The 57,671-nt window shown below is 62.8% G+C and carries 33 protein-coding genes (2 of these 33 cut by a window edge); 21 read left to right on the plus strand and 12 right to left on the minus strand.

The window, feature by feature from the left end; genetic code table 11:
* A protein-coding gene (locus KF708_07165) for a DUF1553 domain-containing protein (protein ID MBX3412449.1) crosses the window boundary here: on the minus strand, positions 1-2,903 show its 5' portion. Its footprint begins 430 nt before the window's first position; the window shows 2,903 of its 3,333 coding nt (coding positions 1-2,903); its start codon is at positions 2,901-2,903; the stop codon falls past the left edge of the window.
* A 177-nt stretch (positions 2,904-3,080) separates the two neighbouring features.
* Between KF708_07165 and KF708_07170 the strand changes: the two genes are divergently transcribed.
* Entirely contained in the window at positions 3,081-3,974 is an 894-nt protein-coding gene (locus KF708_07170; protein MBX3412450.1) for an amidohydrolase family protein, read from the plus strand.
* 179 nt (positions 3,975-4,153) lie between these two features.
* Here KF708_07170 and KF708_07175 read toward each other — a convergent pair whose 3' ends face one another.
* Positions 4,154-4,789 carry a cytochrome P460 family protein gene (locus KF708_07175; GenBank protein MBX3412451.1) on the minus strand — a complete coding sequence of 212 codons (636 nt, stop codon included), beginning with the start codon at positions 4,787-4,789 and terminating at the stop codon, positions 4,154-4,156.
* 262 nt (positions 4,790-5,051) lie between these two features.
* Between KF708_07175 and KF708_07180 the strand changes: the two genes are divergently transcribed.
* The 10 genes from KF708_07180 (at position 5,052) to KF708_07225 (ending at position 19,607) form a co-directional block, all read left to right on the plus strand.
* Entirely contained in the window at positions 5,052-6,527 is a 1,476-nt protein-coding gene (locus KF708_07180; protein ID MBX3412452.1) for a PQQ-binding-like beta-propeller repeat protein, read from the plus strand.
* Positions 6,528-7,469: 942 nt separating this feature from the next.
* Positions 7,470-8,297, plus strand: a complete 828-nt coding sequence (locus KF708_07185; protein MBX3412453.1) for a phage Gp37/Gp68 family protein — start codon at positions 7,470-7,472, stop codon at positions 8,295-8,297.
* Positions 8,298-8,306: 9 nt separating this feature from the next.
* Complete coding sequence (locus KF708_07190; protein MBX3412454.1) at positions 8,307-9,566, plus strand: three-Cys-motif partner protein TcmP; 1,260 nt, start codon at positions 8,307-8,309, stop codon at positions 9,564-9,566.
* A gap of 576 nt (positions 9,567-10,142) precedes the next feature.
* On the plus strand, positions 10,143-11,435 hold the full coding sequence (locus KF708_07195; GenBank protein MBX3412455.1) for a diphosphate--fructose-6-phosphate 1-phosphotransferase: 1,293 nt from the start codon (positions 10,143-10,145) through the stop codon (positions 11,433-11,435).
* A gap of 190 nt (positions 11,436-11,625) precedes the next feature.
* Positions 11,626-12,504: an HAD family hydrolase gene (locus KF708_07200; GenBank protein ID MBX3412456.1), complete on the plus strand. Its 879-nt coding sequence runs from the start codon at positions 11,626-11,628 to the stop codon at positions 12,502-12,504.
* A gap of 281 nt (positions 12,505-12,785) precedes the next feature.
* Entirely contained in the window at positions 12,786-14,225 is a 1,440-nt protein-coding gene (gndA, locus tag KF708_07205; GenBank protein ID MBX3412457.1) for an NADP-dependent phosphogluconate dehydrogenase, read from the plus strand.
* Between the two features lie 262 nt (positions 14,226-14,487).
* Entirely contained in the window at positions 14,488-15,270 is a 783-nt protein-coding gene (locus KF708_07210) for an SDR family oxidoreductase (protein MBX3412458.1), read from the plus strand.
* A 15-nt stretch (positions 15,271-15,285) separates the two neighbouring features.
* On the plus strand, positions 15,286-16,734 hold the full coding sequence (gene zwf, locus KF708_07215; protein ID MBX3412459.1) for a glucose-6-phosphate dehydrogenase: 1,449 nt from the start codon (positions 15,286-15,288) through the stop codon (positions 16,732-16,734).
* A gap of 197 nt (positions 16,735-16,931) precedes the next feature.
* The gene (locus KF708_07220) at positions 16,932-18,071 is read left to right on the plus strand and encodes a tRNA-dihydrouridine synthase (protein ID MBX3412460.1); all 1,140 of its coding nucleotides are present in this window, start codon (positions 16,932-16,934) and stop codon (positions 18,069-18,071) included.
* Positions 18,072-18,293: 222 nt separating this feature from the next.
* Entirely contained in the window at positions 18,294-19,607 is a 1,314-nt protein-coding gene (locus KF708_07225; GenBank protein MBX3412461.1) for an MFS transporter, read from the plus strand.
* A gap of 72 nt (positions 19,608-19,679) precedes the next feature.
* Here the strand turns inward: KF708_07225 and KF708_07230 are convergent, their stop codons facing one another.
* Positions 19,680-21,344 (minus strand): FecR domain-containing protein, encoded by a 1,665-nt coding sequence (locus KF708_07230; protein ID MBX3412462.1) that lies wholly within the window; start codon positions 21,342-21,344, stop codon positions 19,680-19,682.
* Positions 21,341-21,868 carry a sigma-70 family RNA polymerase sigma factor gene (locus tag KF708_07235; GenBank protein MBX3412463.1) on the minus strand — a complete coding sequence of 176 codons (528 nt, stop codon included), beginning with the start codon at positions 21,866-21,868 and terminating at the stop codon, positions 21,341-21,343. Before KF708_07235 ends, KF708_07230 begins: the two co-directional genes overlap by 4 nt.
* 381 nt (positions 21,869-22,249) lie before the next feature.
* Here KF708_07235 and KF708_07240 point away from each other — a divergent pair, with 381 nt between their 5' ends.
* The 4 genes from KF708_07240 (at position 22,250) to KF708_07255 (ending at position 27,528) form a co-directional block, all read left to right on the plus strand.
* On the plus strand, positions 22,250-22,888 hold the full coding sequence (locus KF708_07240) for a DUF1080 domain-containing protein (GenBank protein ID MBX3412464.1): 639 nt from the start codon (positions 22,250-22,252) through the stop codon (positions 22,886-22,888).
* Between the two features lie 211 nt (positions 22,889-23,099).
* The gene (gene fliG / locus KF708_07245; GenBank protein ID MBX3412465.1) at positions 23,100-24,110 is read left to right on the plus strand and encodes a flagellar motor switch protein FliG; all 1,011 of its coding nucleotides are present in this window, start codon (positions 23,100-23,102) and stop codon (positions 24,108-24,110) included.
* Between the two features lie 1,058 nt (positions 24,111-25,168).
* Positions 25,169-26,668: an ammonium transporter gene (locus KF708_07250; GenBank protein ID MBX3412466.1), complete on the plus strand. Its 1,500-nt coding sequence runs from the start codon at positions 25,169-25,171 to the stop codon at positions 26,666-26,668.
* A 308-nt stretch (positions 26,669-26,976) separates the two neighbouring features.
* Positions 26,977-27,528 (plus strand): O-acetyl-ADP-ribose deacetylase, encoded by a 552-nt coding sequence (locus tag KF708_07255; protein ID MBX3412467.1) that lies wholly within the window; start codon positions 26,977-26,979, stop codon positions 27,526-27,528.
* A gap of 37 nt (positions 27,529-27,565) precedes the next feature.
* On the opposite strand, the gene KF708_07260 is transcribed toward KF708_07255, so the two are convergent.
* From KF708_07260 to KF708_07295, 8 genes are all read right to left on the minus strand, one after another.
* A complete protein-coding gene (locus tag KF708_07260) occupies positions 27,566-28,798 on the minus strand; it encodes a BBP7 family outer membrane beta-barrel protein (GenBank protein ID MBX3412468.1) in 1,233 nt (410 codons plus the stop codon).
* A gap of 289 nt (positions 28,799-29,087) precedes the next feature.
* Positions 29,088-35,108 carry a proprotein convertase P-domain-containing protein gene (locus KF708_07265; GenBank protein ID MBX3412469.1) on the minus strand — a complete coding sequence of 2,007 codons (6,021 nt, stop codon included), beginning with the start codon at positions 35,106-35,108 and terminating at the stop codon, positions 29,088-29,090.
* 110 nt (positions 35,109-35,218) lie between these two features.
* A complete protein-coding gene (locus KF708_07270) occupies positions 35,219-44,311 on the minus strand; it encodes a hypothetical protein (GenBank protein MBX3412470.1) in 9,093 nt (3,030 codons plus the stop codon).
* 50 nt (positions 44,312-44,361) lie between these two features.
* A complete protein-coding gene (locus tag KF708_07275) occupies positions 44,362-45,555 on the minus strand; it encodes a TIGR03032 family protein (protein ID MBX3412471.1) in 1,194 nt (397 codons plus the stop codon).
* A gap of 1,033 nt (positions 45,556-46,588) precedes the next feature.
* On the minus strand, positions 46,589-47,827 hold the full coding sequence (locus tag KF708_07280) for an insulinase family protein (GenBank protein ID MBX3412472.1): 1,239 nt from the start codon (positions 47,825-47,827) through the stop codon (positions 46,589-46,591).
* Positions 47,814-49,019 carry an insulinase family protein gene (locus tag KF708_07285; protein MBX3412473.1) on the minus strand — a complete coding sequence of 402 codons (1,206 nt, stop codon included), beginning with the start codon at positions 49,017-49,019 and terminating at the stop codon, positions 47,814-47,816. The genes KF708_07280 and KF708_07285 overlap by 14 nt, the downstream gene beginning before the upstream one ends.
* 123 nt (positions 49,020-49,142) lie before the next feature.
* Complete coding sequence (locus tag KF708_07290) at positions 49,143-49,703, minus strand: GNAT family N-acetyltransferase (GenBank protein MBX3412474.1); 561 nt, start codon at positions 49,701-49,703, stop codon at positions 49,143-49,145.
* A gap of 283 nt (positions 49,704-49,986) precedes the next feature.
* Positions 49,987-50,874, minus strand: a complete 888-nt coding sequence (locus KF708_07295) for a sugar phosphate isomerase/epimerase (GenBank protein ID MBX3412475.1) — start codon at positions 50,872-50,874, stop codon at positions 49,987-49,989.
* 366 nt (positions 50,875-51,240) lie between these two features.
* Here KF708_07295 and flhA point away from each other — a divergent pair, with 366 nt between their 5' ends.
* The 6 genes from flhA to KF708_07325 all read left to right on the plus strand — a co-directional run.
* The gene (gene flhA, locus KF708_07300) at positions 51,241-53,304 is read left to right on the plus strand and encodes a flagellar biosynthesis protein FlhA (GenBank protein ID MBX3412476.1); all 2,064 of its coding nucleotides are present in this window, start codon (positions 51,241-51,243) and stop codon (positions 53,302-53,304) included.
* Between the two features lie 80 nt (positions 53,305-53,384).
* On the plus strand, positions 53,385-54,512 hold the full coding sequence (gene flhF, locus KF708_07305) for a flagellar biosynthesis protein FlhF (protein MBX3412477.1): 1,128 nt from the start codon (positions 53,385-53,387) through the stop codon (positions 54,510-54,512).
* A 62-nt stretch (positions 54,513-54,574) separates the two neighbouring features.
* The gene (locus tag KF708_07310; protein ID MBX3412478.1) at positions 54,575-55,480 is read left to right on the plus strand and encodes a P-loop NTPase; all 906 of its coding nucleotides are present in this window, start codon (positions 54,575-54,577) and stop codon (positions 55,478-55,480) included.
* Positions 55,481-55,621: 141 nt separating this feature from the next.
* Entirely contained in the window at positions 55,622-55,870 is a 249-nt protein-coding gene (locus tag KF708_07315; GenBank protein MBX3412479.1) for a hypothetical protein, read from the plus strand.
* A 104-nt stretch (positions 55,871-55,974) separates the two neighbouring features.
* A complete protein-coding gene (locus KF708_07320) occupies positions 55,975-56,769 on the plus strand; it encodes a FliA/WhiG family RNA polymerase sigma factor (GenBank protein MBX3412480.1) in 795 nt (264 codons plus the stop codon).
* 230 nt (positions 56,770-56,999) lie between these two features.
* Positions 57,000-57,671, plus strand: partial view of a site-specific DNA-methyltransferase gene (locus KF708_07325; GenBank protein MBX3412481.1) — the 5' portion only. The gene runs 273 nt beyond the window's last position; only the first 672 of its 945 coding nucleotides appear in the window; it begins with the start codon at positions 57,000-57,002; its stop codon lies off the right edge, out of view.

Below are 57,671 nucleotides of genomic sequence, written 5' to 3' on the forward strand. Positions count from 1 at the left end.
GAGGTGGTGTTCGTCACATATTCGCGCGGCTTCGACGTCAGCAGCGAGCCACCGAGCGAGGTATCGAGCCCGCCACCAACGAACAGCAGGCTGTCGCGCACGGCCTCGGCCTCCAGACGCCTGCGATTCATTCGCCAGAGCAGGCGATTGTCGGGATCGATCTCGGCGGCGGCAGCCTCGTAGGCCGTGCTCATCTGGTAGGTCGAGGACAACATGATCCGCCGATGCATGGCCTTGATCGACCAGCCGGAGCGGACGAAATCACGGGCGAGCCAATCGAGCAACTCGGGATGGCTTGGCGCTTCTCCCAGGTTGCCGAAGTTGTCGGTCGAGCGCACGAGTCCCGCGCCGAAGTGCCACCGCCAGAGCCGATTCACCATGACGCGCGCCGTGAGCGGATGCTTCGGATCGGCGATCCAATCGGCCAACTGCAGCCGTCCGCTCGCGGCGGCGGGAAGTTCGGCCGAGGCGAGTTCAAAGGTGGCCGGCACGCCGCGCGGCACCACCTTGCCCAGGGTCAGATGACTGCCGCGAATGTGGATCGCTAGATCGGTCGGCGCCGCTTCTTCCACGGCCATCGCCTGAGGCGGCGCTGGGGGGACGGACTTATCGATTTCGGCCAACTCGGCCTCGAGTCGCGCAAGCTCCTCGCGGTCGGCCGGCATGTAGAGTGAGCGAGCGTCCGCAGGCAGTCGAAACGGACCTTGCGGATCGACCACCACGCCCCGCAAGGCCAGGTCGGCCGCCTCGGTCGATGGCGGGGTACTCTGCTGTGCTGACTCGATCGTCGCCTGATAACGCGCGGCAAGCTGAGCAACATCGGCCGGGCGATCTCGATTCAACACGTGCTCGGCCACAGCACCACCGACACCGCTAAAACTCTCAGCCGCGACGTGCGGTTCTACTCGAAACGCGAACCAGACCTGCCAGATTGACTCAGGATCCTTCTTCGCCGCGCGAAGATAGTTTGTCCATTGTTCGACGAAGGGGGCCAGCAGGCCGCGCTCTCGTGCGAGCTCGTCCACCGTGCGCGGCACGCGCGCGTCTCCGTCGCGGGGAGAAACTTCGAGCCGTGGCACGAGCGCCACCTTGTCGAAATGCGGGAATGGTCCCTCGCTCCGTTCGAGGCGCAGCGTGACCTTTCCCGCCGGCAGCTCGCATGTTCCCTCGACGCACCAGCGTTGGGTGTCGGGATCCCAAGAGCCGGTCACTTGCGAAGCGGCGTCGGACTTTTTCACTTCACCATTGAACAACATGCGAACGGGGCGCGCCTGGGCAGCGGCGTAACGAAGTTCAATCTGGTACAGACCTGCCTGCGCCAGTTCGAGGTCGTACTCGACGAAGTTCGGCAGTTCGCCGCGGTTCAAGATGACGCCGATGCCGGCGCCGTAGCCCGTGGTATCGATTAGCACGTTCCCCCGGTCGAACGACTCCGCCTCGCGCAGCACGGTACCCGGCGACAGACTCGCGCCCTCTTGCGCGGCGCGATCCACGATCGACGCGGGCGCCGGTGATTCGAGCACCTCGGTCGCCGCGAGGAGGTAGTCGGCCAGTCGCGCCCGAGCGGCGGAGACGAGGGCCGAGTTCGCGCGTTCGGTGACCGCCGCGACCTCCTTCTGCCTGGCTTCGCGTCGCGCCGCATGTTCGGCAAGCGCCGCGATGTCTGCCGCGGAGGCCAGTGGTCGTTCGTGCCATTGGGCGACCACTTTGAAGTTGTCCATCGTGCGGGTGCTCTTGAAGATGCCCGCCAGCGCGTAGTAATCGGCCGTCGAGAGGGGATCGAACTTGTGATCGTGGCAACGCGCGCAACCGAGCGTCAGGCCGAGAAACGCACCCCCCACGGTATCGAGCTGCTCGTCGACGATATCCATCTCCATTTTTACTGGGTCGTCCTCGGCCAGCATCTTCGGGCCGATGGTAAGGAACCCGGTGGCCACCATCCGCTCGAAACGGCGATCGTCGTCTACTTCGCCCGGCAGAAGATCGCCGGCGATCTGTTCGCGGATGAACTCGTCGTACGGCTTGTCGCGGTTGAATGCGTCGACGACGTAGTCCCGGTAGCGGTACGCGTTCACATAGGCCAGGTTCTCGTCCTGACCGTTCGAGTCGGCATAACGGGCCACATCGAGCCAGTGCCGTCCCCAGCGTTGTCCATATTCGGGCAGCGACAGGTACCGATCGATAAGCCGCGCCCAGGCGTCGGGCGTCTCGTCGGTCACAAAGGCTTCGATCTCTTCCGGCGTGGGGGGCAAACCGAGCAGATCGAATTTCGCTCGGCGAATCAGCCGGCGCCGATCGGCCGCAGGCGCTGGAGCGAGGCCCGCCTGCTCGAGCCGTGCCAAGACGAATTGGTCGATCGGGCTCACGCACCAGTCAGTTTTGGCCACGCTGGGAGGTGAGACAACCTGCACGGGCGCAAAGGACCAGGGAAGGGGGTGCGTTTCGCTGGTGGCCCCGTTCGATGCGTTCCCGGATGCCGCTTCGCCCGCCGGCCAGGGCAGTCCCTCGCGCACCCAACGGACGAGCGTGGCGACTTCCGCCGAACGGAGTTTGCCGTCGGGGGGCATCTTCAGTTCGCCGGTATAGCCGATGGCGTCGACGAGCAGGCTCGATTCGGGGTCGCCGGGCTCGGCGGCCGCACCGAGATCGCCCCCCGCGAGCACGGCCTCGCGCGAGTCGAGCCGCAGATTGCCTTGCTGCTTCTCGGCGCCGTGGCACTTCGTGCAGCGAGCCACGAGCAGGGGGCGGACGTTGGTCTCGAAGAACTCGAGTTGCGCGGCGGAGAAGGTCGCCCCTGGCGCATCCTCACCCTGGCGATCCTGGCCCCAGGCTCGTCGAGCATCCCACGGCAGCAGCAGTGCCAGACCGCAGACGAATACCAGGCTGAAAGGACGCAAGGGCATGCGGGACCTCGGGGGGGAATCGGGCTGCCACCTAGTCTACCCATGCCGAGAGGGGCGATGAAGCGCGACCCGGTTTCTGGCGAATGGGGGGCGCACTCGTGGAGGCTACCCAAGGATTATCGTTTAGACTAGGAAACCGCTTCGTTCACCGCGTACGCCGTCTCGAGGGATCCAGCCGTGACCGCGCCCGATGTTGTGCCCATCGTCGACACCCACCAGCATCTGTGGGACCTGTCCCGTTTTTCGCTCCCCTGGACCAAGGGGAACGAACGACTCGGACGGGACTTTCTGATGAGCGACTACCGGCAGGCCACGGCCGGGTTGGGCGTCGAACAGACCGTGTACATGGAGGTCGACGTCGATCCGGCCCAGCAGGAGGCGGAAGCCCGCTATGTGATCGAGTTCTGCGAGCGGGGCGATAATCCCATGACGGGGGCCGTCATCTCGGGGCGCCCCGCGAGTGATGGCTTTCGCGATTACGTGAACGGTCTCAAGGCGAGCCCCTACATCAAGGGTGTGCGTCAGGTGCTGCACAGCGACGCCACGCCGCCGAGTTACTTTCTCGACCGGCGCTTCGTGCGCGGCATTCAGTACCTGGGCGAGGTGGGCTGGAGCTTCGACCTTTGCCTGCAACCGCAAGCTCTACTCGACGCCGACCAGCTTGTCGCCCAATGTCCCCACACGCGTTTCATTGTCGACCATTGCGGCAACATGAGCGTCCAGGAAGGAGACACGCCACGGCGGCGGCGCTGGATGGAGGGCATGCGGCATCTGGCCGATCACGACCACGTCGTGTGCAAGGTCTCGGGCATCGTCGCCACGGCGCAGGAGGATTGGACGGCCGCCGATCTTGCGCCGAACATCAACTTCACGCTCGAGACCTTTGGCGCGGACCGCGTGATGTTCGGCGGCGACTGGCCCGTCTGCACGGAGCGTGCCACCTTCGGCCAATGGGTCGGGGCGTTGCAAGAAATTGTCAAAGAACGATCGGCCGCAGAAAAGCAAAAGCTCTTCCACGACAACGCGGTGAAGTTTTACGGTCTGCCAGCTACAGGGAAGAAACATTCCTAGCCGAGCAACGCATTTGCTTTTACCAGTCGAGTAGGAGAGGAACAGCGGATGCTGTTTCTCTCCTACTCGACTGGTAAGTCAATTCATTCCACCACCCGCGAACATCTCTTTGCAAACCTTCGCGCTCTTCGCGGTGAATCTTTTTTATTACCGCAAAGGCGCGAAGGATTCCGTTGTTTTTACTTGGCGGTCTCGGCCAGCTTTCTTGCTCTGGCGGTTTTTAATACCGAGTAGAACTGCGTGAAGACGGCGTTGTCCTCGCCGTGCTGCGCATGGCAATCGTAGCAGGCCTCGCGTTTGAAGGGTTTGCTGGTCGTGCGCTTGCCGGTGGTGCTGTAGTACATGAAGAAGCCCCAGTCATCCTCGAAGCGTTCCGTGTCGCGGACCGAGACTTCCAGCCCCATCGACGGCGCCGCGTAGTGCCCATTACGGTTGATTTCGTCGTCCCCCTTGAGCTTCGCCGCGGGGTTGTTCGTCACGACGAAGATCGTCTGTTCGAGGAACTCGCCGGTCGCCACGTAGTGGTCGAAGGCCTCGGGTTGCATATAGACGTTGTGGAACAAGCCGGGCTTGCTAGGGTCGGGCTTTTGGCCGGGCGAATAGTCGAGCCCCAGCGACGTGCCCACCAGGGTCCAGCGCTCGTACCCCTCGGGGCGCAAGAGCGAACCTTCGGCATTGTACTCGGGCAATGTCATCGTCGATTTCGGTTCGGTCGCCGGGCCGGGCGTTTCATCCGCCACCGAGTGAACGACGGCAGCCAGCGAGCAGGCGATGGCCGCGAAGGCGGCGAAGTGAAAACCTGGCTTCCGATTCATCGGCATGGGCTCCTCGGGTGCGCTCGACTGGTGGCGAAAAGGGGATCCGCCCATGCTCACGGGCGGTTCGCTGGCTGTCAAGAATCTGGAAATCTCGTACCGCAAGACGCTCCAACGCGCGGCATGGCCTTCGCGATACTGGTATCATTGGCCAGAGTACCGGCCCGATTGCTTCGACTCTGTTGCCCTTGCAACTGGGATGAACGCCATGCCGACCATACCTCGACGGTCCGACGGTAGATTCGCACGACGCACGGCAATCTTGGCCTCTGCGGTGTTTGTCTTTGCCTGTCGCGGGGAGATCAGGGCCGACGATTGGCCCCAGTTTCGCGGACCTAATTGCTCGGGCATCTCCGCCGGCACGCAGCCGCTGCCGGCGGAACTCTCGCTCGACGAGAATCTGCTCTGGTCGGCTGACGTCGGCGACGGAGTCGGTGGCGCCATCGTTGCCGGCGGTCGCGTCTACGCCAGCGGCATGACGGGGGCCGAAACGGTCAGCCTCTTGGCCTTCGACGCCGCCACGGGCAAGAAACTCTGGCAGCGCGATTGGCCCACCGGTCCGCTGCCCGAGATCCATCTCACGAACAGCCAGGCCAGCAGCACGCCCGCCGCCGACGGCGAGCGTGTCTATTTCTATTTCACCACGCTCGGTCTGCTGGCGGTCGATGCCGCGACCGGCGCCGACGTGTGGCACCAGGAGTTGCCCGTTCCCTTTTTTGTCTTCAAGTGGGGCCCCGGCATGTCGCCGGTCCTCTATCAGGACCTCGTCCTCTTCTGCCAGGACGACGATCTTTTTCCGGCGATGTACGCCTTCGATCGTGCGACCGGCTCGCTGCGCTGGAAAGACGAGCGACTCGACATGGCGGTCAATTATTCTCACCCGATCGTCTGCTCGGTCGATGGGCGCGACGATATCGTCGTCGGCGGGACGGGCCTCTTGGTTGGCTACGATCCGACGACCGGCCAGCGCCGCTGGCACGCCAAGGTGATGCTCCGCAACATCAAGACGACCCCCGTCGCGCGGGATGGCATTGTCTACATCTCCGTGCAGAGTGGGGGCATCGCCAACCAGTGGCTTCGCTCGGTCGATCAAGCGGAGACCGGCAACAACGACGGCCGGCTCGACAAGGCGGAGATGCAGGCCTTCGTCGGCGAGCAGGTGATTCCGCCCGCTTTCTTTGAAAAGACTTTCGACCGCGGCGACCTGGACAAGAACGGTTTTCTCGAAGGCCAGGAACTCGACCTGGCGTTCCTCAGTCCCGACAACTTTGCTGGGGCCAGCTTTACACAGTTGGGTGACGCCGCGGCGGACGAATACGTGCTGGCGGTGCGTGGCGGCGGCGAGGGAGACGTCACCGATTCGCACCTCCTGTGGAAGCACAAGACGAAATACACGGACCATATTGTCTCGCCCCTGGTGGACGATGGCCGGATGTTTCTGGTGAAGGAGGGGGGTATCACTACGGTCTACGACATGGAGGAAGGAAAGTCGCTCCGCGGCGCGAAGCGCGTGGGCAACGGCGGCAACTATTTCGCTTCGCCAGTCGTAGGCGACGGCAAGGTTTATCTGGTGAACGAAAACGGCGACTCGATCGTGCTCAAGAACGACGAGTCGTACGAAGTGCTGAGCGAAACGAACCTCGGCGACGCGATCATCGCGACGCCGGCCATCGCGGAGGGGAAGATTTTTGTTCGCACGCGGTCGAAGTTGATGTGCTTTGGGGCACGCGCAGATTAGATCGCAACCGTTTTGCGTTGGTGCGCGGACCACTGCGCACCAACGCGGACCAGTGGGTCGCCACGGGTGCCGCGGATTTGATGGCAAGCTGCGAGGCGGTGGGGACTTGCGAGTTGCGGTCATGGCTTTTTCGCGGCTTGAAGCGTGGCCTCTATTGACGCGCACCAGTGACGCGCACCAGACGCCCCGGATCGCGTACCATCGCGGACCAAGCGATTGTGTCACGCGTCGGGAGACAGGGTTGGCGCGGATCGGCCTCTACTTTACACGGGGAGGGTGCTTCGCCGCTGCGTAGGTTTTCGGCCACCCCGGTGTCTGTGGCTTTTCGCGCGTGGCTGCACACCGATGGAAAGAGTGGAACACTTCAAGTCGCTGTCGCACAGCGGCCGGTTGGTTTACCACCACGGCACGACGACACGACGAGCCGGCAGCACTTGCCTGCGGATCGGGTAACCTGGACCTGACCATCGATCAAGTCGGGGCGTCGAGCCTCTTGGCGCCACGCCGCCGCATTCCGTCTTTGATCAAGCTGCAAGTGCAGAGTCCGATATTACTTTGTCAAGGATGGCGCGTTGGTGTGTCGGATCGGAGGAGGTTTCCCACCTGACAGCTAGCTTGCATAAGCCGTGTCACCCAACTGCCCAGCTCGCAGATCCTTGCGGTGGGGCTCAGTGGGAGGAGTTACTGTTGCTGCCCGCGTCACCAAGGGGACGCCGGCGATGCAGTAGGTGTCTCGCCCCGTCCATGCCGTGATTGGCTTGCAGAAAAGCGGGCAATATCGTCCAAGCTCTCGCGAAACCTGCGTTTGAGCTGTGGCATTGATGAGATTTGACCTGGGAGTATCCATTATAAGTCGTTACGTATTAAGCTCATTTCGGCGGCAGACTCTTGTCGAATGATACATTTGTACACTACAATCCAGGAACCCTTACGAGGTCCACGATGAGCGCTAAATCCAAGATCGAGTGGACGGATGCGACGTGGAACCCCGTGCGTGGCTGCACGAAGATCAGTCCGGGCTGCGCTCACTGTTATGCCGAGACATTTGCCGAGCGATTCCGGGGCGTGCCCGGACATCCCTATGAGCAAGGCTTCGACCTGCGGCTTGTGCCGGAAAAACTCACGGAACCCATCACTTGGTCGAGGCAGCGGATGGTATTCGTCAATTCGATGAGCGACCTCTTCCATAAGGACGTGCCGGACGCCTACATCGAGTTGGTCTCACGAGTCATGGCGGCGGCAGACTGGCACATCTACCAAGTACTCACGAAGCGAGGTGAGCGCCTTCGCGATTTGCTCCAAACGAAGCTTCGTTTCGCCGCCGACTTGCCGCATATCTGGTGGGGCGTCAGCGTTGAGAATCGACGACACGGACTTCCGCGAATCCAACAACTCCAGGACGCCAAGCCATCGATGGCCTTTTTGTCGATCGAGCCATTGTTGGAGGGTCTGGGAACAATCAATCTGCGCGGGGTAGACTGGGTGATTGTTGGCGGCGAAAGCGGGCCAGGCGCACGGCCGATGCTCCCTGAGTGGGTCTTTAGCATCCGCAAGCAATGCGAGCGGGCGAAGGTTCCGTTCTTTTTCAAACAATGGGGCGGCATAAAAAAGAGCTCCACTGGCCGTGAACTCGACGGCCGAACTTACGACGACTATCCTCGCGTCGCGCGCAACGCAGTGCCCGCTGCGTTAACGAGAAAAGAGCTGGTCGAGCAGTATCAAGGTGCCTGGCCGCAAGATCCGCGGCCTAACAATAAGCAGACGGCTTGAGCGTCGACCATGAGCCACGAGCACCATGACTGGAAGCCTGGGAGTGATCCCCCGCTAATTCGGCCACACAGTCAAGCCAAGCACCGTGTTCTCAGAGCTTATCTTGAACGCTACGTGTCGGTTCTGACCGTACGAATCCAACAAGACACTTTTCGACTGACTCTGATTGACGGCTTCGCGGGTGGCGGGCTCTATCTGGATTCGCGCTCCAAAGAAGAACGTCCAGGCTCTCCGCTAATCATGCTCGAGGCGATGGAGCAAGCGGCTGAGGACGCCCAGAAGATCAGGACAAAGCCATTTCACCTCGACGTCCAGTACATCTTCATCGAAAAGGACCGCAAGGCCCTCGACTATCTTCGGCAGGTCCTTTCAGAGTCGAAGTACGCGTCGCTAGTTGGCGGCCGTATCGAACTGATCCACGGAGAATTCACGGCGCAGGTGCCAAAAATCACGGCGTTCGTGAAGAAGCGTGGGCGCGCAGGCCGTGCAATCTTTGTACTCGATCAGTTTGGCTACAGCGCTGTGCCTCTACCGACGATCCGCGGCATACTTGCCACGCTCGATAACGCTGAGGTGATTCTGACGTTCGCGACGGATTCGCTAATCGACTACCTGAGCGAGAACGAACCAACGCAAAAGATCCTAGAAAAAGTTGGCATCACACTTCCTTCGAAAAACGTTCGGACAGCCAAAGAGGAGCGCGAGTGGAGACGGACGATTCAGTTCGCACTGCACCGTGAAATCCCCGTAAGGACCGAGGCCAAGTTCTACACGCCGTTCTTTATACGGTCGACCGACGCCCACCGCGACTTCTGGTTGATCCATCTCTCCGGGCACTTCCGCGCCCGCGACGTAATGGTGGGATTGCATTGGAAGCAAGGTACTTCGTTCGCCCACTATGGTCGCTCCGGTTTGCGGATGCTTGGCTACGACCAAGAGCACGATGCGGAATGGACGCAGCAACAGATGTTGCCAGGCTTCTTCTTCGACGAGACGGCGTTGGTTTCCAGCCAAGAGGAACTTCTGGAACAGTTGCCCGAAAGGATCTTCAATCATAGCGACGGCATCCAGTTCACCGAGCTATTCTCGAACCTTACGAATGAATGCCCCGTCACAGCGGAGATCATGAAGGACGTCTTGAGCGATTTGGCCAAGCAAGGTGTAATCCAGGTTAAAGACAAAACCGGTGCGAAATCTCGGCGCGTGGGAATTCAACACGACTCCGACATCATCATTCCTACACGCCAGATGCGGTTGTTCCTAAGGTGACGTCGTTTCTGACTCGTTGGCGATGCAAAGATAGATTTGCGAGCGATTCCGGACCGCATTCCCACTGGCCGCCATCGGTTACATCGACCGGCGTTGAGTGTCTACCGGTGCCCCGCGTCGCTCTTCAACCCTGGCGTTTCGCGATTGCCTCGACCCATCCAGAGTGAGCGTGACACCGGACTGTTCTATGTCCTCTGGTCGCTCGGCGACACCGACCATTTTGCGACTCGACGTCCAAGAGATTGGTCCGCTTGCTCCGCAAAATGATCGGTGCTACCCGCTCTTGGGCTTGCTTCCCCACGCACAGGCTGGCAGCCTGTGCCACTTGTCTGGCTGCGGGAAGGGCGCTGTCTGGGCGCATCTGAAAACTCAGCGTGATCGCGAGGTGTTCTTTGAAGGGGCATCGCAACAAGTGCTTCCTCGCTCACGCTTCGGGTTGGGATTTTGCATCGCGGAACATGGATGCATGGGCTACCGTCGCTGCGGTGCCCATTTGATGGAACTCGCGGGCACCGTTAGAATTCGGTCCTCCCATTGGTGTGCCCCAAGAATCTGCGTAATTTGTGAAGTCTGCGGATGAATTCCCGCCCTCGTAATCTCGTCGTCGCCCAGAGTGGCGGGCCGAGTCCCGTCATCAATAACAGCCTCCGCGGCATCGTCGAGACCGCGCGCGAGTTGTCCGAGATCGGCACCGTGTATGGCGGCCGTCACGGCATCGAAGGGGTGCTCAAGGAAGAACTGCTCGACCTGACGGCGCAGTCGGCCGAAGAGATTTCGCTGCTGCGGGTCACGCCCGCCGCCGGCTCGATCGGCACCTGCCGCTACAAGCTGCGGCCGAAGCAGACCGAGGATTTCGAGCGCGTGATCGAAGTCTTCCGCGCCCACGACATCGGCTACTTCCTGTACATCGGCGGCAACGACTCGATGGAGACCGCCCACAAGGTGGCAGAGCTGGCGCGGCAGCGGGGACTCGACCTCGTGGCCGTGGGCGTGCCGAAGACGATCGACAACGACGTCGGCGACAGCGAGTTCAAGCTCATCGACCACACGCCGGGCTACGGTTCGGTCGCCAAGTACTGGATGCACATGGTCCAGAACGCGAACGAGGAGAATGAAGGCTCTTCGCCGGCCGATCCGGTGCTCGTGTTGCAGGCGATGGGGCGAAAGATCGGCTTCATTCCGGCGGCCGCGCGCCTGGCCGACCCGGCGCGCGAGATGCCGCTGCTCATCTACCTGGCGGAGCGTCCCACGTCGCTTGAAACAATCACCGATCAGGTGAACGATCTGCTGCGGCAACATGGCCGGGCGATTGTCGTCGTGAGCGAAGGGCTGGATGTAGGGGAGTTGGGGGAGGTGCGTGATGCGTTCGGTCACACGTCGTACAGCTCGAGCCAGATCACCGTCGCGCAGAAGATTACGAACCACCTGAACCAGGCCGGCCTCGCCGCCAAGGGGGCGGCGCGGTGCAACGTCTCGGGCACCGATCAGCGGCACGCCATGGCGCTTGCCTCGACCGTGGATCTCGAAGAGGCTTACCGCAGCGGACAGCAGGCCGTGTTGCTCGCGGCGCGGGGCGAAGGGGGCTTCATGTCGACGATTCTCCGCGAGCCGGGCCCTGTCTATCGCGTGCGGTACGACAAGGTGCCGCTGGTGGATGTGGCGGCCAGCGAGCGATCGTTCCCCGAGCGGTGGATCGCCCCCAGTGGGTTCGACGTGACCGACGAGTTCGTGCGTTACTGCAAGCCACTGGTGGGCGAAGACATGATCTCGCTCCCCTTGATCGATGGCCGTCAGCGTCTCACGCGCCTCGCTCCCATTTATGCCGTACAGAAGCTGCCGAAATACATCCCGCAGGCCGACCGTAGTTAGTGCTATGTCAATGCTTACGTTTCGGGTGCAATCGAATCCCAAGCGCGAAGCGTCAGCGAGGGAGTACTTTACTCGACGTTCTTTGCAGGAATTCCCTCGCTGACGCGTCGGGTTGGGATGTAGGTTCCCGAAAATCAGGGTTTGACAGAGCACTAGTGCCCGCCGCGCCAACACCAGGAACAGGAAAACGATGAGCCGTTCGTTGCTCGATTTCAAAAAGCGTCACGACTTTCTCGTGGGCATCGATTCGGACGGCTGCGCCTTCGATACGATGGAGTTGAAGCACAAGGAATGCTTCATCCCCAACACGATCAACTACTACAACCTGCAGGGCATCAGCAAGTATGCTCGCGAGGCGGCCGAGTTCGTCAACCTGTACTCGAAGAGCCGGGGGATCAATCGTTTTCCGGCGCTGGTCGAGTCGCTCGAGTGGCTGGCGCGACGTCCCGAGGTGCGCGAGCGCGGCTACGACATCCAGGTTCCGCCCGGTCTGGCCCGCTGGATCAAGGAAGAGACGAAGCTGGCCAATCCTGCACTTTCGAAGGCGGTCGAGCAGACGGGAGATGAGGATCTGCGTCAGGCGCTCGAATGGTCGCAGGCGGTGAATGCCTCGGTCACGGCGATGGTGCGCGGCGTGCCGCCGTTTCCGTTCGTCCGCGAGTGCCTGGGCGCGTTGCGCGAAACGTGCGACATGCTGGTCGTCTCGGCCACGCCGGGCGAGGCGCTGGAACGCGAATGGGACGAGCACGACCTTGCGCGCTTTGTCGATGCTATCTGCGGTCAGGAGACGGGCACGAAGAAAGAATCGCTCGCCGTGGCGGCACAATATCCGGCCGACCACACGCTGATGATCGGCGACGCGCCGGGCGACTACTCGGCGGCGAAGGCGAATCAGGCGTTGTTCTTTCCGATCAATCCCGGCGCCGAAGAGGCGAGTTGGCGGAGACTGTTCGAGGAAGGGATCGAACGCTTCCGCAGCGGCACGTTCGCGGGCAACTATCAGGCGGAACTGCTCGCCGAGTTCGATCGTTGCTTGCCGGCGCAACCGGCTTGGCCCTTGGTGGATTGAGTAAGCCGGTCCTAACCCGAAGCGTGAGCGAGGGGGAGCGAAGGTTTCAACGCAAAGACGCGAAGACGCAGAGAGCCAGAGAAAAGTGGCACAGACTGTTCGTCTGTGCAGCACAGGCTAGACAGCCTGTGCCACTTGGGTAGGTACCCCGTACCTGACAATCGATCGACGTGGCCATGACGAATATTGTCAGGTACGGGGTACCTGACCTACGGACAACATTCAACCAACGATCTCCAGCCTCACCGCCAGGCGAAAGATGAACGGAGCAATGCGAACCGATGGCAGAGCAATGTGATATCGGCCTCGTGGGCCTGGCCGTGATGGGCGAGAACCTCGTGCTCAACATGGAGAGCCGAGGGTTCCGCGTAGCCGTTTTCAATCGCACCACGGCGGTCGTCGACAAGTTCGTGGCCGAGCGTGCCGCCGGTAAGCAGATCGTCGGCTGCCACACGATCGAGGAGCTGGTTAGCAAGCTCGCCAGTCCGCGCCGCGTGATGATGATGGTCAAGGCAGGTCCGGCGGTCGATGCGATCATCGACCAGTTGTTGCCGCTACTGTCGCCGGGGGACGTGATCATCGACGGCGGCAATACGCACTACGCCGATACGCAGCGCCGCACGAAGCTGGTTGAATCGAAGGGCTTGCTCTACGTCGGCAGCGGCGTCTCGGGCGGTGAAGAAGGCGCCCTGAAAGGCCCCAGCATGATGCCGGGGGGCAGCGAAAAGGCCTGGCCGCTGGTGAAGCCGATTTTTCAGGCGATCGCCGCCAAGGTGGGTCCGCAGGGAGACATTCCTTGCTGTGACTGGATCGGTCCCGATGGCTCGGGCCATTACGTCAAGATGGTACACAACGGCATCGAGTACGGCGACATGCAGTTGATCTGCGAGTCGTACTTCCTGCTCAAAGAAGCCCTGGGCCTCTCGAACGACGAACTGTACGAAGTCTTTGCCGAATGGAATCGCGGCGAATTGGACAGCTATCTGATCGAGATCACGCGCGACATCTTCAGCGTGCGCGACCCCGAGACGAAGGGTTTTCTCGTTGATGCGATCCTCGACACGGCGGGGAGCAAGGGGACTGGCAAGTGGATGAGCCAGTTGGCGCTCGATCTGGGGGTGCCGACCACGCTGATTACCGAAGCGGTTTACGCGCGGTACTTATCGTCGTTGAAGGAAGATCGTGTGCGGGCGAGCAAGATCTTGAAGGGGCCCGCGGCGAAGTATGACGGGGACAAAGCCGAATTCATCAAGTCGGTCGAACAGGCGCTCTACGCCTCGAAGATTTGCAGCTACGCGCAGGGTTTTTTCCAGTTGCGCGCGGCGGCGGCCGAGAACCACTGGCCGTTGTCGCCGGGCAATATCGCGCTGCTGTGGCGGGGGGGCTGCATCATCCGGGCCCGATTCCTCGAGCGGATCAAAGAGGCCTTCGACGCAAACAAGGATCTCGACAACCTGCTGCTCGCGCCGTACTTCACCCAGGTGATCGACGACGCGCAGCCGGCGTGGCGGCATGTGGTCTCGACCGCGATTACGCTCGGCATTCCGATTCCGGGCTTCAGCGCCGCGCTGACCTACTTCGACGGTTATCGTCGCGAACGCCTGCCGGCGAACCTGCTGCAGGCGCAGCGCGATTACTTCGGGGCGCACACGTATCAGCGTGTCGATCGCGAGGGAGTGTTCCACACCGATTGGATCCGCGAGCGGAAGGAGCCGAAATAGTTTGATCGCGTCTTTGCTCGCAGAGCGACGCCTCGTTCTCTGATCGAGATGGAATGGACGTGCAATTCTCCGGGTACCACTGGCTCTGCCAGTGCTGTGCGGTACACGACGTTCCTTTCAATGGAAACACTCCACCGAATAGACATCCTCGTTTCGGCGTCCTATGAAATTACATTGCAGCAGTGTGCTCATCCAACAAAGTCAGTGACTCGATCCACACTGGCAAAGCCAGTGGCACCCAGAAGCAACAACACAAGCATCCATGTCTAGCTATCTCGACGAACTCTTTGGACTTTCCGGCGAAGTGGCCGTGGTGATCGGCGGCACCGGAGTATTGTGCGGTGCTCTCGCCACGGGCCTGGCACGCGCTGGGGCGCTGGTCGTGGTAGCCGGACGCGATGCCGGCAAGGGAAAAACGCGCGTCGATGAAATCGCCCGGCTAGGCGGAAAAGCGGTCTTCACGGAAGTCGACGTCACTTCGCGCGCCTCGATCGAAAAGTTGCTCGCCTCAGCGGCGCAGCACACCGGCCGGGTCGACATGCTCATCAACGGGGCGGGCGTGAACAAGGCCAGCTCCTACTTTGAGGTCGAAGACACCGATTGGGATTGGGTTATCCAGAGCAACTTGAAGAGCGTCCACCACGGCTGTCAGATCTTCGGCCGGCACATGGCCGAGTCGGGACAGGGGGGCTCGATTCTCAACATTGCCAGCGTCACGGCGCACCTGCCCTTGTCGAAGGTGTTCGCCTATTCGGCCTCGAAGGCGGCCGTGGTCAGCCTGACGCAAAACGTCGCCCGCGAGCTAGCGCCGCTCGGCGTGCGCGTGAACGCGTTGTGCCCCGGGTTCTTTCCGGCGGAGCAGAATCGCAAGATCCTCGACGTCGAGCGCACGGCCAACGTGATGCGGGGCACACCCATGGCCCGCTTCGGTGAGCCTGATGAACTGATTGGAGCCACCCTGTTGTTGTTGTCGCGCCGCGCCGGTAGCTTCATCACGGGAGCCAGCTACTACGTGGATGGCGGGTTCACCGGCATGCGGTTTTAATGGAGTCGCGTCGCCATGGCGCACAGTTATGTCATCTTTGGGGCGTCGGGCGATCTGACCAGCCGCAAGCTCGTGCCGGCGCTGTTTCATCTCTTTCGCAAGGGGCGTCTGCCCGCCGATACCCGCGTCATCGGCTTCTCGCGTTCTCCTTTCTCGCACGACGAATGGCGCGAGAAGCTCGGTGAGTCGACGCAGGAGTTCGCCGACGACTTCGACCAGCAGGAGTGGGACAAGTTCGCGCCGTCGATCTATTACCACGCGGGTGATATCGGCGACGTCGAAAGCTTCCTCTCGCTCGGCAAGCTGCTCGACGAGATCGAGACGGGGCCAGAGTGTACGCGGGTCTATTATCTGGCAACCTCTCCCACGTTCTACGAGCAGGCCATCGAGCAACTGGGGGCCGCCGGCCTGGCCGACGAAACGAACGGTGTCCGCCGCGTGGTGATCGAGAAGCCCTTCGGGCACGACCTTGCCTCGGCGCGTCAACTGAACGAGATCGTCCACGCCGTTTTCGCCGAACGGCAGGTTTATCGCATCGATCACTATCTCGGCAAAGAGACGGTGCAGAATATCCTCGTGCTGCGCTTCGCGAACACGATCTTCGAGCCCCTTTGGAACCGCAACTACATCGATCACGTGCAGATCACCGCGGCCGAAGAAGTGTTGGTCGGCAGTCGGGGCGGCTATTACGACAAGGCCGGCGTGCTGCGCGACATGTTCCAGAATCACCTGCTGCAACTGCTCACCGTCACGGCGATGGAAGGGGCCACGCGGTTCGAGGCCGACGCCATCCGCAACGAAAAAGTAAAGGTGCTCGACGCGATTCGCCGCTACGAGCCGGCCGACATCGCGCGACAGACCGTGCGCGGGCAATACACGAACTACCGCCAAGAACCAGGTGTCGCCCAGCAGAGCGACACCGCCACCTTCGCCGCCGTGCGATTCTACGTCGACAACTGGCGCTGGCAGGGGGTGCCTTTTTATCTCCGTAGCGGCAAGGGGATGAGTTGCCGCACAACGCAGCTTCTGATCCAGTTTCGAGAGATCCCACACCTGATGTTCCCCAACTCGTCGAAGCGGATCGAGGCCAACCGGCTGCTCATTCAGGTGCAGCCGGCCGAGGGGATCCAGGTCCACTTCCAGACGAAGGTGCCGGACGCCGGCATGAAGATGCGGCTGGCGGAGCTCGATTTCCGTTTCGACCGCCGCTCGGAGCCGGCCCTGCCCGAGGCCTACGAGCGGTTGCTGCTCGACACGATGTCGGGGGACGCCAGCCTCTTCGCTCGTAGCGACGAGGTGGAGTTGGCCTGGAAGATCATCGACCCGATCCAGAAAACGTGGGACGAAATGCGCGAGCCGAACCTGTGGACGTACGAGCCCGGGGGCTGGGGTCCGGCGGAATCGTGCGAATGGATCCAGCAGGATGGCCGCGAGTGGTTCGACGTCTGCCCGGTGCTGGGGTAGCCGCCGCGGTGAGCGGATGCACATCGTCCCGTTGAGCTTCTAAGAGCTCGCGCGGAGAAGCTTGGGTTGTGAGGGGACCATTCGGGGCTTCCACAAATGCCAAGTGGCAGAGGCAGTCTTGCCTGTGCAGCTTGCTTTCCAATTGGAACCGTCCAACGCCTTGACCCTTCGACGTATCGCGGGCAAAAATCGATTGCATGACCTCGCCAAGTCCTAGTCTCGCCGAACGTAGTCCTGATCGACTACCAATTGCCGCTGACCGTCACAAGCAAGGCTACAGCCCCCTCGCGCTGGGCAATGTCTACGTCGGCTTTCCTGTCGTGCAGGCGGCCCTCAGTGGCTATAGCGACAGCGCCATGCGCCGTATCGCGCGGCGATTCGGCGCCGATTATGCGCTGTGCGAAGTGCTGATCGACAAGCTCGTGCTCGAGGCGGGCAAGCACACGCGGCGGTTTCTCAAGCTCACGGACGACGATCATCCCGTCGGTGGGCAGTTGATGGGGAGCGAGCCGGTGCAGTTCGGCGAGGCCGCCACGCGGTTGGTCGAGGCGGGTTTTGATGTCATCGATATCAACTTCGGCTGCCCGGTGAAGAAAGTCTTGGGGCGGTGCCGGGGTGGTTTTCATCTCTCGCAGCCCGACGTGGCGCTGGAAATCGTGCGCCGGGTGCGCGACACGGTCCCGGCGCACCTTCCCGTCACGGTGAAGATGCGGCGTGGGCTCGACGACACCGAAGAGAGCCGCGAGCGATTCTTTACGATCTTCGACGGCGCCTGGGATGCCGGCGTGGCGGCCATTACGGTGCATGGTCGCACGGTCAAGCAGCGATACATCGGCGCGAGCCGCTGGTCGTTCTTGAAGGAAGTGAAACAGCACGCCGGGGACCGTACCGTGCTCGGCAGTGGCGATCTCTTCACGGCCGAGGCCTGTCTCGACATGATGCGGCAGACGGGGGTCGACGGCGTGACCGCGGCGCGCGGAGCCATCGGCAATCCGTGGATCTTTGCCCAGGCGCGGGCGCTTGCCGTGGGGCAACCGTTGCCGCCACCGCCCTCGCTGTTCGAGCAGCGCGATGTGATCCGCGAGCATTACCGCCTGGCCGAGGAGATCTATGGACCCGATCTCTCGGGCCGCCAGATGCGCAAGTTCGGCATCAAGTATTCGCGTCTCCATCCGCAGTCGAACGAGGTGCGCGACGCATTCGTGGCCGTCAGCCGCAACGAGCAGTTGAACACGGTGATCGAACGTTACTACTCGGAAGACCTGCCCGGCATCTATCCGGACATGATGTCCGACTGTGGCGACGGTTCGCAGGAATCGTGCGGCGACCTCATGTGAACGGGCGATCCTTCGGCGGCCGGCGAATCGCGCCGCCACGCGGTGGTTGCTCCGCGTCGCCCTAGATCGACCACAGACTTTCCACCGCGAGAGCCCGGTAAATCCTTCCCCTTTCTCGGGCGATAAGCCCCTCTCGGCTGACGCGAACTTCAACTATACTGCTCGGCTTGCGCCGGCTGCCGATATGCCTTGCTTGATCGCCGTTGTTGGTGGAGTGCTTGCATGACCTCATCCCCGAATCCATCTTCCCCCGCAGCCACGAGCGCCAAACTGCCTTACTCCCAGCGCTACCCCTGGGTCGTGGTGGCGATGCTGTGGTTCATCTGCTTTTTCAACTACGCCGACCGCCAGGCGATCTTCTCGATCTTTCCGCTTTTGGAAAGCGAACTGGGATTCAACAAGGCGCAGCTCGGCTTTATCGGGGCGGCGTTTACTTGGGTTTATGCCCTGTCGGCCCCTTTTGCCGGACAAGTGGGGGACCGCTATCCTCGCAAGACGGTGATCCTGGCCGGGCTGTACGTCTGGAGCATCATCACCGGCTTCACGGCCCTCTGCTCGAAGGTCTGGCATTTTGCGTTCGTGCGGGCGGCGGAAGGGCTGGGCGAAACGTTCTATTTTCCGGCCTCGATGTCGCTGATCAGCGACTACCACACGCGCGACACGCGCTCGCGCGCCATGAGCTTTCACCAGACGAGCGTCTATGCCGGCACGATCGGCGGCGGCGCGCTCGCCGGCTGGATGGGCATGCACTTCGGCTGGCAGTCTCCCTTCATCCTCTTGGGCGTGGCCGGCGTCGTGTTGGGGCTGGTGCTGGCCAAGTTCATTCGCGAACCGGGACGCAACGAGGCCGAGATCGCCGCCGGCAACGTCCCCGAGGCGAACCCCGACGCGCAGCCGCTCGACATTGCCGCGTTCCTCCGGATGCTGGCCGCTACGCCCACGGCGCTGGCGCTGATCGTGGCCTTCTTTGGCGCCAACTTCGTCGGGCTCGTCTTCCTGTCGTGGATGCCGACGTTCCTCAAGGAGAAGTTCGAGTTGAATCTGGCCGTGGCCGGGATCGGGGCCACCGTCTTCATCCAGGTGGCCAGCATGTTCGGCGCGATGTCGGGGGGCTGGCTCGCCGACCGCTGGCGCAAGCTGCGTCCCGGCGGACGCATCCTGGTGCAGGCCGTGGGGACGCTCGGCGGCGCGCCCTTCATCTACTTCTGCGGCGAAACGCAGAAGCTGGCCCTGTTGATTCCGGCCATGACGGCCTTCGGCTTCTTCAAGGGGCTCTACGACGCGAACATCTGGGCGTCGCTCTACGACGTGGTCCCCGCCGCGCGGCGTGGCACCGCCGTCGGCATCATGAACATGATCGGCTGGCTCGGCGGTGGGTTGGGCTCGATCTCGGTGGGTCTGGCCGTGACCCAGGGCTTCGGCATGAGCGAAACGATCGCCTCGACCGCCGCGATCTACATCGTGGTGGCCATCGTGCTCACGGTCGCCGGCTTGGTGTTCGCTCCGCGCGACGTGCAACGCGCCTCGGCCACCTAATAGCCTGTTGAAAAATGCCTCATGGCATTTTCAACCTCGCCATCCCTGCGATGTCGCAGTCCGTTTAGTTTTTCAACGGACTGCCGGCGCGTCCTGCAGGGCCGGATTGGGCCGCAGGTTGCCCTCGAGCGTGACGCGCTCGAGCCAGGCGCTGCGCGACTGGCGCCCCCGTTCCCGATTGTGAAACACGATGAAGTCGGTCGGACGATCGATGTCGCATTCGGTGGCCACCGTCGCCGTCGCGCCGGCCCCCCCCACTTCGGTAAGCGTGAACGAAACGTGCTGGCCGTCGTCCAGGATCTCGAAATCGAACGTGTTTCCCACCTGAATGGGAATCAGGGCGATGGCATGCGGCAGTTGTGCATCGCCGCGGCCATAGATGCCCATCACGCCCCCTTGATCGGTCGTGGCGATAAACTCGACACCGTTTTGCGTGTCGCCGTTGGCACTGGCATTCGGCACGCCGTCGCTACGAGTCAGGATTTGCAGCAGGTCGTTCTCGCTGGCGAAGGTCCAACGGCCGCGAATCCGCAGACCACCCCGTTTTGCCGGATCGTATTCCTCGCGCGTCACCAGGTGCGCGCGGTTCGACAATTCGACGCGTCCGTCGACGACTTGAATCTTTGCCTCCGGCGAGCGAATCCCTTCGGTGATGACCCGCCAACGGTGGCGATCGAGCTTCTCGCCCGTGAAATCGTCTGCGAGCAGCAAGTCCCCCACGACACGTTCCCGCGATGGCACGACTTGTCGCGTGAAACGCTCGGTGTCGAGAGGCCGCTCGATCCAGTTGGCCGCGGCCCGTTCGTCTTCGGCCTGGGCCTCGAGCCGGCGTGCCTGACCGGCGGCAACGGTGATCGGCGCCGAGGGCAGGTTGGGTTGCTCGGCTGCCGCTGACAGGTTGAGCTCGACCAGCCCGTCGAACACGTGTACCTCCGTGGCGCCGCGGGCCTCGGCAATCACACCAAACTCGGTGCCCAGATCGACGACCGCGGCCGAGGGCGTGCGAATGGTGAAGCCCACGGCGGCCGGGCTGACGCGCGCCACCAATTGCCCCACCGACAAGAGCCCGGCATTCGTGGCGGTTACCTCGAAGACCGCGGGCCCTTGCAGAACGACGCGCGCGCCCGAGTCATAGTCGAGCTGCGCGATGCCGGCATTCAGCCGCAGCGTACCGGTCGATAACCTCGCGCCGGCATGCGTCGGCAGGCTGCCGGTTTCCCAATCGCAATCGACCGCAGCCGCCAGCGTGGCGATCGCCACGGAGGGAGGGGACTGCGTTTCACCCTTCTCGGCCGCGATCGCGGTTGGCGGCGAGGGGGGGGCACCGGGGGGTAAGGTAGGGGACGAGCCACCGATCGAACTCGGCGACGGCCGTGCATCGCCCAAGCGCATCCCCAGCATCAATCCGGCGGCCAACATCAGGCCGCCAAAGATGAAGATCGGCGCCGCGTCGATCCAGGGAAGCCCCTGCACCCAGCCGCGCCAACCACTGCCACCTTCTACCAACGGCGAAGGATTGGTCGGTTTTGCGGGGGGGAGCGACCGAGGCACACCACCGCAGAGCCAGCGTAGATCGGCGATCATGTGCTGATATTCGACGTAGGCGCGTCGCGCCGCGGGGTCATCGCGCACGAGCTGCTCGAGCCGCGCGGCCTGTGCCTCGTCGAGCGTCCCCTCGCGGAGTGCCGCGAGCAGACCACGCAGCTCATGGGGCAACGTGTCGTGCGTGTCGCTCATGGGCGTCCCTCGGCACGCAAGGTCCGTTGGATGCACTCGAACAGATTCTCGTGGATACGGTTCAAGGCCTTGTAGATCGCATCGACCGAACGACCGACTTCGGCCGCGATCGAACGGGTCGTCGCTCCCTCTTGGTAACGCCGCGAGAGCAAGTCTCGATCGCGAGGATGCAGCTTCTCGATACACTGCGAGAGGGCCAGATGCCGGGGCCCGAGCGCCGCGCCGGCGAGCAACGATTCGTCCGCCACGTTCTCGACGAACTCGTCGCTGAACTGCAGCCGTTCGCGGCCGACACGTTGCCGTTGCGACATCACCTTGTAGCGCGCGATCTGGCACGCCCAGGCGAGAAAATCGGTGCCGGGCTCGAACTGCTCGAACTTGCGCCACAAGACGGTGCTGGTTTCTTGAAAGATCTCGTCCGCGTCCGCCACGTTCGGCTGCAGCGAGAGAATAAAGCCGTAGATCCGCCGCGCGTTGAGCGTAAACAGTCCGACGAATTCTTCGGTCCGTTCCGGTGGCTGCATGGCGGGGAAGATTGAGGGTTGAAGATGGGCTGCCCAACGGGTCGGCGCACTCTACAGAGAGCATATTCCGCGAAGCCCCCGGTTTTGGAAGTCATCCCTGACCCGAATTTATCGGTCTCGAATTGGCCAGCGGGCCGATCCACCCCAGATCGGGTGGCCTTTCGGGGCTTTCCAAGACCTTACCTCCTCGGGCACTGGGCAGGATGACACATGTGGTTCGCGGGGCTAGACTGGCGGAGCCCTATTCCGCTCCGCGCAGCCAATGAGTCTAGGGCGCCCAACGGAAGCCCGGAATGCGTGAGGGCACCGTTCTGCATCGTGGCTCATCGGCCGCGCGGACAGCAATAAAACCTGCCCCGCCGTCACACCTCGGAGTCTCTCATGCGCCACCTGGCCTTGCCATTCGCCCTGTGCGTCGTTGCGTTCGCTGCTCGCTCGGTACAGGCCGCCGACGATGCCAAGGCCCTCTTCGACGGCCAGAGCCTCGACGGCTGGCAAGCGGTCAATGGCCCCATTTCGAGTTGGACTGTCGAAGATGGTCTGCTCGTCTGTAGCGGGGCAGGGGGGGGCTGGCTCTCGACCAAGGACGAGTACGGCGACTTCGATCTCTCGCTCGAGTTTCGCGTGCCCCAGGGGGGCAACAGCGGCGTCTTCATTCGGGCCCCGCACGAGGGGGATCCGGCCTACACGGGCATGGAGCTCCAGGTGCTGGACGATGCGGCCGACGAGTACAAGTCGCTCCGCCCCGATCAGTACACCGGCAGCGTCTATGGCGTGGTCGCCGCGCAGCCCCGCGTCACCAAGCCCGCCGGCGAATGGCAGACGATGCGCATCCGCTGCGTCGGCCGCGACGTCGAAGTCGAGGTAAACGGCAAGCAGGTGGTGAAGGCCAACCTCGACGAGCATCTCGACAAGGCCAAGGAACACCCTGGCATCACGCGCGAGAGGGGCCACATCGGCCTGCAAAACCACGGTTCGCGGGTCGAATACCGCAACGTGAAGCTGGCGCCGGTGAAATAGGGGCCTCTCTCGGACCTCGCACGGCAGCATCTCCGCGCCGGCACTGCCAGGGTCGCTGGCGTCTGGCGGCGATTCGCCCGGTTTCTCTCAAGTCGACTCCCCGCCACGGACGATAAGGGGCCAGCTAGCGGGCTGCGCCCCTGGCACGCGCCGACTGTCCGGAGGGGATTCCGGCGGGGGACGCGGCGGCCCCTATCCCGGGAGATCGACCGTGGTTAACGCCAGCACGGCAGAGCTACGCAAAGCGGCCATCCTACTGACCAGCTTGCCGCAGGACGACGCCGCGCAGTTGCTGGCCAAGCTCGAGCCGAAACAGGTCGAACGGGTCTCGATCGAGATCGCCACGCTCGGCTCGATCACCGGCGCCGAACAACAGGCGGTGCTCAAGGAGTTTTCCGAATCGAATCCCTCGATTCTCCTCGGTGGCACCGGCGGCGGCCTCGACGTCGCCAAGAAGCTGGTCGAACGAGCACTGGGCAAGAACGCCGCCAACACGATCGATACGGTTCGCGAATCGATCGAGGCCGTGCCGTTCAGCTTTCTCAAGAAGGTCGACGCTCAGAATCTGCTCACCTTCATCATCGACGAGCACCCGCAGACGATCGCCCTGGTGCTGACCCACCTTTCGCCGGCCCGTGCCGCCGACATTCTCAAAGGGCTCCCCTCCGATCGGCAACTCTCGGTGATCGGCCGGATCGCGACGATGGGCCAGACGAATCCCGAGATCATCCGCGAGGTCGAACGAGGGCTTGAACATCGCATGTCGAGCGTGATGAGCCAGCAGTTCGAGAACGCCGGCGGCGTCTCGAGCGTGGCCGAGATCCTGAACGTCTGCGATCGCTCGACCGAGCGTTCGCTGCTCGAAAACCTGGGGCAGGACGATCCTCAATTGGTCGACGAGATCCGCCGGCTGATGTTCGTCTTCGACGACATCGGCAAATTTGCCGACAAGGAGGTTCAGACGATTCTCAAGAACGTCGAGACCTCGCAATGGGCGATGGCGCTGAAGGGGGCCAGCGACGAGCTCAAGCAGAAGATTCTCGGCAACATGTCGAGCCGCGCCGCCACGCTGCTCAAAGAAGAGATGGAGTATCTCGGCCCAGTCAAGCTCTCCTCGGTCGAGCAGGCGCAGCAGCAAATCGTGGACATCGTCCGGCGTCTGGAAGACATGGGCGAGATCTCGATCAACAGCGACGAGGCGGACGAGCAGTTCATCCAGTAGGACCTGGCCCCGCGCGGCAGGGCAGTTGGACAAGCCGGGACCCTGGTTCCTGCGCCAGCCACGGCTCCGGAACCGTCAGGCTGCCATCGGCATTCCCAATCATCGCATGGACTTACGGCGTCGATCCCCCCTGGGATCCCACGTCCTTTCGTTCCGTTCTGTGCCCGGCAGGCTCTTGATCGAGAAGCTTTTTCCCCGATTTGCTTGCATCGCTGTCAGAGTGTGGTATACATGCTTCAAGAGCATTGTCTCTGTACACGGCCTGTCGCGGAGGACCTCCGAGGCGGGCCCTTTTTTTGCGCGAGCGGGTTGCTCGGACGATTCTCTACTCCCAGAGACTGCGCCACTCGCACGGCTATTCGGCATGGGGGGTGACCGCGACCTGCCCCTTCGCCCCAGGTCGGCTCTTGCCGGCCTGCTTGGCAACTTCGCCCGAACGCACGACAGGGCTTGCTGGCATAGCAGGCATGTGCGTGCGCGCAGGGAACTTGAAAGATTCCTGTGAAAAAGCGCAAGTGCTTGCATTGCATGGTCGTTGGCAGGCGGTGCTGCGCGCGTGCGCCGTGCATTGGCGCACGAATTGCGTGTGGCGTTCCCTGCGTAACTTGAGTGTCCAAGGATTGGCTTCATCAGGCAGTAGGTTTTGCACCAGTTCTCAACTGCAATGCATATCAAACCAACGCTAGGCCAGACGGACACGCTCTCTCCTGTGTCCGAGCATTCGCTCTATCTGACACTCTTCGCCAGCAGCGCCGGCGGCCTGTAATCTCCGCGGCGCTCATCCACTGGGCATCGGTGCGCATGCGTCTGCGCATGCCTGTGCCGAGATGTCCGCTTCGTGCTCGTGGTTGCTCCTGCGCGAAGTTTGCCCCTTAGCTGCGACGGGAACGTTGCTTCGCATGCGCCGCGCCGGCGCGTGTTGAACGCGCGCCGTTTTTCTGTTGTGCGATCTGGCTGCGCTCCCGCTGCGCGCGTGGTGCGTTGTTGTCTTGGTTGTCCTTCTAGCTTTGCGGAGGTCGTTCGAAATGAGTTTTTGTAAAGACCGAAAGAGTTGGGTCATGACCTGGGCGGTGATTGCCGCCCTGCTGGCCACGGGCAGTGTGCTGTGGAATCGTTCGATCGCGCAGGACCCGCCCGCCGCGGAGGCGCCTGCCGAAGCTCCCGCAGAGGCTCCTGCCGTAGCCCCCGACGAACCCGGCGAAGCCGCGGCGACCGCAGAGGCGGCTGCCGAAGAAGCCCCTGCGGAAGAACCTGGCGGCCTCAACCAATCATTGCCCGCTCTTTCTCAGGCGGTCGACACGATTTGGGTCATGATCGCCGGCTTTCTCGTCATGTGGATGCAGGCCGGTTTTGCGCTGGTCGAAACCGGTCTCACGCGCGCCAAGAACGCCGTGAACATCTGCATGAAGAACCTGCTCGACTTCTGCTTCGGCAGCATCACGTACTGGCTGGTCGGCTTCAGCATCATGTTCGCCAACGGCGGCGATGCGAATGGTTTTTGGGGAGGACTGAGTGGAGCGATGCTCAATCCCGACGCCGACTGGGACTCGCTGAGTTGGACCACGATCCCACTGAATTCGAAGTTTTTCTTCCAGCTTGTCTTTGCCGCGACCACGGCCACGATCGTTTCGGGGGCGATGGCCGAACGGACGAAGTTCGGCTCGTACATGCTTTATAGCGCCATCGTCTCGGCCGTCATCTACCCCGTCTCGGGGCACTGGATCTGGGGGGGTGGCTGGCTGGCCTCGAACTGGAACTTCTTCGACTTCGCCGGTTCGACGACCGTGCATAGCATCGGGGGGTGGCTCTCGCTGATCGGGGCGTTCATTCTCGGCCCGCGCATCGGCAAGTACGGCGCCGATGGCTCCGTCAAAGCGATTCCAGGTCACAACCTGGTACTCGTGACCCTCGGCGTTTTCATCTTGTGGCTGGGATGGTTCGGCTTCAATCCGGGGAGCACCATGTCGGCCGACGCCAACCTGATTGCCCACGTCACGGTGAACACGAACGCCTCGGCCGTCGTGGGGTGCATTGCCGCCTTGCTGACCGCCCGCTACATGTTCGGCAAGTGGGAGGCCACGATGGCGCTCAATGGGGCCCTGGCGGGGCTGGTAGGTGTCACCTGTCCCTGTGCCTGGGTAACGGTGCCCACTTCGTTCATTATTGGTGGTGTCTCTGGGGTCCTTGTCGTGCTCTCGGTGGTCGCTTTCGATCGCTATCTGAAGATCGACGATCCGGTCGGCGCGATTTCCGTGCATGGCGTCTGCGGTGCGTGGGGCACGCTGTCGCTCGGTCTCTTCTCGACGGGGACGGGCGATGGCTCGCCGTACCCGGGTCTGTTCTACGGAGGCGGCGTCCAGCAATTGATCGGTCAGGCCGTCGGCGTTGGCGCCGGCTTTGTCTGGGCCATCGTGATGGGTGCCATTCTGTTCTCTGCGATCAAGGCCAGCATCGGGCTCCGCGTCACGCCGGAAGAAGAGCACGAAGGCCTTGACTTCTGCGAACACGGCAACGAGGCCTACCACGGCTTCCAGTTCGTCACCGAGTCGCACGTGTAGAAAACTCACGATCTCCGCGCCGCTCGCGGCGTACGCGTACGCCGCGGCGGCCGGACATCGTTGAACGGAATCTGGCTTCGCCAGCCAGAAGGACGCCTCCGACTTGGGTTGACTTCGGTCACCCAAGTCGGAGGTTTTTTGTTTGCGCCTGCTGTATTGCACCACCCGACTGGGCAGTATTCGCACAGCAGCGTTATTCCCGCTAGAGTCGTCTACAATACGACCAGCGGCGGTGCGGGCAACCGACGGGTGCGGCGCTCGCGGCTTCAAGTTCGATCGGCGATTTCATCCAAGCAGGAGAGCTTCTGTTGCGATACTCCATCGAGCAATCCACGATCGAATTGCATCAGGGGGATATCACGCTGCAAGAGGTGGACGCCATCGTCAACGCGGCGAACAGTGAACTTGCTGGCGGGGGTGGCGTTGATGGGGCGATTCACCGGCGGGGTGGGCCGGCGATTATGGCGGAGACGGAGCGGCGCTATCCCCAGGGCTGCCCGACGGGTTCCGCCGTGATCAGCGGGGCAGGGGAGTTGCCCGCGCGGCATGTGATCCACGCCGTGGGGCCGGTGTGGGGGGGAGGCCGTCAGGGCGAGACCGAACTGCTCGCGTCGGCCTACCGCACGTGCCTGGAACTAGCCGTAGCGGCTGCCTGCCGCTCGCTGGCCTTGCCGGCCCTGAGTACCGGGGCCTATCGCTTTCCGATGGATCAGGCCAGCCGCATCGCCCTGGGCACGACGATCGACTTCGTACGTACCCAGCAGCGGCCCGAGCTCGTGCGATTCGTGCTGTTCGACGCGGGCGCCTACGGGGCCTTCGCCGCGGCCCTGGAAGAGTTGATGCGCGAGCTCGACCGTTGACCGCTCGTGGCGTCTGGACATCAGGCCGGGGCGCTCGCTAGCGGTTGATTTCGATACCGGCGTTCACCCCCTGGATGAAGGCGTCCTGCGTGATCTGGTTCGGAATCAGGCCCATCGTCGGCAGTCGGTAATCGACCAGGGCGCTGGCACGTGCCAGACCGTCGATGTACATGCCGGTCCAGCCGACACGCAGGGCGATGGCGCGCGTCAACTGATACGAGGCCTGGGCGCGCAGTTCCACCACCGGCGACCATTCGTTCTCGTCGAGCGAATGGACGAACGACGTCGGACCGAAGGCGAGTGGCACGTCACGACCGCCTGGCTGCAGGTTGCTGGCAAAGCGTCCCTGTTGCGAAATGTCCTGGAAGTTGAAGCCCGCCATGAAGCGGCCTTCTGCCGACCAGGTAATGCGGCCGGTCTGATTAAACCAGCGAGCGGCCACCTGCGGGCCGACCAGGTTGTTTTTGGCATCGGTGAACCAGAAGCTGCGGTCCAAAATGCCGCCGTAGCCCTGCACGTTGAACGTATCGCGGAACTGCATGTAGCGACCGCCGATGAACAGCTCGAAGTATCCGCCGTGGTGCATCTGGTTCGACCGCAGCATGTACATCAGCTCGGTGCCCCAGAGTTGGGTACGGTTCTTGGTGGTGAGCATGTCGAACACCATGGGCAACCGCACGTCGTCTCCGAAGTCGGTGGGTGCGAACTCGTCCGGCTCGCCATCGGGGGGCACGCTCGTGTCGATGCCGTCGCGGCCGAAGACGCCGTTGCCGTTCACGTCGTGATCGAAATCCTGACCGCCGGACTGCACGAAGCCCTGAATGCGTTCCAGGCCCAGCGGTCCGTAGGGGGGATCCTCGAGGACCACGGTCGTATTGCTACGATCGAGGTATTGATTGAGGCTCGTCAGCTTGAACATGCCGAACATCCAGCCGGTATGGTCGCGGACATAGCCGAGTTCCATCCGTTGGCCATCGGTGAAGTCATTCTCGTAGGGGCCGGTGTTCATCGTGCTGTTTTCATCGATGAAGAACCCCCCCTGCCATACGTCGGTGCGGGTATAGTTCTGACCGATGGTCACCGTGTCTGGCGCGGTGATCGTCCACTGCAGCAGATCGAAGGTGAAGAAGAAGCCTTCCTTCGCATGCACGCCGCTGCCGTACTCACTGAGATCCGCCGGCGCAAAGAATTGGAAGTCCTGCGCCGCCGCGGGGGCAGCCGCTGCAAGACCCATTACCATCGCCAACAGACACGTTCTGATGCGGTTCATCAACATGGTCCCGTTCATCCCGGCTGAAGCCTCCCGCGAGCGCATGACTCCATGTGCCCTCAGGCAAGAGCCTGGTCCGTGCCGGTAGTATCGGTCTTGCGGCGCAAGCGAGTTGAGTAAGAAAGGCAGACTCTACCGAAAACGGTGTCGCTGCCGCTCGCGTGGAGATGAACGGCACAGAATGGCGTGCCGGCACAAGACAGAGAGCCGCGGAACCAGAATATACGATCGCTACCGCCGTGCTGGCACCCTGGCGCCAGCACGGCAAGCGGCCCTGGCGGAGCGGTTTTTAGCTCCAACGATCGTTGAAGAGATAGCCGATCGCCGCGTCGACTACCTTCGTGTTGTTGCCGCCGTTTTCTTTCCGGGCAGTCAATTCGTCGAAATTCACCGCCCAGGCGAGCCAATGGGCGTTCTGCACGGCGGCGTAATCGCGGCGAACCGTCAGGCGATCGTCGAGCACGCTGTCGATCAGCACCGCCCGATCGTAGCCCGTGCTGGCGACCCCGCGCACCGACTCGAAGCCGCGGGCTTCGTGATCGAAGCCGGAGCCGATCATTTGAGCCGCCTCGGGCCGAGCGACGAAGGAGTCGTTTCCGGCCGAATCGAGCATGATGGCCTGATCGAATCCGCCGGCCGTGGCCCGGGCGCGGATGACACCGAAGCCGCGGGCCTCGTGATCGAAGCCGGGCCCCTGCAGGGCGGTCCACTCGGGGCGAGTCACCAGCGTGTCGTTGCCGGTCGAGTCGTACATTACGGCCAAGTCGTTGCCGCTGCTGGCACGCCCGCGAACGGTCTGGAAGCCGCGGGCCTCGTGATCGAAGCCGGCGCCTTTCAGCGACGCCCATTCGAAGGTGGTGACGAACGTATCGTCTCCCGCCGAATCGAGCATGATGGCAATGTCATTGCCACTGCTGGCTCGGGCCCGGATGACATCGAAGCCACGGGCTTCGTGGTCGAAGCCCGCTCCCTGGAACGAGGTCCACTCGGGTCGCGTGACGAGCGTATCGACACTGGTCGAGTCGTAAAGCCAGGCCGTGTCGTTGCCGCTGCTGGCGCGAGCGCGCACGGTGCGGAAGCCGCGTGCCTCGTGGTCCAGGCCCACACCGTAGAATGCGGCGACGGCCGGCGTAGAGACGAAGGTGTCGTTGCCGGCCGAGTCTTGCATGATTGCGACATCGTCGCCGGCCGTGGATGTGGCGCGAACGACCTGGTAACCGATGGCCGCATTAGCAAAACCGGGACCGACCATATAGGACACGGCGGCACCCGTCACGAGGGTGTCTGCACCTGCCGAGTCCTCGAACACCGCCGAATCAACGCCGCCGCCGCTGTTGACTTCGATTCGCTCCGCTCGCACGTCGACCAGGAAGCCGGGGCCGAAGAGCTTGCCCGTGCCTGGTCCGAATCGGACGAGATCGGCCTGCGCCGAGCCGGTGAGAATCGCATAGTCATTCCCCCCCGCGCCGTCGAAGATGATGTTGGTCACCGTCGCCGGATCATACTCGTAGCTAGCGCCATTGACCGTGATGCGGTGCTTGGCGCCGGTGGTGAAGTAGAACACGTCGTCGCCGGCGGTGCCGTGTACGGTGACCGTGCTACCGACCTGCTCGACCACGTTGGCCAGCAAGACGTCGACGTTGGTGTTCGTGCCTTCGATGCTGATGTTGTAGGTGGCGCCAGCCGTGGTGGGCAGGTCGAGCCGCGCGCCGGCATTCGACGTGGCCACGACGTTCATTTGGGCGTCGTAGACCGTGATGCGAACGTTGCCGGCGCCGGGAGAGAATCGTGGCGCCACGGTGAGGATGCCGCCGGTTGCCGTGGTAAAGCGGTAGTTCTCCGGCCGACGGGCCAGGTTGAGATTGCCCACCCATTGATTCGTCACGGCGCCCAGGTTGGCGAAGAGGGCCATGACGACCGTCTGCTGATTGCCGAAGTCGATGTCGTTCACGACCTCGCCGGCGAGCACGCTGACCATCTGCGGCGCGTTTGCCAACGGGAAGGTTTGCTCCCAGCCCGGTTGTACGACCTGGCGGATCGTATAGCTGCCCGCCGGCAGGTTGAGGAACTGGTAGTTGCCGTCGGCATCGGTCACGGCGGTGCGTTCGCCAGAATCGAGATCGCCGTTCGAGTTGGCATCGACGTAGAGCGTCCAACCCGCGAGTCCCAGATCCTCGGGATCGCGAATGCCATCTCCGTTCACGTCGTGCCAGGTCGTGCCGTGGATCGCGGCGCTGCCGAGCACGATGCTGTACGAGTAGCGGTCGTCGGTCGCCTCGCCCGGCACGCCATCGCCGTCCTGGTCGACTCTGGCGTTGTTGTCGGCGGCCGTGACATCGGGGCCCACGACGATCGTATAGGTGCCGTCGGCAGACTGCGGCGTGAAGTTCACGCGGAAGACCGTGCCGCCGAGCAGCGGAGTGATGCCCGAGATCGACGCCAGCAGGCTACCGCCTGGGCCCGTAAAGCTGACGATATCGGCCAAGGTGAAGCTGCCGGCATTCATCGGCTCGGAATAGACGATGTCGATAAAGCTCAATGGGGCGGCCGAGATGGCGGCGGGACTGCTGGCCACGACCTTCGGATTCGCGCCGACGAAACGATTGCCGAAGTCTTGGCCGGTCAGAGTCAGCGAATTGCCGATCAAGGTGACATTCTGGCTGTTGACGGCGCTGGCGACCGGCAGGACCAACCCTGCCAGGTAATTTTGCTCGCCCATGCTGGGCGAATTGAACCAGCGGAAATCGCTGGAGGTGTTCGTATCTTTGTTTCCAGTACGCTGCAGGGTACCGAGGCCGGAACGATCGGCGCCGGCCCCCGTCCAACTTCCATGGAGTCCTTTGACATGGACGCCTTGGACGGTGACATCGAAGCTGGCGATGTCATCGGGCGTCCATCCCCAACCGACCCAATCGACGACTTTTCCATTGTTGTCGACGATCATCACCCAGCCACTACCGATGCGGGTGTTGTTCGTGTTCCAGAAGATATTCGCGCCAAAGTAATGGTCCGAGGGTGAGTCGGTACGGTAGAGGACCTCGCGCGGCCCGATCGAGTCGGGCAATTGCCAGACGACCGAGTTGAACTCGTTGATATTACCGAAGGGGGCGTCGCTGATGGCGACAAACCAACCCCGAGTATCGAGCACCGAGTCCGAGACGTTCTGAATCTCGAAGCCGTCCTTGTTTCCCGCGTCGATCTCGGTGACCATCAGCGGCTTGGCAGCAGCTCCGGAGAAGGTCGTCTGCTGCCATCCGTTCTGGGGCAACTCGGCGATGGTGTAGGAGCCGATCGGCAGGTTCGAGAACTTGTACTGGCCTTGGCTGTCCGTCGTGGCGGTCGGCTCGAGATAGCGGATGGCCAGGCCGAAATCGTAGATCACTCCCTTATTCAGCGTGGTATCGTCGGTCACCTCGAGCCACCAGATACCGTTCGGATCCTCGTTGTAGAGGGGCACGAGCGATTCTTGGGGACGGTAGCGTCCGGTATACGGCGCCGTTCCCGCCGCGATCGAGGTCGACGCCTCGCTGTCGAGAATCGTGCCGAGAAAGTCGTCGAGATTGCCGCCGATATCGGCAAAGAGTTGAATTCGCCGGCCCGTCGGGCTGATGAGGAACACGTCGAGGTCTTGCACCGCATCGTGCTCGATCGTCAGCAAGACGTCGACATCCACCAGCGTCGAGGTCGGAATGCCGTAGACCGTCGCCGGAAATTGCATCGTCGTCGTCAGGCCGAAAATCGGCAAGGCGTCGATGATCTGTTGCGGCAACGTCTTGGAATGGAACGTCTGGCTGATCTCGTCCCGCACCCCGTTCAGATTCATGTCGAGGTACATGGTGAAGCCGGGCAAGCCCTGCTCGTCGGCATCTCGCACGCCATCTCCATCGCGGTCGATGAACTTCGTCCCTTCGACGGACCCCCGCCGCAGCGTACCGAGCGCCTTGATGGCCTCGTCGGCCAGCACGTAGCCATAGCCGCTCAGGAAGTCGTGACCGAAGCCGTACATGTCGATCGCCGACTGCTGCATGGCGGTATAGATTTCCCAAGGCGCGGCATCGGGAACCGCCTGTCGCATCAAAGCGGCAATAGCTGCTGCGTGCGGTGCTGCGGCCGACGTGCCGAAGAAGTTGGGAAAGCCATCTCCCTCCACATCGAAATCGAGGAAGGGAAGCCCGGTACGGGGACCAGGGAAAAACGTTGTATTCGTTCCGTCAGGCGCCGAGATATCGGGCTTGAGTCGAATCTCGGGCGTGGCGAGCCGTGTGCCGAAGGTGTCGAACACGATGGGAGTACCACCCAGCGACGAGAAGGCCTCGTTCACCAAGGGGTTGCCCGTGAAGCCCGGTGCGTTCTGGTAGAACACCGCGCCCGTGGCTTGCGCGCCGAGGGCGTTCGGATGACCGATGATCGTCGAGGAACCCGAAACGGAAGCAAAGCCGTCGATCGACGGAACCGGTACGCCACCCCAGTGCAAAATCTTGAGGATATTCGCATTCGGCGTGGGATCGGCATCCGTGGTGATTTGCAGCGACCACCGCTGCAGCGTGCCTGAATTCGGCGGCACGGGCGTTTCCGAGGCATGGCTATCGTTGTCGGTAATCAACAACTGCCACGTGCCGTAGGGAGACTCTCCATCGAACAGGGAGAGCGCTTCAGCAGGAATATAGAAGTTGGCGAAGGGGGGATTGCCTTCGGCCACCGCTAGGGTGGCCTCGTCATCCAGCCCCATCATGAACCCTGGCGTGCCGAAGTTGTTGCCACTGCCACCGACGTTGGCGAACAACTCGATCACGGTTCCATTCGGGCTGACGAGCGAGACGGTGAGATCTTCATCCCACTCGTGATCGATCTGCAAGCGGACGTTGACGTCCGTGATGATGGCGTTGGTGGCCACTCCCCCGGGGTTTAATACGACGAGGTTCGAGGTGAGCGTGTTGCCGTCGTTCGGAATGGCCCTCGGCACGTCGGTCGATGCGACGTTGAGCACGACCGGGTTGAAACGTTTGAAAACGGCCACGTAGAACGTGTCGCCACTGACGTCCGCGCCGTTGAAGAACGAGAGGAATTCGACAGGATCGCCACTCCCGTTCGTGACCAGATTGTTGCTATTGCTGGCCGCAACGACGGTCCCTTGCGGTTCTGGCTCGAACGGGTCGAAGTTGCTGTCGAAGATATAGATATCGTAATCGCTCAGAGAGCCAGGTTGCGTGCCGTCGAGAGGGAGCGTTTGCGAGAAGAACGGCTGATCCCATTGCATGGCCAGCGCCAATCCGGCGCGGTCTGGCACCACGACCTTGAAGATGTCGCGGTGCAGCGTTCCGCCTCGGAACGCGGGGGCGAAGTCTTCGGACTCGAAGGCGCCGGCGGCGAAATTGCGCGAGGCGATGTAAGATCTCGTGTACGAATCATTCGCGTTGTTGCCTGCCGACGAGTAATAGGCCGTACCGTCGGCGACAACCTTATCGACGGCGCGGGCAATAAAGCCATCTTGAAACCAAGGGGCCGTGGCCCAGCCGATATCGTCGACGATGATCTGCGCGCCGGCTTCCGTGGACAATTCCTCGATGCCGTTGGCGAAGTCCAACTGGCTGATGAAGCCGGTATGGAAGGCCAATTGGGCGCCTGGCGCCAGATCGTGGATGAGTTGCATCATGCCGCGGCCTTCGTCGGATCCGAAGGGGATATCCTGCAGCACGTTGATCTGATGGAGGGGGGGCAAATCGCCGGTGGCGGCATCGGCAATGGCTCCGCCGAGCGCATTGAACGAGTCGGAAATGACGCCGATGGTGACCCCGGTTCCATCGAGGCCGAACTGGCTGCGGGCCGTGTTGACGTTCGAGGCCACGTCCGCCTGGCTGACGGTGGCGCCGGCATTGGTCTTCGCGGCGTAGGTCGGGTAGGCGTATTGCAGGCTCGAAAGACGCGCCATCTCGTCCAAGGACTCGATGGGCAGGTAGCCGGCCACGACCACCCCCTGCGCCTGCCCGTTGGTCAGGCCCAGCGAAAGCAGGCCGGTCGCCAGTTGATTCGTCTCGCCACCCTTGGCGATCGCATAGACGCTCACCATGTTCGATTGCACGTTCAGATTCAGATTCTGCGGCGCGAACGTGGCGTCGAAGTTGGGATGCGACTGCAGAAACTGACGATGCTCGAGGTGCAAGGCGGACAGATCGAAGCTGAACTTCCCGGCCGGATCGACGAGCGAAGTATCGAACCCCGTCACCGCCAGCAGCGAGCGCTCTTCGAGCGGATCGATGCAGAACAGGCGTTTGCGTCGCGAGGCAGGGGGGGTCTTCCGAAGCATTTGCATCTGTCTACCGTCTCTTTTCGCCATTCGCGGCGCGGAGCCGCACGGGTCGTTTTCTAGCGGACGATTGTACTCTGAATTGCCCTACCGCCGGCACCGATCGGCGGCCGTCGTCAACTCCAGTGATTCTCCAACACGTAGTCGATCGAATTCACCGTAACGCTGTTCTGGCCACCCTGGCCCCCTTGCGCCTTCACATTCTTGAAGTTGTAGAATTGCCCGGTCGTCCGGGCGTTGCTCACCTGCGCCAGATTATTATTGGCGATGAGCGTATCGTCGAGCACGCTGTCGATCAGCGTGGCTTGATCCAGCGACGTGCCGGAGCCTTGTGCCATGACCTGCGCAAACCGCTCGACCACGGTTTCCACGTTGGCCGTGGTGAGCCTGGTGGTTTGGAGCGCGAGATCGGCCACCAGGATGTTGGCGCCTTGCGAGCCATACATCGACGCGCTATCGACGCCGCCGCTGCCGATGGCCTGTACCTTGCGGAAGCCATAGGCCCGGTTGTCGAAACCGACGCCCTTGAGCTGCGCGGTGCCGACGCCCGAGATGAATGTATCGTTGCCCGCCGAGTCGTACATCATGGCGGTATCAAGGCCGCTGCGCGAGTTCGATTCGACGTGGGCGAAGCCAATGGCCCGATTGTCGAAGCCGTTGCCCACGAAACGCACATTCCGCGGCGCGGCCGTGAGGGTATCATCCCCGGCCGAATCGTACATCAAAGCGGTGTCGTTGCCGCTGTTGGAGTACCCTTCGACCTGTCGGAAGCCATACGCGCGATTGTCGAAGCCTCCTCCCCACAAGCGGACATTGCCGACCGCGGCCAGCAGCACGTCATTGCCGATCGAGTCGTACATGCGCGCCACGTCGTTGCCGTTGGCCGAAAGCGTTTCGACCAGGGAGAAACCGTAGGCGCGGTTGTCGAAGTTGGCGCCGTTCATGCGGACGTTCTTCGGCGCGGCCATCATCACGTCGTTGCCGGCCGAGTCGTACATGAAGGCCACGTCATTGCCCGATCGCGAATACGACTCGACCTGATTGAAGCCGTAGACGCGATGGTCGAACGAGGCGCCGTAGAGCCGCGAATTCGACGGCGAGGTCATGAGTACATCGTTGCCGGCCGAATCGTAGAGTTGCGCGAAGTCTTTGCCGCCCGAGGAGTTGGCTTCGATCTGGCGGAAGCCGTAAGCACGGTTGTCGAAGCCCGCACCGTAGAGCCGCGTGTTGCCGGGCGCCGCGATGAGCACGTCGTTGCCGGCCGAGCCGTACATCACGGCCACGTCATTGCCGACGCTGGCGGTCGTCTCGACCTGGGCAAAGCCGTAGGCGCGATTGTCGTAACCGGCGCCCCTCAGCCGCACCGAGCTCGCCGAGGCGGTCAGCACGTCGTTGCCCGGCGTATCGAACAGGCGGGCCTGATCGTTGCCGCCGCCCGAGTAGACCTCGGTGTGGGCGAAGCCGTACCCTTCGTTCGAATACACTCCCGGCGCGGCGAGCGTCGTACGCGACGCGGTCATGGTCAGCACCTCGGACCTCGAGCTGCCGTGGATGATCATCGTGTTCTTGCCGCCGTTGCCGAAGACGCTGATATTCGGCATGTCCGCCGCCACGATTTCATAGCCGCTGCCGCGGAACTTCACCGTACCAGCCCACAGCTCGGCGATCTCATCGGCGTCGGAGCCGTTGATCACGACGCGATCGCCGCCGCCAAAACCATTCAGGCGGAAGCTCGTGACCGATTGGGGCACGTTGATCACCTTGCCGTTCAACCGCAACGTGGAGCTGGCCAGCGTCGGGCCGGCGATGAACTCGAAGAGATCGAAGCCGGTCGTGCCGTTGACGGTCATTTCCGTGGGGGGGGGCGCCACCTGCGTATTGGCATTGCCGCCGCCCGAGTTGCTGCCGCCGGCATTGCTGCTGCCGGCACTGGAGCCCGACGAGCCGCCCGAGCTGGAATTGACCGGGACGTTGCCGCTCGTGCCGCCGCTTTGCCCGGCGCCCGAGCTGCCGACGCCGACGATCGTCTGCGCGGCACTGACACGGAAACGCTTGCCGAAGATGCCCGTGCTCGTACCGATCGGCGTCGCATCCTGCCCTGTCCAGATGACCACGAAGTTGCCATTCGAATCCATGGCGATGGCAGGCTGTGTCTGGTCCCCTTCGACGCGTTCGTTGATGTGATACTCGCCCAAGGGCGTGTTCGTGCCGGCGCGGGTCACTTCGATGCCATCGGCTCGGTACGAGCGGGCATAGATGCCGTTGCCGTCCTTGGTACCGTTGCCATCCTCGTCGTGACCGAAGCTGGTCCAGACGATCGTGAAGTTGCCCGCGGCATCCATCGCAATCGACGGCGTCTGCTGGTAATTCAACGTCGTCGCATTGACTCGGAACTCATCGCCGGCTCCTCCCGTGCGGGTAAAACGCCGTGCATAGATGCCGTAGCCGCTGCCATCCTGGCCGAGCGATTGCCACGTCACGACGAAATCGCCGTCAGCGTCCATGGCAACGTCGGCCAGACGTTGCGGGCCATTGGTGGTCGTATTAACGCTGAACTCGCCACCCACGGGCTGCGCCGCCGCGTTGTAACGCTGGCCGAAGATACCCCACGAGCTGCCGTCCTGGGCAAAGCTTTCCCAGATAATCACAAAGTTGCCGTTGTGATCGAGCGCCACGCGCGATTGATCCTGGCGATTGGCCGAGGTGCTGTTGACGCGGAACTCGCCACCGATCTTCGAGCCATTCGAGCCGTAGCGTTGGGCGTAGACGCCGTCGAGATCGCCGTCTTGTCCCGAACTGGTCCACGAGATGACGAAGTCACCCCCCGGCCCCATGTCGATCGCCGGTTCAAATTGCAAGCCCTGCGTGAACGTGTTGACCAGGAACGGCGCACCGCGCGGAGTGCCGGTCGGCGTGAAGGGCTGGGCATAAATGCCCACCGAGTCATGGGGACCAGAGCCCGTCCATACGATCATGAAGTTACCATCGCGATCGCGAGCGACCGCGGGGGCCAGATTGATCGACGAGACAGCCGCAGACTCGATGATCTGCTGTTCGGTTCCGATCTTGTTGCCGGCGGCATCGAACAACTGGAAGAAGACCGACGTCGCGCCGGCGGGGATGACAATCGTCGGATCGGCCGACGACGGCAGCGTCGTGGGGCCGCGCCAGACTGCCACGAAGTTGCCGGCGCCATCCATGGCCACCGCCGGTTGGTTTTGCGTGCCAGCGAAGGTCGTATTGACGACAAACTCGCCACCGGCGCCCACCGGCTGGCCCCCCTGGCCCCCCCCTCCCGTACCACCGAGGTCGGCAATCGTGAAGAAGTGGTTGTAATTCAGGCCGGGCAGACCGTCGTAGTTGCCGTCGAGGAAGTTGGTCGACGTGTCGGCGATAAAGTCACGCACCGTCAACATGTAAGCACCCGGCTCGAGCGGAATGGTTCCGCCGGCGAAGCCGTTGCCATCGAGCGACAGAATCGCTTCCCACTTCTGCGTCACGGAATTCAAACCGAACTCGATGTGGGTGATGGCGCCGGGCAGCTCGACGCCATTGCGCGACAACGACCAGTTGGCCGGATTCGTCACGCTATCGAAGCCGAGATTCCCGTTTACTTGCGAGAGCCTCTCGCTGAAGATCACCTTCATCTGCAAGAAGGTGCTCGTCATGACCGTGCCCGACTTCAGTTGCGCGTCGGCAACTTGCACATCGGTCACGATCGGGCCAGCATTGTCGCCCGAGATGTTGAACAAGCGAGCGAAGACCCCCGAAGCACCGGCCCCCGATTCGCCAATGCCCGCGCCCGACCAGGCAATGACGAAATCCCCTTCGCCATCGACTCCCACCGAGGCGAATTGCTGCGTGCCGACGATCGTCGTATTGACGCGGAATTCATCGACGCCATCGGCCCCCAACGGGGGCGCGAGCGGCGTGCCGTCCGCGGCGAAGCGACGAGCAAAGACGCCCGACTGATCCTCGGAATCCGCCTGCGTGCCATTGCCGCTCCAGGCAATGATGAAATCGCCGTCATGGTCCAGCGAAACGGACGGCATTTCCTGGTTGCCCAGCACCGAGACGTTCGCCTGGAACTCGACTCCCTGGGGGACGCCGGCCGCGTTGTAGCGTTGCGCGAAGATACCGTAGCCGCTGCCATCCTGTCCCGCGCTACTCCAGGCGATGACAAAGTCACCCGACAGATCGATGCCGATCGCGGGACTCTTCTGCACACCGAGTCGGCCGATGGGATTCGTGGCCGTTCCGGAGTTGACAATAAACTCTGTGCTGAGCGAGCCATCGGGCAGCAGCAGCCGGGCGACGATGTCGGTGCCGATGCCGACCAGGTCGGGCGTGGTCCAGGCAAAGACGACGCTGCCTTGGGCGCCCATCGCCACGACCGGAGCCTGCTGATTGCCCGCGGTGGTCACATTGACGCGTGCTTCGTTCGTGACGGCCTGGCCCGCCGAATTGTAGGCGCGGGTGTAGATGCCATAGCCGCTGCCATCCTGTCCCGAGCTGGACCACACGATGAAGAAGTCGCCGTCGACGTCGACGGCCACCGACGCTTCTCGTTGCGTGCCGCCGATCGTCTGGTTGACCAGGAACGGATTGCCTTGCGGCACGCCCGACGAGTTGAAGCGTCGTGCGTAGATGTTCGACTCTGACGCCAGATCGCCATCCCGTCCAAAGCCCGACCACACGACAATGAAGTCGCCGTCGGCATCGATGGCAATGCTGGGCGCATTCTGGTGACCGACGGAGAACGATTGATCCCCGCCCGCGGCCGAGTTGACGCGGAATTCGCCCCCGAGCGGCACGCCATCGCGGGTAAAGCGCTGAACGTAGATGTTACCCTGGCTCGACGCGTCTCCATCCTGCCCGTAGGACGTCCAGACGACGACGAAATCTCCGTCGGCATCGACTGCCACCGTGCGCGAGCCCCCCGTCCGCTGTGCGCCGGGCACCGTCGAGTTAACGGGAAATTCGATCTGGGCTTGCGCTTGCTCGGGCAAGACCGAGAAGTTGACCGCGAAGGGGCCACCGGGCAGACCGTCGTAGTTGCCGTCGAGGAAATTCCCCTCGACGTCGGTGATGCGGTCCGAAATCACAAGAGTGTAATCGCCGTCGAGCAGCGGCTGGATGCCCGGCTCCGACACGTCGCCATCGAGGTAGAGGCGTGCTTCCCATTTGCCGGTGCTCGGATTGAAGCCGAACGTGATGTCGACAATCACGTCGGTCAACAACCCACCGTTGTAGAAGAGGAACCAGTTGTCGGGATTCAGCACGCTGTTGAAGCCGGTGTCGCCACCTTCGGTCGACATCTCTTCGCTGAACGTGATGACGATCTCGGTGATGTTCGTCGCGTCGACCGGCTGGTTCGGAGTGATCTTCGCTCCCCCGGCGAAACCATCGGCGACCGTCGGCGGCACAACGTCGACACGTTGACCGAAACGACGTGCGTAGATACCGTCGCCCGAGCCGTCCTGGCCGACGCTGGTCCAGACGACGACATAACTCCCCTGGTGATCGATCGCCACTGAGGGGAAGCGTTGATCGCCTACGATGGTCGAGTTCACGCGGAACTCCGAGCCGATCTCACCCGCCCGACCGAACAAAATGCTTCCCACGGCCTCGTTCGGCGCGTAACGTTGGGCGTAGACGCCGAAGCTATCGGGGATGCCGTTTACCGGGGCGCCGTCGTCCTGATAACTCTCCCAGACGATGACGAAAGTGCCGTCCGGCGTCATCGAGATGCTCGAGTACTGCTGATTTCCATCCGTGAACGTATTCACCCGGAAGATGCGTACCTGCTCGTTCGTCACCGGATGCGCCACGGTCTGGTCGGTGCCGTCCGGACGGAAACGCCGGGCGAACACGCCATTCTGACCACCCACGCCGGGGCCATAACCGTTGCCAGATCCGTCGGTGCCATAACTGGTCCAGGTGATGACGAAGTCGCCATTGGCATCCATGGCCACGCGCGAATACATCTGCGATCCGGATTGATGATCGACCGTTCTCAGGCCGGTGTTCGGCACATTGATCGTATCGTTGACGTTGACGCGCAATTCGCCCGACAGTGGCGTGCCCGAGCTGCTGAAACGCCGATAGTAGATATTCGTGTCGAAGGGGAGATCGCCGTCCTGCGCGTTCGAGGTCCAGGTGATGACGAAGTTGCCGAACGCGTCGGCGGCGGCCGAGGCGAAACGCTGGTTCTGGAAAGTCGTCTCGTTGACGCGGAACTCGCCACTCACGCCCGGGATCGTGGTGTTGACGGCCACCGTCGAGTTCGTGCCGTCGACGAAGACCGGATTGACTGGCACGAGCTGCGGACGATCGAGGCTGCCTCCCTTGCCGATAAACGTGACGGCGAACTCCGAAGAACTGCGCGCATCGACTTCGACCTCGATGCCGAGGGCGCGCAGCGCGTCTTCGATCTTTTGGGCGGTGACGTCGTCACGGTCCGTCGTCGAATAGGTGATCAGCGCGGTCACCGGAGCGCCGGCATCGTTCCCCAGGCGCAGGCGGAACGAACCCGTCGTCGGCTCGCCCAGGATGCGGATGCGCTGCTGCTCGTTGACGCCGCCGAGCCGCTCGCCGGCCGAGGTGTAACGCTGCGCGTAGATGCCGTAGCCGCTTCCGTCTTGCAGATAGCTTTGCCAGGCGACCACGAAGTCGCCATCGACGTCCATGGCGACCGTCGGAAAGCGTTGAATGCCCTGCACGGTGGAGTTGACGCGGAACTCGGTCGCGTCGCGGGCATTGCCCCGCGCGTCGAAGCGCCGGGCGAAGACATCCCAGCCGCTGGTGGCATCGTGGCCATAACTCGACCAGGTGACGACAAAGTCGCCGTCGGTGTCCATGGCCACGGCCGCGTTCGATTGCGTGCCGGTGGCAATCGTGTTGATGCGGATCTCGCCGCCGATCGGCGTCCCGTCGCGATCGTAAAGCTGGAAAAAGACTCCTTGCGAGTCGGCCTGCCCCGGCTGCGTGCCGTTGCCGCTCCAGACGACGACGTAGTTGCCGTCGCCATCGCGCGCGACGGCCTTGCCCGTTTCGGGAAGCGTGCTCTGCGCGCCGTTGGTGGTCGTATTGACGCGGGTATCGACGCTGATCGGCACCGTCACATTGAAGTTGCGTACGAAATCGAAGCCGTTCTTGGTCGCCTCGGCGCTCAGCGTCACCGAGCCGCGGCTTTGCAGCGGATTGCCCACGACGTCGCGAATCGTACGCCGCGCGATCAGGACGTAGTTGCCATCGACGAGTGGCGTGGCCGATCCCGGCGGGCCCAAGGGGCCGTCGGAATCGAGCGTGACGATCGCCGTCCACTTGTTCGTCGCGGGATCGAGCGAGAAGCTGACGTTGCGCACGCCGCCGAGCACCTCGGTGCCATCGCGGAACAAGGACCAGTTGTTCGGATTGAGCACGCTGTGCGTGCCGGTCGCACCGCCGGCGATCGAAAGTTGCTCGTCGAAGATGACGGCCACCTGGCTCACACCCGCTTCAATGACTTGATCCCCCTCCTTGAGGCGTTTGCCGTTCAGGTAGACGTCCGTCACCAAGGCGCCGGCGGTGTCGGTCGATTCATTGAAACGCTGACCGAAGATGCCCTGGGTATCGCCCGGACCGGAGCCGTCCCACACGATGATGAAATCGCCGTCCGGTTCCATTGCCATCGACGGATGCCGTTGAATGCCGGCGGTCGTCGTGTTGACGCGTTGCGGGAAGAAGGTCAGGCTGCCGGGCAACTCGGCGTTGGTCGTGTTGTTCGCGCCGACGGCGGGGAAGACCGCGGCGGCATGATAGCGCACCATCCAGATGCCGCGCGAATCGAAATCGGTATAGCCGAACAAGTCGTAAGCGCCCTGCCCTTCGAAGGCGATGACGAAGTCGCCATCGGCATCCATTGCCACCGTGGGATGCACGTCATTGCTGAGCCAGAACGGATTGATCGGGAACGGATCCTGGGTCGGATCGCCGAGGACGACGTTCACGCGGCTATCCACGGGGGAGGCGGGCGTGGCACCGTTGGCGGCCGCTGGGTTCAAGATGAACCGCCGGAAATAAATGCCGAACGACTCCGGTCCAGGCGCGTTCACGATGACGTCGTTGTCCTGGAAACTTTCCCAGACCACGACGAAGTTGCCGTCCGCGTCCATCGCGATGGCCGCATTGCGCTGCGTTTGCTGCGTGGCGGCCAATTGCGGCGGGATATTCTCGATGTCGATGCCGGGGCCGAACGTGGTCGTGTAGGCCGCGCTGCTGACGTTGACCGTGAACTGAGTGCCGATCGGCAGCCCGGATGGCGAGTAAACCCGGCCGAGAATATCGGAATCGATCAGTCCGTCGAGCTTGCCGTCTCCTTCCCAGACGATCACGAAATGTCCGTCGCGGGACATGGCGATGGCGGGATTGGATTCGTACTGGTAGGACGGAATATTGATGTCGTTGACGAGAAACTCGTTGCCGATTCGTTCGCCGTTGAAGTTGAAGAGCTGCCCGCGGACGTCGTTGAAAAAGCTGAAATCCTGCGCGCGTGTTTCCCAAGCGATGACAAACTGCCCATCGGCATTCATCGCCACGGCAGGATTAAGCTGATCGTGCATGGTCGTGGCGTGCACTTGGAATTCGGCGCCGACCTTCTGGCCGCGCGAATTGAAGCGTTGGGCATAGATACCCGCGCTTCCGTCGTAGGCGTCCTGCTGCGAGCTTTCCCAGACGATGACGAAATCGCCGTCCGCGTCCATCGCCACCGAGGCGTTGCGCTGATCGCCTTCGGTGAACGTGTTGACCTGCACTTCGTCCGTAATGGCCACGCCCTGGCGGTTGAACATGCGCATGTAGACGCCGGCGCCGTCGCCATCCTGACCGTTCCCGTCCTGGTCGAGATAGCTCGTCCAGACGACGACGAAGTCGCCGTCGTGATCGACCGCCACGGCCTGATTGCGGGCTTCGACGCCCGAACCATCAGCGGCATCTGGGAATGACTGGCTGGGTCGGGCGAGCAATTGCACGTATTGCGAGCTGCTGGCGGGGTTCACCTGGAACTGATTGCCCAGCGGCGACACGGCCAGCAGTTGCCGCGCCTCGAGCGGTTCGTGCAGCATGGTGCGCCGTCCGCGCGCGAGCGATTCACCCCCGCGCAATGCGCCGCCCTTGGGTGTCTTGCGGCGCATGGCTGCCGCACGTTTCCGCCACGAAAGTATCGACATCGTCTCAGTTCCTTGGTGCCAATCTCAGGTGTCGCTGGCTACGGGGTCGATTACGTCGCCGCGGAAGCTTCCGCCGCCAAGACAGGTAGTGCCATGGCGTTGGCGTTTCCCTCGACCTCGCCTGCTGGTGTTGCATCCGTCGCGGAAGGAGCCTCTTTCACCTCCGCGCTGGGGCGCAGCCAGTAACTCGAATCAGGATTCGTGACGGCCTGACGCACGGCTTCTTGTTGTGCGTTCAGGATCGTCGGTCGCATGATGCCGGGCAGGAACTGCACGTCGTACAGTTCGGTGCATCCGGCGGTGAATTCAAAATTGCCCACGTGCGTGCCCGAGCGCAAATCGACGACCGCCACGCCGCAATGCAATTGCTCGTGCCGCTGCTGAATGGGCAGTCCGCCGAAGATGTGCTTCTCGCGCACCTTGCTCATGCCGATCAGGGCATAGGGGCCGAGGAAGGAGAGCCCACGCAGGTAGCCCGGCAAACGACAAACGGTCTGGCGCTCGCCGTTGGCTGGATCGACGAGGCACAGTTCCCCCTCGCCCGAGTTCAAAACCCAGAGCATATTGTTGTACCAGCGTGGGGAGTGGGGCATGCACAGGCCCCGGCTGATGATCTCGCCACTCTCGACGTCGATCAGAATGCCGCCTGCGGCCTTGTTGTCTCGCCAGCCGCCTGCCGTGTCGGTTTCTCCGAGCGCGGTTACCCAGGCGGGCTTGCCGTCGCGCAGCGCCAGGCCATTCAGATGGCAGCGATCCTCGGGCACCAGATCGGAGACAAACTTCGGGCGCCACAACGGCACGAAGCTGAAATCCTTGCTCAGCCCGGCGAGGCACGAAAAGCGCGTGTTGACCATCAGCAGGCCGTCGCGCGAGTAGGCCAGATCGTGGGCGTGCAGGTCGCCCGTAAAGTACGAGGCGCGCGGCAGGTAAAGTGCGTCGTAGCGTCCCGGTTGATCTTCGAGATAGGCATGAGCCAGGAGGGGCGCATTGGCGAAGAACAACAGCTCGTGTCGCGTCACGAGCGCCATGCGCTCGCGGTCGATCGCCAGTCCCAGCGGTTTGTCGAAGTGCCGCATCATGAGCGACACCTGCCGACCATCCCAGCCGACGAAGGCGAGCTTGCCAGCCTGGTAGGTGGAAATCGCGACCGTGCCGCGCGCGCTGGCGAGCCAGGCGGCGAACGAATCGGTGGCGTTGCAGGCGATACGATCCGGGGTGACGTCAGACGGCGTGGGCTGCATCAAGATGCCCCTCCTAGGGTCGCGGGATACACACAAAAACAGGTGGTGGTCGTGGCCGGGCGATGGCGCAGCCGCGACGCTTGCGTGGCGGTGGGCGCGCACGCGCGAACGCGATGTTCCAGCGGTAGTGTGCCGCACCCCGTCGCAGCTCCCGACGTGGCTTCGACACTCGTTGATGTGAGCGCCGGCTCATCCCAGCGCCTGTGGGCGATCTTGCCCGGCGATGATGCGCCGGGGGATCGCGAGCTCAAATCGATGTGATGAACGGTCGTGCCGTCATAACTCGCGCTGAATGTGCGCGCAGAAAGCCTTCTCATTGTTCCCAAACAACGGGACCGAGACTCATGCCGTCTTCCCCCTGGAAAAGGCGGGAGCCTCGACCCCACGGTTGAACTCCATCGGAATCCAACTCTCGCAGGTTGTCAAACGAAAATCTCGCCTGAACCGTGGATTTTACCCCGTCGATCCAGGCATTTCCGTCCGAACAACTCGCAAAAACATCTGAATTTCATGATGTTTTGGAAGGGGGAATTCGTCAAGCAGCACGCTCCCGGATTCCACCACGGCGTGCCGGGGCACGGTGGCGCGTTGCCTGAGAGTGGCGGAAGTCACCTGGCAGCGTGCCCGATCGCACGCCTGGCCGAGTTCACTTCTGCCTGAGACATGCGCGAGAGAGGTGTGGCGGTGCCTGGCGCATTGCACGACGACCAGCCGAGGTCGATACAACTCGCAAAGGGGGCGCCCGTCGATCGCATGTGGAAGATCGCGCGGACGAGGATACCAACCGCGCAAAAAAAGAGCCCCTGCAGGCGGGGCAGGGACCTGCAGAGGCGGTGGTTGCGACCAAAGTCGCGGCCACATGATTGAGTCTAACTGCTCGCGCGCGCTTGGCAAGGCACGCCGCACTTACTTTTTGGTAATGATATTTTGGAGCCGCGGCCGAGTTGGCTAGATGGAACGATTCGCATACTCCGAAGGTGGGGAATCGTGCCGGCAATGACGCGGGGCGGTCTGTCACGCTTCGATTCAGCTCCGACTAATTGGGAGAACCCAACGTCTCGAGCGGTCCGATTGTCACGGTTGTCGTCTTCGACAACGGATACGCCTTGAGCAAGGCATGCACGTCGTCGAGCGTGACAGCGGCCACGGCTTCGATGTCGTCGAGCACGGTTCGATGCTCGCGACGCTGCACCCAATTCGAGCCCACGGTGAAGAGCCGGCCCCGCGGACGTTCGCTGCCCAGCACGACGCGCGAGCTCGTCTTACGTTTGGCTTGCTCCAATTCGGCCACAGTGAACCCGTCGCGATCGATGCGGCGAAACAGCTCGGCCATCTGGCGTAGATTCACTTCGGCCCGCTCCGGATCGCAACTCATGTACGACAGAAACGCCCCCACGTCCTGGTAATCGTAGTGGCTCAGGCTGGCTTGTTCGGCGAGCCCCGGATCGACGAACTCCCAGAACAAGCGGCTGCCCGAGTCATCTCCCACCATCACCGCCAGCAGCTTGGCGGCAAAGCGTTGGGCGTCGATGGCCGCGGGGGCAGGGGACATCGAGAGCGTGTATTGCTGCGTCGAAGAGGGCTTGTGAAACACGTGAAACGACGGCGAGGGGGAGACGCTCACGTTGGGTCGGTCGGCGCTGACGTCCTGCCAGCCGCCGCACAGGCGATCGGCCGTGGCGATAAATTCGTCGAAGTCGATCCGCCCCGCTCCGACCAGGACGATATTGTGCGGGCTGTAGCGGCGCTCGAAATAAGCTCGCATCGACTCGACCGACAAGTCGGTAATGCTGCCGACCGTGCCCAACACGCTACGTCCCAAGGGGTGCTTGCCGAAGTAGACCGCCTTGCACTTGTCGTCGGCCCCGAAGGGGGGCTGATCGTCGTACATGCGTATTTCTTCGATGATCACCTGCTTCTCGGTGTCGAAGTCGTCCTTGCGCAGCGAGGGGCGCAGCATATCGGCCAGCAGCGAGACGGCGTCGGTCTGATGCTCGGGCAGCACGGCCGCGTAGTAGACCGTGGCCTCTTCGCTGGTGAAGGCGTTGTAGTGCGCCCCCATTTCGTCGAACTCGCGATTCACGTCGTCGGCCGAGCGCGTGGGCGTTCCCTTGAACATCATATGTTCGAGAAAGTGGCTCACGCCGGCCACGTCGTCGGACTCGTCGCGAGCGCCCGCGCGGACGAAAAAGCCGAGCGCCGTCGAGTAGGCGTCGCCACTGACCTCGGCCACGACTTCCAGCCCGTTGGCCAGCTTGTGCTTAAGAAACTCCAACGTTGACCTCCAGCGGCTGTGGCCCCAACGTCACCACGGTGAAGTTGCCCGGCGGGTGCTCGGCAAGATAGGCATTGATGGTTTCGCAGGTCAGCCCGTCGACCAGCTTCCCGACTTCCTCGATCGATCGAGCGCGCTCGAGGTGGTACCAGTCGCGAGCTAGCGAGGCGGCCCGGGCCGAGCTCGATTCCTGCTGCATGATGAGCGAGCTCTTGATGCGTGCCTTGAGCCGCATCAACTCCGAGGGGAGGATTCCCTGCGACAACCTCACCAACTCGCCCAGCAGCACGTCGAGGGTTTCTTGCGCGCGTTCGGCACTGGTGCCGGCGTACGACAAGACGCTCCCCCAGTCGCGCAACGTGTGATACGAGGCGTAAATGCTGTAGCACAGGCCGCGTTTCTCGCGGACTTCCGTAAAGAGGCGGCTGCTCATCCCGCCGCTCAGGGCCCCGACGGCCGCCCAGGCACGGAAGTAGTCCGCATCGCGGTAGGGCACGCTGGGATAGGCCACGCCAATTTGCGTCTGGTTGGCCTCGTGCGGCAAATGCTCGATGACGCGCGATTCCTCCGCCGTGGTGATGATCGGCGTCTCCTGGCGTTTCCAATCGCCGAACAACCGTTCGACGTCGCGGCGCAGCGCATCCCAATCGAACCGGCCGGCCACCCCCAGAATGGCGCCGTTCGGGCGCAGCAGTTGTGAGAAATGCCGCTGCACGTCGGCGATGGTCGATACTTCCAGCCCGGCTCGATCCCCCAGGCTTGGTTTGCCCCAGGGATGCGGATAGCGCCGCCGGCGCAGCTCGAGCATCACCTTCTGCTGCGGCTCGTCCTCGATCGCGTCGAGTTCTTGCAAGACCACCTGCCGGGCGGCCTCGAACTGATCGGCCGCCAGGTGGGGTCGCCGGACGATGTCGGCATAGATCGACAGCGTCTCGGGCAGGCTGCTCGCGAGGGTCGCGCCGCCGAAGCTGATATGAACGTCCGAGACCCCTTCGCTCCGCTCGACCCCCAGGTTGTCGAGCGCCTCGATCATCTGGCGACTATCGCGCGGCCCGGCGCCGCGCGTGAGCATCTCGCTGGTGAGGGTGGCCAGGCCGGCGTGGCCGGGTGCGTCGTGAACGCAGCCAGCCGGCACCATCAGTGCAAAGGCGGCCGATTCCAGCCAATTCATCGGCTCGGCGACGAGCACCAGGCCGTTCTCGAACGTGTGCGAACGAATAGACGGGCTCACGCGGCTCCTTGCAGAGTCGTAACAAGCGCCGATCCCCTGCGGGAGGCGGCTAGGAACAGGTCGGCTGCGACAGCGAACAAGGGCCTAACTGTAGGCCACTTCGACCGCCTTGTATACGGTGCGGACCTTGGTGAAGCCCAAGTGCTGGTAGAGCCGAATGGCCCCGGCATTCTGGGCGGTGACTTCCAAGAACACCCGCGAAAGCCCTGCCTGGCGGAAGCCGTCGAGCGCCCGCAAAAGCAGGCATGTCCCCAAGTTCCGTCCACGATGCTCCGGCGTGACACCAAGGTTCTGAATGGCGCCCAATCCGCTGCGATCGCAGATTCCCTGGATCGTGCCGCAGTACTCCGGGGGCTGACCGGCCCGCCAGTCGTAGGCGGCCAGCCAGGTCGTCTCCGGCAGGAACCCCGCCTTCGTGCCGATCTCGTTCATCAGTCGCAGGCAGCCGGGCAAATCGCCCAGGCAGGGGAAGACATTGGCGTCGATCTCGGCCCGAAAACTGAGGTACTTCGCCTCGGCATGGAACTCGAGAAGCGAGCGGTCCCACGGAAGAAGCCGGTAGCCCTCGGGCAACTCCACCTGAGGTAGGGAGCGCCGCCCAAGGTCGATCTCCATCCGGTAACGCTTAAAGTAGGTGAGACCCATCGACATAGACCGTCCAGAAAGGCTGGGCTGCCGAAGGCGCGGCACTGCGGCGTTCGAATCAGGCAGGGAGACACACGTTTACAGCGAGGGCAGGGCCCTCGATGCAACCGCTAGGTCAATTTACCCCTCGCATCAGCAAGGGTCAACTTGCTGCAAAGTAATGCGATTAAAGGGTTTTTGACGCCAAGTAGCGACCCGAATCGACACCCCGAGCACCGATCTGCCAGGAGAATCGTAGCCGGACGCGGCAAATCGTCCAGCGCACGTCCCGGCAGCGGCCCGCTCAACTGGCGAAACAACGATCCATCCGCGCCGCAACGTCGCGTAGCCGCTCGGCATCTCCCCCCGGTACTTCGGCCGTGCCCCAGCCCTCGTAGCCGATTTCGCGCAGGGCCGCCATTACCGCCGGCCAGTTGCAGTCCCCTTCCCCCAATTCAACGTCGAATCCTTTCCAGAGCCCCTCCGCGTCGCGTCGCTGGCGGCTGAACTCCTTGATATCGAGCTTGACGATGCGTTTGCCGAGGATGCGGACCCACTGCTCGGGCCAGCCGTAATTCACCACATTGCCCACGTCGAAGTAGGCCCCGACGTACGGGGAATGGAATTCGTCGATGTAGCGTGCGGTTTCCAGCGGGCTGAGCAGGAACTGATTCCAGACGTTCTCGAAGCAGATCTTGATGTCGAGGTCCTCGGCCAGCGGCAGGGCCTTGCGAATCTCGGCCTGCGAGCGTTCGTACGCCTGGTCGTACGAGACTTCCGTATTCACCACGGCCGGCACGAGTAACACGGTCGAGCCACCATAGGCCTTTGAATCGCGAATGGCGGTCCGCAAGCCCTCCAGGCCGCGGGCGCGCACCTCCGGATCGGGGTGGGAGAGCGTATCGCGCCAATGGACCGAGTCGACCACGCCGTGGATCGGCAGATCGGCCTCGTCGCGTGCGCGCAGGATCTCGTCTCGCTGGAAGCCATTCGGGCTGTCGAGCTCGATCCCGTCGTAGCCCAGTGACTTGACGAGCTTGAATTTCTCGACGAGCGGTTGATTTCCGGCGACCATGCCGATCTTGACCGCTTTTTTATAGCGTGTGCTCGACGGCTCCGCGGCGCGACCTGCTAGCGGCGCTAGCGCCCCGGCGCCCGCGGCCGCGAACGAAAGGCCGGCGACACGGAGCATGTCCCGTCGCGAAAGCGATGCTCGGCAATTCATTCGATTCGATCCCCTCGATCCATAGATTTGGGCCCTGTCTGGGCGAGATGTCGCGCCAGACGACACGCCGGCTGAATTTGGCTCCGTTGTAACCACGCGGAGGCGTGCTCGGCAAGCATTTTCGGGCCTCGCGGGGTGGTCTTAAGTCAAGACCAGATCACACCTTCACACCGTCGATCGAGCACTTTAAACCGGCCTGGACAGTGGTGTGCCTTTCGAGTAGTTTCCCGCCCTCTTCACGTCTGCCACCTAATCATTTGGCCGTTTCAGGCCCTTCCGGAGACACGGATGCCTTCCGGGGCTGCGCCACCAGTACGTGCTCGTCTGCTTTCGATGCCCGCGCGGGAATTGATCCTGCCTGCGGGGATCATTGCCAGCGTGCTGGTCATTCTGGTGCCGATGCCGCCGTTGCTGATGGACTTCATGCTTTCGGTCAACATCAGCGTGGCCGTGCTCATGTTACTGACCACCATCTACGTGCGCACCCCGCTCGAGTTCAGCATTTTTCCGACCTTGTTGCTGGCCACCACGTTGGGGCGACTGGTGTTGAATGTCGCCTCGACGCGACTGATTCTCACGCGGGCCGAAACGCACGGCCTGGCAGCGGCGGGCGATGTCATTCGCAGCTTCGGCGAATTCGTCGCCGGCGACCGGATCGTGGTCGGGTTGATCATCTTTGCCATCATCGTGCTCATCCAGTTTGTGGTCATTACCAAAGGCGCCACGCGCATCAGCGAAGTGGCCGCCCGCTTCGCCTTGGATGGCATGCCGGGACGGCAGATGGCCATCGATGCCGATTTGAATGCCGGCACCATCGACGAACACGAGGCCCAACGACGCCGCAGCGAGATCACGCAGCAGGCAGACTTCTTCGGGGCCATGGACGGTGCCAGCAAGTTCGTGCGCGGCGATGCCATTGCCGGCATCGTGATTACGCTCATCAATATCGTGGGTGGCCTGGTCATCGGCGTGCTGCAGATGGGCATGTCGGTAAGCGAGGCGTCCGAGATCTTCACGAAATTGACGATCGGCGACGGTCTGGTCAGCCAGATGCCCGCCTTCTTGATCTCGCTGGCCGCCGGTTTGCTCGTCACGCGCAGCACGAGCGACACGAACCTGCCGAGCGAGTTCCTCAAGCAGCTCGTGTCGCGCCCCGAGGCCCTGATCGTCACGGCGGCATTCCTCAGCGTGCTGGTCTTCACGGAACTGCCCAAGCTCCCACTGCTCTCGATCGGCGGCGTATGCCTGATCGCCGCCACGGCCATGTCGCGCACCAAGCGCACCGTCGAAGCCGCGGCCGTGGCCGAAGCCAAGGCTGCCGAGGCCAAAAAGAGACCCGAGGAGAAGGTCGAAGACTTTCTCACCATCGACCCGATGGAGCTCGAGATCGGCGTGGGGCTGATTCGGCTCGCCGATCCCAAGCGTGGCGGCGATCTGCTCGATCGCATTCAGCGCGTGCGACAAAACGTGGCCGCGCAATTGGGCATCATCCTGCCCAAGGTCCGCATCCGCGACAACATGCGGCTCGACCAGACCATGTATCGATTGAAGATTGCCGACGTGCCGGTGGCAACCGGCCACGTGATGCCCGGGCTGCTGCTGGCGATGGAGTCGGAGGCTACCACGGGGCGCGTGAACGGCACGCCCACGACCGATCCGGCCTTTGGCACGCCCGCGATGTGGATCGGACCAGGAGAGCGCGAGCATGCCGAGATGAACGGCTACACGGTGGTCGAGCCCGGGAGCGTCATCGCCACGCATCTGACCGAAATCGTGCGCAAGCACGCCGACGAGCTACTGACGCGCGACGACACGAAGCACCTGATCGATCAATTGAAGACGACCTCGCCCGCCGTGGTCGACGAGTTGATTCCGAGCCAGATGAAGCTGGCCGAAGTGCAGCAGATCCTGCAGATGCTGCTGCGCGAGGGGGTGCCGATTCGGCAACTCGCGCCGATCCTCGAGACGCTGGGCGATTACGCCGGGCGCACGAAAGATCCCGTGCTGCTCACCGAATACGTGCGCCATCGCCTGTCGCGGGTGATATCGAACCGCTACCGCGATGCCAGTGGCGTGCTGCACGTCGTGACGCTCGATCCGGCGTTGGAAGATCGCATTCGTGCCGGGATCGAGCACAACGAGCGTGGCCTGTTCATTCGCATGTCGCCGCAGGCGGTCGAAAAGACCTGCGCCCTCCTGGGGCGTGAAGTCGAGAAGTTGACAAATCGACGATTGCCGCCGGTCGTGCTCGCCAGCCCGCAGATCCGCGCGGGGTTGAAGCAGTTGACCGCCACGCACCTGCCGGCGCTGGTCGTGCTGTCCTACAACGAAGTCACCCGTGATACGCAGATCGAATCGGTAGGGTTGGTTGCCGACGAGGGAGCGCCCGCACGTTGACGCAGCGAACCTGACGCGTCGAGTTCGAGCCAAACAAGCGATATGACCGAGATTGTCGCCACCATTTAGCGAGAGCAAGAATGGAGCTGAAGACCTTCCGCGCCGCAAACATGCAAGAGGCCCTGGCCCTGGTCCGCCGGGAACTTGGACCGCAGGCCGCCGTGCTGCACACGCGCGAGGTGCGCGCCTCGGGCCTGCGCCGGCTCGTGCCGGGAGCACGCCAGATCGAGGTCACCGCGTCGAACTCCGTCAACGTGCCGAGCCGGCTGCCGGCGCGTCAGGCCGTTGCTGCGGCGCCCATGGCCGTTGCCGCTGCCCCCCCCGATCATCTGCAGAGTCAACTGGCCGACTTACAGGCCATGGTCGAAGACCTGTGCCGTCGCACGCAGAATTCCTCGACGCACGAGTTGCCCGAGCGGCTGTTTCATATCTTCACCGATCTGATCGAGGCGGACGTGCCCGAGGAGTTGGCGCGCGAACTGGTCGACCGCGTGCGCCGCGAGGCCCCGCGCGATGAATTAGGAGACGATCGCCTCGTCCGCGGACGTCTCTGCCGCATGATCGAAGGCGATATCCGCACCAGCGGCCCCCTTCGCGTTACGCCGGGTCAATGCCGCGTAGTGGCCCTGGTGGGTCCCACCGGAGTCGGCAAGACGACCACGGTCGCCAAGCTGGCCGCCCAATATCGCCTGCGCGAAAAACGTGCCGTCGGCCTGATCACGGTCGACACCTATCGCATCGCCGCGGTCGAGCAGTTGCGGACCTATGCCGACATCATCGACCTGCCCATGCACGTCGTGTCGACTCCGCGCGAGATGCGGAAATCGATCGAACAGATGCAGCACCTCGAGCTCATTCTGATGGACACCGCCGGGCGCAGCCCGCGCGACGAAGTGAAGATCCAAGAACTCAAGGTCTTCTTGCAAGAAGCGCGGGCCGACGAGGTACACCTCGTCCTCAGCAGCGTGGCCGGCGCGGCGAGCCTGGCGCGCACGGCCGAACGCTTCGCCACGGCGGGCACGACGTCGCTGCTCTTCACCAAGCTCGACGAGGCCACGGGGCTGGGCAACCTGTTGCCCGTAATCCGCGAGGCCGGACTCCCGTTGAGTTACGTGACGAACGGACAGAACGTGCCCGACGACATCGAGGCCGCCGATGCTCGCGAGCTCGCCAGCATCGTGCTCGGCGACGTGGATCTCGACGACTAAGCGCACCGCACAGACCTTGGCAGGCGGCCCACCAGAAACCTTTGTCAGCATCGGCCGGCAACATGCACGATCAGGCAGATGAACTTCGAGAACTCGTACGCCGCACCAGCGCCGCGACGTCGAATCTTGCGCCGACTTCGCCGCGCCTCATCACCGTGGCCGGTGGCAAGGGGGGAGTGGGCACCACGACGATCGCCACCAATCTCGGGGTGGCCCTGGCCCTGTCGGGTCGGCGCGTCGTGCTGGTCGATGCCGACCTCGATGGCGCCGATTGCGCCGCGCTCTGCCAGGTCGAATCGCGTCTCTCGATCGCCGATATCCTGGCCGGCCGCCATAACGTACACGAGGTGCTCACCCGTGGACCGGCCGGACTGCTCGTGTTGCCGGGGCCGTGGTCGCCCGAGGAAGCCATCACTTGTTCGCCCGGGGCGCAGGATCGACTGTTGCACGAACTGCGTGGATTGGGCGCGCATGCCGATTTCGTCTTGATCGACGCCGGCTCGGGCATGAATCGCACGGTGGCCAGGTTCTGTCAGGCGGCCGAGCAACTGCTGATCGTCACGACCCCCGACCCGATCGCGATTCTCGATTCGTATGCCTCGATCAAGGTGCTGCACGCGGGCAAACCGGAACTGCCGATCTACTCGGTCGTGAATCTGGCCGACGAGCAGACTGCCCTGGCCGTGCAGGCACGACTCGATCAAGTCTGTCAACGATTTCTAGGCAGGTCGATCGCCGCCGTGGGGCACGTGCCTACGGATCCTCGCGTGGCCGAATGCCGCACTTACGGCGGCTCACTCGCGCTGCAGGCCCCCAACGCCGCGGCGACGCTGCAGATCGAACGCCTGGCCGAGCTGCTCTTGCGCCCGGCCAGCGATCGCGGGAAGCAACCGAACGCACCGCACCTGCTGCTGGGGTCGACCGAAGAGGACCTGCGGCAGTTGTCCGATTCGTTTTCGTTGCGCTGAGTGCCGTTCGCAAAAGTGAACCAAGTTCGACTCAACCAGACGACTCTTCCGACCGATAACCTATGAACACTGTCAGTATGCCTCATCGCGTCAAAATGTGCGGGTTAGGTGAACTTGCACGCCGCTCGGGAGAGCTCGCCCGTGGGTCGCAATTACGCGGGAGTACTCGGGCTGCTTGCGTTCTTTACCGTGCTGGCGCGCGGGCTGACGCATGGAGCCAGCGCCGAGGGAATGGTGCAGTCAGCGGCCACGGCGCTGGTGATTTTTGCGGCCGCGGGCTACGTCATCGGCAGCCTGGCGGCCTGGAACGTCGAACAATCGATCCGCGCTCAACTGGCGGATGAAGTGGCTCGCCTGGCGGCGAGCCCGACGGGAACGACCAAGAGTTAGCGCGGAAACACGATCGCAGCAGGGCATGATGCCCCGCCCAGGGCTTCGCGGCAGGCGAGCGCCACCGGGCACGAGCGAACAACATCACGGAGGATGGCATGACGATGACGGCCGTTACGACTCGCGCTGCGCAGGACGATGACGTTTCGCACCTGTGGAATGCTTATCGGAGCGATCCGCAGAACCAGGACCTGCGCAATCGCTTGATCGAGCGTTATTTGCCCCTCGTGAAGTACAACGGCGAACGCATCTGGGCCCGCCTGCCCGAGGGCGTCGAGCTCGACGATCTCATCTCGGCCGGCGTCTTCGGCCTGATGGATGCGATCGATGCCTTCGATCTCGGCCGTGGCGTGAAGTTCGAGACGTACTGCGTGCCGCGTATCCGCGGGGCCATGCTGGACGAGCTGCGCACGATGGACTGGGTGCCGCGTCTCGTGCGTTCCAAGGCCAGCAAGCTGAACGAAGCCACCAAAACGCTCGAGGCCCGGCTCGGCCGCACGCCGACCGAGGCGGAGCTTTCGCAGCACATGAGCATCAGCGTCCCCGAGCTCGAGAAGATGATGCTCGACGCGAACGCGGTGAACTTGATCAGCCTGAACAAGAAGTGGTACGAGACCGACAGCTACAAGGACGTTCGCGAGATCGATATTCTCGAGGACAAGAAGGGGGAGGACCCCACCCGTCGCATTCAGAAGAATGACCTGATGCGGCTGGTGACGAAGGGTCTCAACCGCAACGAGCGGCTGATCATCATCCTGTACTACTACGAAGAGCTGACGATGAAGGAGATCGGCGCCACGCTCGATCTGTCGGAAAGCCGCGTCAGCCAGATGCACAGTTCGATCGTGCAGCGGCTCCAGTCGCAACTCGTGCGCCGCCGGCCGGAATTCGGTACCTGAACCGCGGTACTGGCCTGCTAAAGCGTGCCCCTGGCGAGACAACTTGGATAAAATCGGCCCAGGCCGGCAGCCTGAGCCACTTCCAAGATCTTGTGCCAATCAAGAGTTCATGCCGGCCGGTTTGCGACCGCGCCGGCGCATGGTACCATGACCGCCTTGCGAGCCGCGTAGCCACTTCGTTCGTGGCGCGCCGGCTCTTTGTCTTGGCGCATACAGGGAGGTACCAGCCGGTGGCACGAAGCTGGGATCAAGTAGTCACGACCGACTGTCTGGCCGGGTTCAAAAATCTGGCCGAGGGCTCGATCGATCTCGTTTTTGCCGATCCGCCCTTCAACATCGGCTACGACTACGACGTCTATCACGACAAGCTCGAGAGCGATCGTTACATCCACTGGTGCCGCGACTGGATGGCCGAGATCCATCGCGTGCTCAAGGCCGACGGCAGCTTCTGGCTGGCGATTGGTGACGAGTATGCCGCGGAACTCAAGGTCGAGGCCACGCGGCAACTCGGCTTCACCTGCCGCAGTTGGGTCGTCTGGTATTACACGTTCGGCGTGAACTGTAAGACGAAGTTCAGCCGCTCGCACGCGCACTTGTTCTACTTCGTCAAAGACGCCGAGAAGTTCACCTTCAACGATCAGGAGGTGCGCGTCCCCTCGGCGCGGCAGTTGGTGTATGGCGATCGCCGCGCGGCCGCCAAGGGACGCTTGCCGGACGATACCTGGATCTTGCGTCCGCAGGATCTGCCCGAGGGCTTTCAGGCGGACGAAGACACGTGGTACTTCCCCCGTGTCTGTGGCACGTTCAAGGAACGCGCCGGCTGGCATGGCTGCCAGATGCCCGAGCAACTGTTGGGACGCATCCTTCGCGCGTGCAGCCAGCCGGGCGAAGTCGTGCTCGAT

The sequence above is a fragment of the Pirellulales bacterium genome (assembly GCA_019636335.1).
Classification (GTDB): domain Bacteria; phylum Planctomycetota; class Planctomycetia; order Pirellulales; family JAEUIK01; genus JAHBXR01.

Bases quoted from the DNA above. Each gene is read 5' to 3' on its own strand.
- KF708_07175 (MBX3412451.1), bottom strand. From the start codon at position 4,789: ATGAATCGGAAGCCAGGTTTTCACTTCGCCGCCTTCGCGGCCATCGCC.
- KF708_07185 (MBX3412453.1), top strand. From the start codon at position 7,470: ATGAGCGCTAAATCCAAGATCGAGTGGACGGATGCGACGTGGAACCCC.
- KF708_07190 (MBX3412454.1), top strand. From the start codon at position 8,307: ATGAGCCACGAGCACCATGACTGGAAGCCTGGGAGTGATCCCCCGCTA.
- KF708_07195 (MBX3412455.1), top strand. From the start codon at position 10,143: ATGAATTCCCGCCCTCGTAATCTCGTCGTCGCCCAGAGTGGCGGGCCG.
- KF708_07200 (MBX3412456.1), top strand. From the start codon at position 11,626: ATGAGCCGTTCGTTGCTCGATTTCAAAAAGCGTCACGACTTTCTCGTG.
- gndA (MBX3412457.1), top strand. From the start codon at position 12,786: ATGGCAGAGCAATGTGATATCGGCCTCGTGGGCCTGGCCGTGATGGGC.
- KF708_07210 (MBX3412458.1), top strand. From the start codon at position 14,488: ATGTCTAGCTATCTCGACGAACTCTTTGGACTTTCCGGCGAAGTGGCC.
- zwf (MBX3412459.1), top strand. From the start codon at position 15,286: ATGGCGCACAGTTATGTCATCTTTGGGGCGTCGGGCGATCTGACCAGC.
- KF708_07220 (MBX3412460.1), top strand. From the start codon at position 16,932: ATGACCTCGCCAAGTCCTAGTCTCGCCGAACGTAGTCCTGATCGACTA.
- KF708_07225 (MBX3412461.1), top strand. From the start codon at position 18,294: ATGACCTCATCCCCGAATCCATCTTCCCCCGCAGCCACGAGCGCCAAA.
- KF708_07230 (MBX3412462.1), bottom strand. From the start codon at position 21,344: ATGAGCGACACGCACGACACGTTGCCCCATGAGCTGCGTGGTCTGCTC.
- KF708_07235 (MBX3412463.1), bottom strand. From the start codon at position 21,868: ATGCAGCCACCGGAACGGACCGAAGAATTCGTCGGACTGTTTACGCTC.
- KF708_07240 (MBX3412464.1), top strand. From the start codon at position 22,250: ATGCGCCACCTGGCCTTGCCATTCGCCCTGTGCGTCGTTGCGTTCGCT.
- KF708_07250 (MBX3412466.1), top strand. From the start codon at position 25,169: ATGACCTGGGCGGTGATTGCCGCCCTGCTGGCCACGGGCAGTGTGCTG.
- KF708_07260 (MBX3412468.1), bottom strand. From the start codon at position 28,798: ATGAACCGCATCAGAACGTGTCTGTTGGCGATGGTAATGGGTCTTGCA.
- KF708_07265 (MBX3412469.1), bottom strand. From the start codon at position 35,108: ATGCAAATGCTTCGGAAGACCCCCCCTGCCTCGCGACGCAAACGCCTG.
- KF708_07270 (MBX3412470.1), bottom strand. From the start codon at position 44,311: ATGTCGATACTTTCGTGGCGGAAACGTGCGGCAGCCATGCGCCGCAAG.
- KF708_07290 (MBX3412474.1), bottom strand. From the start codon at position 49,703: ATGGGTCTCACCTACTTTAAGCGTTACCGGATGGAGATCGACCTTGGG.
- KF708_07295 (MBX3412475.1), bottom strand. From the start codon at position 50,874: ATGCTCCGTGTCGCCGGCCTTTCGTTCGCGGCCGCGGGCGCCGGGGCG.
- flhA (MBX3412476.1), top strand. From the start codon at position 51,241: ATGCCCGCGCGGGAATTGATCCTGCCTGCGGGGATCATTGCCAGCGTG.
- flhF (MBX3412477.1), top strand. From the start codon at position 53,385: ATGGAGCTGAAGACCTTCCGCGCCGCAAACATGCAAGAGGCCCTGGCC.
- KF708_07310 (MBX3412478.1), top strand. From the start codon at position 54,575: ATGCACGATCAGGCAGATGAACTTCGAGAACTCGTACGCCGCACCAGC.
- KF708_07320 (MBX3412480.1), top strand. From the start codon at position 55,975: ATGACGGCCGTTACGACTCGCGCTGCGCAGGACGATGACGTTTCGCAC.